At 73.2% G+C, this 56000-nt stretch carries 56 protein-coding genes, 1 tRNA gene and 1 pseudogene (2 of these 58 cut by a window edge); 24 read left to right on the plus strand and 34 right to left on the minus strand.

Going from position 1 to position 56000, the window contains the following annotated elements:
• On the plus strand, positions 1 to 851 hold the 3' portion of the coding sequence (locus ABD223_RS03520; RefSeq protein WP_344034356.1) for a cytochrome P450. Its footprint begins 382 nt before the window's first position; only the last 851 of its 1233 coding nucleotides appear in the window; its start codon lies off the left edge, out of view; it ends in the stop codon at positions 849 to 851.
• A 57-nt stretch (positions 852 to 908) separates the two neighbouring features.
• Here ABD223_RS03520 and ABD223_RS03525 read toward each other — a convergent pair whose 3' ends face one another.
• A complete protein-coding gene (locus ABD223_RS03525) occupies positions 909 to 1925 on the minus strand; it encodes a glycerophosphodiester phosphodiesterase (RefSeq protein ID WP_344034357.1) in 1017 nt (338 codons plus the stop codon).
• Positions 1926 to 2091: 166 nt separating this feature from the next.
• Between ABD223_RS03525 and ABD223_RS03530 the strand changes: the two genes are divergently transcribed.
• On the plus strand, positions 2092 to 2259 hold the full coding sequence (locus tag ABD223_RS03530) for a hypothetical protein (RefSeq protein ID WP_344034358.1): 168 nt from the start codon (positions 2092 to 2094) through the stop codon (positions 2257 to 2259).
• Between the two features lie 76 nt (positions 2260 to 2335).
• Here ABD223_RS03530 and ABD223_RS03535 read toward each other — a convergent pair whose 3' ends face one another.
• The 9 genes from ABD223_RS03535 to ABD223_RS03575 all read right to left on the minus strand — a co-directional run bounded on the left by ABD223_RS03535 (position 2336) and on the right by ABD223_RS03575 (position 11348).
• A complete protein-coding gene (locus ABD223_RS03535; RefSeq protein WP_344034359.1) occupies positions 2336 to 3241 on the minus strand; it encodes a DUF4328 domain-containing protein in 906 nt (301 codons plus the stop codon).
• Position 3242: 1 nt separating this feature from the next.
• Positions 3243 to 3581 carry a rhodanese-like domain-containing protein gene (locus ABD223_RS03540; protein ID WP_344034360.1) on the minus strand — a complete coding sequence of 113 codons (339 nt, stop codon included), beginning with the start codon at positions 3579 to 3581 and terminating at the stop codon, positions 3243 to 3245.
• 95 nt (positions 3582 to 3676) lie between these two features.
• Positions 3677 to 5284 (minus strand): solute symporter family protein, encoded by a 1608-nt coding sequence (locus tag ABD223_RS03545; protein WP_344034361.1) that lies wholly within the window; start codon positions 5282 to 5284, stop codon positions 3677 to 3679.
• Positions 5281 to 5631, minus strand: a complete 351-nt coding sequence (locus ABD223_RS03550) for a DUF485 domain-containing protein (protein ID WP_344034362.1) — start codon at positions 5629 to 5631, stop codon at positions 5281 to 5283. Before ABD223_RS03550 ends, ABD223_RS03545 begins: the two co-directional genes overlap by 4 nt.
• 731 nt (positions 5632 to 6362) lie before the next feature.
• Positions 6363 to 7226 carry a hypothetical protein gene (locus tag ABD223_RS03555; RefSeq protein WP_344034363.1) on the minus strand — a complete coding sequence of 288 codons (864 nt, stop codon included), beginning with the start codon at positions 7224 to 7226 and terminating at the stop codon, positions 6363 to 6365.
• 97 nt (positions 7227 to 7323) lie between these two features.
• Complete coding sequence (locus ABD223_RS03560) at positions 7324 to 9126, minus strand: sodium/solute symporter (RefSeq protein ID WP_344034364.1); 1803 nt, start codon at positions 9124 to 9126, stop codon at positions 7324 to 7326.
• Positions 9123 to 9563 carry a hypothetical protein gene (locus ABD223_RS03565; RefSeq protein ID WP_344034365.1) on the minus strand — a complete coding sequence of 147 codons (441 nt, stop codon included), beginning with the start codon at positions 9561 to 9563 and terminating at the stop codon, positions 9123 to 9125. Before ABD223_RS03565 ends, ABD223_RS03560 begins: the two co-directional genes overlap by 4 nt.
• Positions 9563 to 10420: a LytR/AlgR family response regulator transcription factor gene (locus tag ABD223_RS03570; RefSeq protein ID WP_344034366.1), complete on the minus strand. Its 858-nt coding sequence runs from the start codon at positions 10418 to 10420 to the stop codon at positions 9563 to 9565. The genes ABD223_RS03565 and ABD223_RS03570 overlap by 1 nt, the downstream gene beginning before the upstream one ends.
• A gap of 61 nt (positions 10421 to 10481) precedes the next feature.
• Positions 10482 to 11348, minus strand: coding sequence for a S49 family peptidase (locus ABD223_RS03575; protein ID WP_344034367.1), 867 nt, complete (start codon positions 11346 to 11348; stop codon positions 10482 to 10484).
• Positions 11349 to 11419: 71 nt separating this feature from the next.
• On the opposite strand from ABD223_RS03575, the gene ABD223_RS03580 reads away from it, so the two are divergent.
• A complete protein-coding gene (locus tag ABD223_RS03580) occupies positions 11420 to 11587 on the plus strand; it encodes a hypothetical protein (protein ID WP_344034369.1) in 168 nt (55 codons plus the stop codon).
• 38 nt (positions 11588 to 11625) lie between these two features.
• On the opposite strand, the gene ABD223_RS03585 is transcribed toward ABD223_RS03580, so the two are convergent.
• The 5 genes from ABD223_RS03585 to ABD223_RS03605 all read right to left on the minus strand — a co-directional run bounded on the left by ABD223_RS03585 (position 11626) and on the right by ABD223_RS03605 (position 16515).
• Positions 11626 to 12885: a sensor histidine kinase gene (locus ABD223_RS03585; protein ID WP_344034370.1), complete on the minus strand. Its 1260-nt coding sequence runs from the start codon at positions 12883 to 12885 to the stop codon at positions 11626 to 11628.
• Positions 12886 to 13071: 186 nt separating this feature from the next.
• A complete protein-coding gene (locus ABD223_RS03590; protein ID WP_344034371.1) occupies positions 13072 to 13491 on the minus strand; it encodes a hypothetical protein in 420 nt (139 codons plus the stop codon).
• Positions 13492 to 13587: 96 nt separating this feature from the next.
• A complete protein-coding gene (locus ABD223_RS03595; RefSeq protein WP_344034372.1) occupies positions 13588 to 14451 on the minus strand; it encodes a DNA-formamidopyrimidine glycosylase family protein in 864 nt (287 codons plus the stop codon).
• A gap of 111 nt (positions 14452 to 14562) precedes the next feature.
• Positions 14563 to 14997 (minus strand): DUF983 domain-containing protein, encoded by a 435-nt coding sequence (locus ABD223_RS03600; RefSeq protein ID WP_344034373.1) that lies wholly within the window; start codon positions 14995 to 14997, stop codon positions 14563 to 14565.
• An 87-nt stretch (positions 14998 to 15084) separates the two neighbouring features.
• On the minus strand, positions 15085 to 16515 hold the full coding sequence (locus ABD223_RS03605; protein WP_344034374.1) for a sigma-70 family RNA polymerase sigma factor: 1431 nt from the start codon (positions 16513 to 16515) through the stop codon (positions 15085 to 15087).
• Positions 16516 to 16664: 149 nt separating this feature from the next.
• Here ABD223_RS03605 and ABD223_RS03610 point away from each other — a divergent pair, with 149 nt between their 5' ends.
• The 3 genes from ABD223_RS03610 (at position 16665) to ABD223_RS03620 (ending at position 17817) form a co-directional block, all read left to right on the plus strand.
• On the plus strand, positions 16665 to 17162 hold the full coding sequence (locus tag ABD223_RS03610; RefSeq protein ID WP_344034376.1) for a DUF7674 family protein: 498 nt from the start codon (positions 16665 to 16667) through the stop codon (positions 17160 to 17162).
• A gap of 27 nt (positions 17163 to 17189) precedes the next feature.
• A tRNA-Gly gene (locus tag ABD223_RS03615) sits at positions 17190 to 17262 on the plus strand.
• Between the two features lie 129 nt (positions 17263 to 17391).
• Positions 17392 to 17817 carry an OsmC family protein gene (locus tag ABD223_RS03620; RefSeq protein ID WP_344034377.1) on the plus strand — a complete coding sequence of 142 codons (426 nt, stop codon included), beginning with the start codon at positions 17392 to 17394 and terminating at the stop codon, positions 17815 to 17817.
• On the opposite strand, the gene ABD223_RS03625 is transcribed toward ABD223_RS03620, so the two are convergent.
• On the minus strand, positions 17792 to 18322 hold the full coding sequence (locus tag ABD223_RS03625) for a hypothetical protein (protein ID WP_344034378.1): 531 nt from the start codon (positions 18320 to 18322) through the stop codon (positions 17792 to 17794). The two genes, ABD223_RS03620 and ABD223_RS03625, sit on opposite strands and share 26 nt — an antisense overlap.
• Before the next feature lie 105 nt (positions 18323 to 18427).
• Between ABD223_RS03625 and ABD223_RS03630 the strand changes: the two genes are divergently transcribed.
• Complete coding sequence (locus tag ABD223_RS03630; protein ID WP_344034379.1) at positions 18428 to 19069, plus strand: hypothetical protein; 642 nt, start codon at positions 18428 to 18430, stop codon at positions 19067 to 19069.
• A 13-nt stretch (positions 19070 to 19082) separates the two neighbouring features.
• Here ABD223_RS03630 and ABD223_RS03635 read toward each other — a convergent pair whose 3' ends face one another.
• On the minus strand, positions 19083 to 20837 hold the full coding sequence (locus ABD223_RS03635) for an ABC transporter ATP-binding protein (protein WP_344034380.1): 1755 nt from the start codon (positions 20835 to 20837) through the stop codon (positions 19083 to 19085).
• A 290-nt stretch (positions 20838 to 21127) separates the two neighbouring features.
• On the opposite strand from ABD223_RS03635, the gene ABD223_RS03640 reads away from it, so the two are divergent.
• Positions 21128 to 21949 carry a hypothetical protein gene (locus tag ABD223_RS03640; RefSeq protein WP_344034381.1) on the plus strand — a complete coding sequence of 274 codons (822 nt, stop codon included), beginning with the start codon at positions 21128 to 21130 and terminating at the stop codon, positions 21947 to 21949.
• 31 nt (positions 21950 to 21980) lie between these two features.
• Here ABD223_RS03640 and ABD223_RS03645 read toward each other — a convergent pair whose 3' ends face one another.
• Positions 21981 to 23135 (minus strand): acyltransferase family protein, encoded by a 1155-nt coding sequence (locus tag ABD223_RS03645; protein WP_344034382.1) that lies wholly within the window; start codon positions 23133 to 23135, stop codon positions 21981 to 21983.
• A 119-nt stretch (positions 23136 to 23254) separates the two neighbouring features.
• On the opposite strand from ABD223_RS03645, the gene ABD223_RS03650 reads away from it, so the two are divergent.
• From ABD223_RS03650 to ABD223_RS03660, 3 genes are read left to right on the plus strand one after another with little or no spacing between them, the layout of a single operon-like run.
• Entirely contained in the window at positions 23255 to 24463 is a 1209-nt protein-coding gene (locus tag ABD223_RS03650; protein WP_344034383.1) for an SHOCT domain-containing protein, read from the plus strand.
• Entirely contained in the window at positions 24463 to 25353 is an 891-nt protein-coding gene (locus ABD223_RS03655; protein WP_344034384.1) for a glycosyltransferase family protein, read from the plus strand. Before ABD223_RS03650 ends, ABD223_RS03655 begins: the two co-directional genes overlap by 1 nt.
• 12 nt (positions 25354 to 25365) lie before the next feature.
• Positions 25366 to 27093: a methyltransferase domain-containing protein gene (locus ABD223_RS03660; protein ID WP_344034385.1), complete on the plus strand. Its 1728-nt coding sequence runs from the start codon at positions 25366 to 25368 to the stop codon at positions 27091 to 27093.
• A 19-nt stretch (positions 27094 to 27112) separates the two neighbouring features.
• Here ABD223_RS03660 and ABD223_RS03665 read toward each other — a convergent pair whose 3' ends face one another.
• Positions 27113 to 28414 carry an alginate O-acetyltransferase AlgX-related protein gene (locus ABD223_RS03665; RefSeq protein ID WP_344034386.1) on the minus strand — a complete coding sequence of 434 codons (1302 nt, stop codon included), beginning with the start codon at positions 28412 to 28414 and terminating at the stop codon, positions 27113 to 27115.
• A 387-nt stretch (positions 28415 to 28801) separates the two neighbouring features.
• On the opposite strand from ABD223_RS03665, the gene ABD223_RS03670 reads away from it, so the two are divergent.
• The gene (locus ABD223_RS03670; RefSeq protein WP_344034387.1) at positions 28802 to 29176 is read left to right on the plus strand and encodes a hypothetical protein; all 375 of its coding nucleotides are present in this window, start codon (positions 28802 to 28804) and stop codon (positions 29174 to 29176) included.
• A 180-nt stretch (positions 29177 to 29356) separates the two neighbouring features.
• Here ABD223_RS03670 and ABD223_RS03675 read toward each other — a convergent pair whose 3' ends face one another.
• Positions 29357 to 30016, minus strand: a complete 660-nt coding sequence (locus tag ABD223_RS03675; protein WP_344034389.1) for a response regulator transcription factor — start codon at positions 30014 to 30016, stop codon at positions 29357 to 29359.
• The gene (locus ABD223_RS03680; RefSeq protein WP_344034390.1) at positions 29913 to 30815 is read right to left on the minus strand and encodes a sensor histidine kinase; all 903 of its coding nucleotides are present in this window, start codon (positions 30813 to 30815) and stop codon (positions 29913 to 29915) included. Before ABD223_RS03680 ends, ABD223_RS03675 begins: the two co-directional genes overlap by 104 nt.
• A gap of 159 nt (positions 30816 to 30974) precedes the next feature.
• Between ABD223_RS03680 and ABD223_RS03685 the strand changes: the two genes are divergently transcribed.
• On the plus strand, positions 30975 to 31298 hold the full coding sequence (locus tag ABD223_RS03685) for a hypothetical protein (RefSeq protein WP_344034391.1): 324 nt from the start codon (positions 30975 to 30977) through the stop codon (positions 31296 to 31298).
• Between the two features lie 288 nt (positions 31299 to 31586).
• On the opposite strand, the gene ABD223_RS03690 is transcribed toward ABD223_RS03685, so the two are convergent.
• Together ABD223_RS03690 and ABD223_RS03695 are read right to left on the minus strand one after the other, a co-directional pair.
• Positions 31587 to 33371 (minus strand): gamma-glutamyltransferase family protein, encoded by a 1785-nt coding sequence (locus ABD223_RS03690; protein WP_344034392.1) that lies wholly within the window; start codon positions 33369 to 33371, stop codon positions 31587 to 31589.
• Positions 33372 to 33457: 86 nt separating this feature from the next.
• On the minus strand, positions 33458 to 34783 hold the full coding sequence (locus tag ABD223_RS03695) for a UDP-glucose dehydrogenase family protein (protein WP_344034393.1): 1326 nt from the start codon (positions 34781 to 34783) through the stop codon (positions 33458 to 33460).
• A gap of 288 nt (positions 34784 to 35071) precedes the next feature.
• Here ABD223_RS03695 and ABD223_RS03700 point away from each other — a divergent pair, with 288 nt between their 5' ends.
• Positions 35072 to 35824: an SDR family NAD(P)-dependent oxidoreductase gene (locus ABD223_RS03700; RefSeq protein WP_344034395.1), complete on the plus strand. Its 753-nt coding sequence runs from the start codon at positions 35072 to 35074 to the stop codon at positions 35822 to 35824.
• Positions 35825 to 35979: 155 nt separating this feature from the next.
• Here the strand turns inward: ABD223_RS03700 and ABD223_RS03705 are convergent, their stop codons facing one another.
• Complete coding sequence (locus tag ABD223_RS03705) at positions 35980 to 37614, minus strand: TM0106 family RecB-like putative nuclease (protein ID WP_344034396.1); 1635 nt, start codon at positions 37612 to 37614, stop codon at positions 35980 to 35982.
• Positions 37615 to 37719: 105 nt separating this feature from the next.
• Between ABD223_RS03705 and ABD223_RS03710 the strand changes: the two genes are divergently transcribed.
• On the plus strand, positions 37720 to 38151 hold the full coding sequence (locus ABD223_RS03710; protein ID WP_344034397.1) for a DUF6474 family protein: 432 nt from the start codon (positions 37720 to 37722) through the stop codon (positions 38149 to 38151).
• On the opposite strand, the gene ABD223_RS43470 is transcribed toward ABD223_RS03710, so the two are convergent.
• Both ABD223_RS43470 and ABD223_RS43475 read right to left on the minus strand, forming a co-directional pair.
• On the minus strand, positions 38132 to 38464 hold the full coding sequence (locus ABD223_RS43470) for a BCCT family transporter (protein WP_417750552.1): 333 nt from the start codon (positions 38462 to 38464) through the stop codon (positions 38132 to 38134). The genes ABD223_RS03710 and ABD223_RS43470 overlap by 20 nt on opposite strands.
• A gap of 10 nt (positions 38465 to 38474) precedes the next feature.
• Positions 38475 to 38946, minus strand: a pseudogene (locus ABD223_RS43475) (BCCT family transporter); the annotation flags it as partial.
• A 174-nt stretch (positions 38947 to 39120) separates the two neighbouring features.
• Here ABD223_RS43475 and ABD223_RS03720 point away from each other — a divergent pair.
• From ABD223_RS03720 to ABD223_RS03735, 4 genes are read left to right on the plus strand one after another with little or no spacing between them, the layout of a single operon-like run.
• A complete protein-coding gene (locus ABD223_RS03720; protein ID WP_344034398.1) occupies positions 39121 to 39660 on the plus strand; it encodes a hypothetical protein in 540 nt (179 codons plus the stop codon).
• A 28-nt stretch (positions 39661 to 39688) separates the two neighbouring features.
• Positions 39689 to 40429, plus strand: a complete 741-nt coding sequence (locus ABD223_RS03725) for a YcnI family copper-binding membrane protein (protein ID WP_344034399.1) — start codon at positions 39689 to 39691, stop codon at positions 40427 to 40429.
• On the plus strand, positions 40426 to 40962 hold the full coding sequence (locus ABD223_RS03730) for a copper resistance CopC family protein (protein ID WP_344034400.1): 537 nt from the start codon (positions 40426 to 40428) through the stop codon (positions 40960 to 40962). The genes ABD223_RS03725 and ABD223_RS03730 overlap by 4 nt, the downstream gene beginning before the upstream one ends.
• The gene (locus ABD223_RS03735; protein ID WP_344034401.1) at positions 40959 to 41981 is read left to right on the plus strand and encodes a copper resistance D family protein; all 1023 of its coding nucleotides are present in this window, start codon (positions 40959 to 40961) and stop codon (positions 41979 to 41981) included. The genes ABD223_RS03730 and ABD223_RS03735 overlap by 4 nt, the downstream gene beginning before the upstream one ends.
• 6 nt (positions 41982 to 41987) lie before the next feature.
• On the opposite strand, the gene ABD223_RS03740 is transcribed toward ABD223_RS03735, so the two are convergent.
• Entirely contained in the window at positions 41988 to 45005 is a 3018-nt protein-coding gene (locus ABD223_RS03740; RefSeq protein WP_344034402.1) for an NACHT domain-containing protein, read from the minus strand.
• Between the two features lie 181 nt (positions 45006 to 45186).
• On the opposite strand from ABD223_RS03740, the gene ABD223_RS03745 reads away from it, so the two are divergent.
• Positions 45187 to 45990 carry an NAD(P)H-binding protein gene (locus tag ABD223_RS03745; protein WP_344034403.1) on the plus strand — a complete coding sequence of 268 codons (804 nt, stop codon included), beginning with the start codon at positions 45187 to 45189 and terminating at the stop codon, positions 45988 to 45990.
• A gap of 156 nt (positions 45991 to 46146) precedes the next feature.
• On the opposite strand, the gene ABD223_RS03750 is transcribed toward ABD223_RS03745, so the two are convergent.
• The 3 genes from ABD223_RS03750 to ABD223_RS03760 form a co-directional block, all read right to left on the minus strand.
• The gene (locus ABD223_RS03750; RefSeq protein WP_344034404.1) at positions 46147 to 46419 is read right to left on the minus strand and encodes a hypothetical protein; all 273 of its coding nucleotides are present in this window, start codon (positions 46417 to 46419) and stop codon (positions 46147 to 46149) included.
• Positions 46420 to 46527: 108 nt separating this feature from the next.
• Positions 46528 to 47418, minus strand: a complete 891-nt coding sequence (locus ABD223_RS03755) for an aminoglycoside phosphotransferase family protein (protein WP_344034730.1) — start codon at positions 47416 to 47418, stop codon at positions 46528 to 46530.
• A 16-nt stretch (positions 47419 to 47434) separates the two neighbouring features.
• On the minus strand, positions 47435 to 48760 hold the full coding sequence (locus ABD223_RS03760) for an NsdA family TPR-like regulatory protein (RefSeq protein WP_344034406.1): 1326 nt from the start codon (positions 48758 to 48760) through the stop codon (positions 47435 to 47437).
• A gap of 273 nt (positions 48761 to 49033) precedes the next feature.
• Here ABD223_RS03760 and ABD223_RS03765 point away from each other — a divergent pair, with 273 nt between their 5' ends.
• Both ABD223_RS03765 and ABD223_RS03770 read left to right on the plus strand, forming a co-directional pair.
• Positions 49034 to 49342 (plus strand): hypothetical protein, encoded by a 309-nt coding sequence (locus ABD223_RS03765; RefSeq protein ID WP_344034407.1) that lies wholly within the window; start codon positions 49034 to 49036, stop codon positions 49340 to 49342.
• Positions 49343 to 49355: 13 nt separating this feature from the next.
• On the plus strand, positions 49356 to 49718 hold the full coding sequence (locus ABD223_RS03770) for a hypothetical protein (RefSeq protein ID WP_310310641.1): 363 nt from the start codon (positions 49356 to 49358) through the stop codon (positions 49716 to 49718).
• Between the two features lie 354 nt (positions 49719 to 50072).
• On the opposite strand, the gene ABD223_RS03775 is transcribed toward ABD223_RS03770, so the two are convergent.
• From ABD223_RS03775 to ABD223_RS03785, 3 genes are read right to left on the minus strand one after another with little or no spacing between them, the layout of a single operon-like run.
• A complete protein-coding gene (locus tag ABD223_RS03775; protein ID WP_344034408.1) occupies positions 50073 to 50879 on the minus strand; it encodes an SDR family NAD(P)-dependent oxidoreductase in 807 nt (268 codons plus the stop codon).
• Positions 50876 to 52099: an MFS transporter gene (locus ABD223_RS03780; protein WP_380647320.1), complete on the minus strand. Its 1224-nt coding sequence runs from the start codon at positions 52097 to 52099 to the stop codon at positions 50876 to 50878. Before ABD223_RS03780 ends, ABD223_RS03775 begins: the two co-directional genes overlap by 4 nt.
• Positions 52096 to 53310: a glycoside hydrolase family 1 protein gene (locus tag ABD223_RS03785; protein ID WP_344034410.1), complete on the minus strand. Its 1215-nt coding sequence runs from the start codon at positions 53308 to 53310 to the stop codon at positions 52096 to 52098. Before ABD223_RS03785 ends, ABD223_RS03780 begins: the two co-directional genes overlap by 4 nt.
• A 118-nt stretch (positions 53311 to 53428) precedes the next feature.
• Here ABD223_RS03785 and ABD223_RS03790 point away from each other — a divergent pair, with 118 nt between their 5' ends.
• Positions 53429 to 54043, plus strand: coding sequence for a TetR/AcrR family transcriptional regulator (locus ABD223_RS03790; protein ID WP_344034411.1), 615 nt, complete (start codon positions 53429 to 53431; stop codon positions 54041 to 54043).
• On the opposite strand, the gene ABD223_RS03795 is transcribed toward ABD223_RS03790, so the two are convergent.
• A complete protein-coding gene (locus ABD223_RS03795; RefSeq protein ID WP_344034412.1) occupies positions 54040 to 55221 on the minus strand; it encodes an amino acid deaminase/aldolase in 1182 nt (393 codons plus the stop codon). The genes ABD223_RS03790 and ABD223_RS03795 overlap by 4 nt on opposite strands.
• A 61-nt stretch (positions 55222 to 55282) precedes the next feature.
• Here ABD223_RS03795 and ABD223_RS03800 point away from each other — a divergent pair, with 61 nt between their 5' ends.
• A protein-coding gene (locus ABD223_RS03800; protein ID WP_344034413.1) for a D-arabinono-1,4-lactone oxidase crosses the window boundary here: on the plus strand, positions 55283 to 56000 show its 5' portion. Its footprint extends 578 nt past the window's final position; only the first 718 of its 1296 coding nucleotides appear in the window; its start codon is at positions 55283 to 55285; its stop codon lies beyond the right edge, outside the window.

Raw genomic sequence — 56000 nt, forward strand, 5'->3', positions numbered from 1 at the left:
GGCTGGTGGACGAGCTGGTGGCGAAGGTCAGGTCCGAGGGGTCGGCCGACCTGCTGTCCCACGTGGCCGCGCCGCTGCCGGTCGAGGTCATCGCCCAGCTGCTGGGCGTGCCCGCGGCGGACCGGCCGCTGCTCCAGCCGTGGTCGAACGCCATCGTGAAGATGTACGAGTACGGCCTGCCGGACGAGAAGCGGGCCGCGGCCGAGCGCGCGGCCGCCGAGTTCACCGCCTACCTGCGCGAGCTGGTCGCGCTGCGCCGGGTCGAGCCGGGCGACGACCTGGTGTCGGACCTGGTGGCGGTCACCGACGCCGACGGCGCGAAGCTGACCGAGGACGAGCTGGTCGCCACCTCCGTGCTGCTGCTGATGGCCGGGCACGAGGCCACCGTGAACGTCATCGGCAACGGCGTGCTGGCGCTGATGGACCACCCCGGGCAGTGGCGGCGGCTGGTCGGCTCGCCGGCGCTGCTGCCCACGGCGGTGGAGGAGCTGATCCGCTACGACTCGCCGTTGCAGCTGTTCGAGCGGACGGCGACGGCCCCGGTGGAGGTCGCCGGGCACCTGGTGGAGCCGGGGCAGAAGATCGCGGCGCTGCTGGGCGCGGCGGCACGCGACCCGCTGGTGTTCGCCGAACCGGACGTGCTGGACATCGGCCGCGACCCCAACCCGCACCTGGGGTTCGGCGCGGGGATCCACTACTGCCTCGGCGCGCCGCTGGCGCGGATCGAGGTGCAGGCGGCGCTGTCGGCGCTGACGCGGAAGCTGCCCGGCGCGCGCCTGGCGGTCCGGCCCCGGCGGAAGGCCGAGTTCGTCATGCGGGGCCTGCACGAGCTGCCGCTGGCGGAGGGCTGACGTTCCAGCCCGGCCTCGGCGTTCAACGGGCCTGACGACGAACTCGACGCGGGACGCTCAGCGCGCCCGGTACTGCCGGGGCAGCTCGAAGCCGCGCTCGGCCATGACCTCGCGGAGGCGGTCCGGGTAATCGGTGATGATGCCGTCCACGCCGTCGTCGATGAGCTTGTTCATGGTCGGCTGGTCGTCGACCGTCCAGGGGATGACCTTGAGACCGTGCGCGTGGGCCTCGTCGACCAGGGCTTTCGTGGTGAACGGGACGTAGCCCGGGTCGTCGACCGTGCCGTTCTGCGGGTTGCCGTGGACCGGGGAGAGGGCGGACGCGCCGAAGCTCTTCACGGCCTTGACGACGCTGCCGCCGAAGTCGGCGAGGTCCAGGCCGCCCGTCCACGGGGAGCCCGGCCGCAGGAACTCCGGCTGGGTCAGGGCGACGAGCGGGATGCGGCGGTCCTTCTCGCGCCACAGCATCAGGGTGCCCCAGTCGAACGACTGGACGGTGACGTTGCGGAAGAAGCCGGACCTGCGGATCTCGCGGTAGGTGACCTCGACGAACTGCTCGCGCGGCGCGGTCTCGTGCGGCGCGGCGGCCTCGACCTTGGTCTCGACGTTGAAGCGGACCCCGTGCGCGCGGTGGCGGCGGGCCAGCTCGAAGACCTCGGCCAGGGTGGGCATCCGCGCGCCCGGCGAGAGTTCCTGGCCCGGGTGCTGGGGCAGGCGCCGCGAACCGCAGTCCAGGGTGCGGACCTGCGCGAACGTCAGGTCCTTGACGTACTTGCCCGCGTAGGGGAAGGCCGGGTCGCCGGGCGACGCGGGCGCGGTGTCGACGCACTTGGCCGGGTTGGTCCTGCGGTCGTGGGTGACCACCTCGCGGCCGTCCTTGGTGATCTGGACGTCCAGTTCGAGGGTGGTGACGCCGAGCCGGAGGGCCTTGGCGAAGGCGGCGAGGGTGCCCTCGACGGTCAGGCCGAGACCGCCCCGGTGCGCCTGGAGGTCGAACCCCTTCCGCTTCCCGTGGGCGCTCGCCACGCCGGGGAGCAGGAGCGACAGGACCAGTGCCACCGCGAGTGCCCGCATGGGGACACGGTGGCACGCGCGGGTCGGCCGCCCAACCGCCGGACGGAGAACTGCCGCTGAACGGTCGGGGACGCCGGGTCCGGCCCCGGGCGGGCCAACCCGTTCGGCCCCGTGGACGTCCTGGGGAGCGGATCTTCGCGCGGGGCGGCTTCGACGAGGGGGACGGATGACGACGGTGGTGCGGCGGGCCGTGGAGGCCGCCCGTGACCAGGCCTTGGCGCTGGTGGCGGCCTGCGGCCGGCCGTTCGGCGACCTGGCGGCGTGGCGGCTTCCGCCCGACCGGCCCGCGCCCGCGCTGCCCGCGGGTGTCCTCGACGTCGAACCCGAACGTTGAACTCAGGGGTCCTGAGCGTTCGACACGGTGGTCCTGAGCGTTCGACTCGCGCGTTCCGGGCGTACGACTCGCGCGGTCAGCGGGGGGAGCCGGAGGCGCGGAAGGGGCGGAGGGCGGGAGGCGGGGCGTCCTTGAGGCCCACCACGCGCATCCGGCGGAGGGCGGCCGGGTCGACCGGGAGCAGGAGGGTCGTGATGCGGCGGACCACCACGGCGGTCAGGACGGCCACGGCGGCGGCCAGGAGGTCCGCGACGGCGTGCAGCAGGACGCCGTCCGCCATGGCCTGCACGTTGGAGCGGAACGACCAGGCGGTGGTGAACGCCGCGAACAGGGCCGCGGCTGCCCACAGGCCCCACCACCAGCGCAGCAGCCGCGACGGGCGCGGGCGGACGTCGGGCGGTTGGCGCAGGGCCGCGTGCTCCAGCTCGGCCAGCACCGAACCGGGGACGACCAGGTTCACGCCGGGCACGACCAGGCCGACCAGCACCTCGGTCTCCGAGCGCGGCGGGGCGTGGCCGGACGCCAGCGCCGCCGCGTTCCGGGCCCGGCGCAGCCACAGCAGGGTGAACACCAGGCCCAGGGCACCGGCCACGACCGCGACCACGGCGGATGCCACGACCATGGCGTCCGAGACGCCGACCGTCGTCTCCGAGAGCGCGCCGTAGCGGCTGAGCAGCAGCAGCGCGTACCGCCAGATCTCGCTGCCCGCCGCCCACAGCGAGGTCAGCGCGGCCAGGCCCAGGGCGTGGGACGCGGTGCGGGCCAGGCGCTGGACGCGGTCGACCTCGTCGGCGGGCCGCTCGTCGTCGGTGGCCACCGACGTGGGCCACCGCCAGGCCAGCAGCGGGAAGCCCCAGCGCGGTGGGACCGGGTAGGACGGTGGCCCCGCGTAGGGCCGGGGTGGCGCGCCCAGCCTGCGGTGCGGGTAGGCGCCCGGCGGAGGGGTCGCCACCCAGTCCACGCGCATCGGCCGCAGCGCCACGTCAGATGACCTCGGGCTCCGCGCCGTCGGCCTCGGCGACCAGGGGGCGCCCCTGGGCCGCCCACACCTGCATGCCGCCGTCGACGTTGGTGGCGTCCCAGCCGTTGGCGTTCAGGTACTGCGCCACCCGCGCGGACCGGCCGCCCGCGCGGCACACCACGTAGAACTCGCTGTCGCCGGGCAGCTCGTCGAGCCTGCCCGCCAGCTCGCTCATCGGGATGTGCAGGGCGCCGGGGGCGTGGCCCGCCACCCACTCGTCCGCCTCGCGCACGTCGAGCAGCACCTTGCCGGCCGGGAGCTGCGCGGGCACCTCGGACACTTCAACGCTGGGAACGGTCACGGGGACATGCTGCCACGGTCGTTTCAAATCGGGGTTAAGAGCACGCCGGCCGCCATCCCCGAAAGGATGACGGCCGGCGCGTTCGAGGTCGTGGATCAGTGCGAAACGGCCTTCTCGGCGCCGACGCCCGTGAGCGCCCGCACCTCCATCTCCGCGTACTTCCCCTCGTTCCGCTCCTTCGACAGCACCGTGCCGAGGTAGCCGAGCAGGAACGCCACCGGGATCGACACGATGCCCGGGTTGGACAGCGGGAACAGGTCGAAGTCGGCGTTCGGGAACATCGACGTCGGCTTGCCCGAGACCGCGGGCGACAGGATGATCAGGGTGATCGTCACCACGAGGCCGCCGTAGATGCTCCACAGCGCGCCGGCGGTGTTGAACCGCTTCCAGAACAGCGAGTAGAGGATGGTCGGCAGGTTCGCCGACGCCGCCACCGCGAACGCCAGGGCCACCAGGAACGCGATGTTCTGGCCGTTGGCCGCGATGCCGCCGAGGATCGACACGATGCCGATCACGATCGCCGTGCGGCGCGCGACCCTGACCTCGGCCTCCTCATCGGACTTGTCCTTGACCGCGCCCTCGTGGCCGTTCTTGCGGATGATGTTGGCGTAGATGTCGTGCGCGAACGACGCCGACGCGGTGATCGTCAGACCCGCGACCACGGCGAGGATCGTCGCGAACGCGACCGCCGCGATCAGGCCCAGCAGCAGCGGGCCGCCGAGCGCCTCGGCGAGCAGCGGAGCCGCCGAGTTCGCACCACCCGGCGCCGCCCGGATCTTGTCGGGGCCGACCAGGGCCGCCGCGCCGTAGCCCAGGACCAGGGTGAACAGGTAGAACAGGCCGATCAGCCAGATCGCCCAGACCACCGAGCGACGCGCTTCCTTCGCGGTCGGCACGGTGTAGAAGCGCATCAGGATGTGCGGCAGGCCGGCCGTGCCGAGCACCAGCGCGAGGGCCAGCGACAGGAAGTCCAGCTTCGAGGTGCCGGTCGCGCCGTACTGGAGACCCGGGCCGAGCAGCTTCTCACCGGCCTTCGGCGCGTTCTCCACGGCCGCGCCCAGCAGGCTGGACAGGTTCAGGCCGAACTTGGCGAGCACCCACACCGTCATCACGCCGGCGCCGATGATCAGCAGCACCGCCTTGATGATCTGCACCCAGGTGGTGCCCTTCATGCCGCCGATGAGGACGTAGGCGATCATCAGGGCGCCGACGATCGCGATCACGACCGCCTGGCCGAGCTTGCCGGTGATGCCGAGCAGCAGGGCGACCAGGCCGCCCGCGCCCGCCATCTGGGCCAGCAGGTAGAAGAACGACACGGCCATGGTCGACGTCGCCGCGGCGGCGCGCACCGGGCGCTGGCGCATCCGGAAGCTGAGGACGTCGCCCATCGTGTACTTGCCGGTGTTGCGCAGCAGCTCGGCGACCAGCAGGAGGGCGATCAGCCACGCCACCAGGAAGCCGATGGAGTACAGGAAGCCGTCGTAGCCGTTGAGCGCGATCGCGCCCGCGATGCCCAGGAAGGACGCGGCGGACAGGTAGTCGCCCGCGATCGCCACGCCGTTCTGGGGACCGGTGAACGCGCGGCCGGCGGCCAGGTAGTCGGCGGCCGTCTTCGTGTTGCGGCTGGCGCGGATGACCACGACCAGGGTGGCGACGACGAAGAGAGCGAAGATGCCGATGTTGAGCAGGGCGTTCTGGCTCACGGGCGACCCCCTTCCAGCTCGTTGCGGATCTTCTCCGCGATGGGGTCGAGGTTCTTGTTGGCGTGCCGGACGTAGAGCGTGGTGATGGCGAACGTCGACACGAACTGGAGCAGGCCGAGGATCAGGCCCACGTTGATGTTGCCGAGGACCTTCGTCGACATGAAGCCGTGGGCGTAGTCGGCGAGCAGTACGTAGAGCAGGTACCAGGCCAGGAAGAGGCCGGCCATCGGGAACACGAAGTTGCGCAGCCTGCGGCGGAGTTGGCGGAAGTCCTCGCTCGCCTGCACCTCCGCCCAGTTGTGAGCGCCGTTGGTGTCGGCGGGGTTGTGCTGCTCAGAGGTGCTCAAGGTCCCCTCCTCGCGTGCTTGACGACGGTGTGAACGGCACGTAAGCCTCCTGGTCCGTTCCTGGTTCGCCGTGCACCGTAGGGAGACGTGGGTCACGCCTGAAAGACCTTGGGCGCGGACTTGCGCTCAACAGTCGAGTGATGCGATGAGCGGTAGTGCTGCCGAGACGAACTGCCACTCGGGTGATCGAAATCACCGGTAACCGGATAGGTGGACCTTTCTTCACCCATTCGAGACCTACAACAACTCTTTGCCACCACTGCTGAGGACTGAACGAGTGACCGCAGGTCACCGGCCGATCACGCTGGTAGCACCACCCGACAACGCTCCGAGAACGCTCGCCCGGCGGTCACCCGAGGTGGCTTTGGCAATGGCCCGCTGCTGTGAGCGCCCCGCAGGACTCAGGCAGCGACTCGCCACTGCGAACGCCCCATGGGCTCGGGCAGCGAATCGCCACTGCGAACGCCCCGTGGGCTCGGGCAGCGGCTCGCCCTCGAACGCCCCGCGAAGCCTGACCGCAATTCGCCCCCGCGCACGCTCCCGCAGGGATTCGGCAACGACCCACTGCCGAATGCCCCGACAGCTGCCCACTCCCCGAACGCCCCGATCGCGACTCGCCCCCGCGCACGCTCCGCAGGGGTCCCCGCCAGGGGGTCCCCTGCTTTCAAGTCTGCCGGCGGGATGCGACAGAACGGGTGGGTCGATCCCGGATCTGTGGACAACCCGCGCGGTCAGTAAGCGTTGCCCCTGGCGACCCGGGCGGCCTCGCTGAGCGTCGGTCCCTCGCCGAACACCCACGACCCCGACGTGCAGCTCAGCGTCACCCGGTAGCCGCCGGCCACGGCCACGTTGCCCGCCGTGGAGCAGACCCGGCCGGTGGCCAGCGAGTTGATCGCCAGCACGCGCGACTCGGACGCCGCGTCGGTGAGGGTCGTGCCGACCGCGAGGACCGGGAGGGAACCGGTGAACGTGCGGCACTCCAGGTCGGTCTGGAAGCCCCCGGTGGTGGCGAGGCTCGCCCTGCTGCTGCACGGCCGCCCGCTCGCCAGCGCGTCCACGGCCAGGGCGCGCGCGAAGGAGGCCGCCTCGGTCAGCGTCGTCCCCCGGCCGATGAGCCAGTCCATGCCGGTGCACTCGATCACGGCCAGGTAGCCGCCGGGCGTGGTGTTGCTCCCCACGGTGCTGCACACCTTCCCGCGCGACATCGCGTCGGTGGCCTGGAGGTGCGCCAGGTAGGCGGCGTCGGTGAGGGTCGTGCCCCTGCCGAACACCCACGGCAGACCGCCGCACTCGACCACGGCGAGGTAGCCGCCGGTGGTGGTGTTGACCGCGCCCGTCGTGCAGGCGCGGCCCGTGGCGGCCGAGGTGTTGGCCAGGGCCCGCGCCCTCGTGTCGGCGTCGGCGGCCGTCGTGCCCGCGCCGCTGACGTAGCCCACGCCGGAACAGTTCAGCAGCACCCGGTAGCCGCCGGTGGTGGCGACCGGGACGCCCGTGCCGCAGGTGACCGCGGCCCGCGAGACCTCCGCCGCCGCCGGGACCGCCACCATCACCGCCGCGGCCGCCGCCACCACCAGCGCGCACATCAGTTTCCGCACGTCGCACCCCGTTCAGTCGATCCGCCACGACGAGTGTGCCGGGCGGTCGGGCGCCCGGACAGGCCGGAACCGACGAGCCTGCGGGTTGCCGCCGGCCTCAGGGCTGGGACGAGGTCGACCCGTCGCGGTGCTTGCCCTCCTCCAGCCGGGCCTTCTCCTCCGCCGTGCCGAAGCGCTGCACGTCGCGGTCCCGCATGAAGCCCAGCGGGTCCGGCGCGTGGAACCGCAGCAGGATCTGGTTCACGTCCTCCGGCCGCCGCCGCGACGTCAGCCTGCTGATCATCACCATGGCCAGGAACGCCACCGGCACGGTCACCAGCGCCGGCTGCGAGAGCAGCGACGGCGCCCAGTCACCCGTGTACGAGCTGACCACGGTCACCACCTGCGAGCCGATCACCAGCCCGCCGCCGACGAGCATCCCCGACAGCGCGCCCACCCACGTCAGCCCGCGCCACCAGATGCCCAGCAGCAGCAGCGGGCAGAACGTGGACGCCGCCAGCGCGAACGACATCGCCACCGTCAGCGACGCGTCCGACCTTGGCAGCAGCAGGGCGAGGCCGATCGCGACCGCCCCGGTCAGCACCGTCGCCCACCGGAAGTCGCGCACCTTGCCCGGCAGGATGTCCGTCGACACCACCCCGGCGACCGACACCACCAGGCCCGACGACGTGGACAGGAACGCCGCGAACGCGCCCGCCGCCACGATCGCGCCCAGCACCTGGCCCAGCGCGTTCGGCTGCATGGTGGTCGGCAGCAGCAGCACCGCCGCGTCCGTCTTGCCGGTCACCAGCAGCTGCGGCAGGTACTGGCGCGAGATCACCCCGAGCACGGTCGGGAACAGGTAGAACAGCCCCAGCAGGTACAGCACGTGCAGCGCGGTCCGCCGCGCCGCCCGGCCGTCCGGGTTGGTGTAGAACCGCACCAGCACGTGCGGCAGCCCCATCGTGCCCAGGAACGTCGCGAAGATCAGCGAGTACGTCTCGAACAGGCCGGACAGGCCCGTGGTCTGCGGCCGCAGCCAGTCGACGTTCTCGGCGGGCGAGCCCTCGACCACCGGCACCGGCGAGCCGGCCGTGAACCGCAGCTCGGTGTCCGCGCCGACCTCGTACGCGCCGGGCGTCCAGTAGACCTCGCCGTCGGCCCGCGCGTCGTCGACCTCGCCGGTGGCGGACAGCTCCAGCGCCTGCTCCACCCGCACCCGCACCGGGTCGACCGTGGTCACCGCGACGTCCTCGTGGAACCGCAGCACGCCGTCCTCGTCGACCGGCTGCGCGCCGTTGCCCGGCCCGCTGAGGAACAGCGTGAACAGCACGAACGTGGGCGCGGCGACGGCGAACAGCTTGCCCCAGTACTGGAACGCCTGCACCAGCGTGATCGCCCGCATCCCGCCGCCGAGGACGTTGACGACCACGATCACCGTCACCAGCGCGCCGCCGAGCCACGCGGGCAGGCCGGTGATGGTGTTGAGGGTCAGCCCGGCGGACTGGAGCTGGGGCACCAGGTACAGCACGCCGATGCAGATCACGAAGAACGTGCAGAACTTGCGCAGCCGCAACGACCCCAGCCGCACCTCGGCGAAGTCCGGCAGCGTGTACGCGCCCGAGCGGCGCAGCGGCGCGGCGACGAACAGCATCATCGCCAGGTAGCCCGCGGTGAAGCCGATCGGGTACCACAGGGCGTCGATGCCGTCCTTGAGCACGAGCCCGGCGACGCCGAGGAACGACGCGGCGGACAGGTACTCGCCGGAGATCGCGGCGGCGTTGCGGGTGGCGGGCACCGCCCGCCGCGCCACCAGGAAGTCCGGGGTGGTGTTGGCCCGGCGGGAGCCGACGTAGCCGAGCAGGAAGGTCAGCGCCGCCACCACGACGACGAGGACCAGGCTCCACGCGTTCTGGATCACCGGTCCACCGAGCTCACGAAGTCCTGCTCGTGCCGCTCGGCGAGCCTGCGGTAGACGTAGCCCACGCCGTAGCACAGCGGGAACGGCAGCAGGCCCAGCAGCAGCCACGGCAGCCGCACGCCCAACCACTGCACGTCCGACAGCACGGGGAACGCGTAGAACACCACGGGCATCAGCGCCAGGAACACCAGCGTGCCGCCGCCCAGCAGCAGGCCGGTGCGCAGCTGCTGCCGGATGAGGTCGCGGATCAGCTTCTCGCCGACGCTGGTCTGCTCCTCCAGCTCGATGATCGTGCGCAGCACCCGGCCGCGGCCGCGCGGGTCGGCCAGCACGACGCGCCGGCGGCGGTTCTTGCGCAGCGGTGTCGACTGCGGCGCGTCCCGCGCCGCCGGCTGCGGCTGGTCCGGTTGGCCTGGCGGGCCCGAGTGCCTGCTCATCACCAGCCGCTCTTGGGCGGCCGCACGATCCGTTCCTTCAGCTCTCGCGTGTGCCGCCGGCTGACCGGCAGCTCCTTGGCGCCCTCGCCGGAGCCGATGACCACCGCGTACCCGTTCGACGTCATCCGCAGCTCCGTCACCAGCGGCAGCGCGACCAGGAACGAGCGGTGGATGCGCACGAACCCGGCGCTGCCCCAGCGCTCCTCCAGCTGCGCGAGCGGTATGCGCACGAGGTGGCTGGCGCCGTCGCCGGTGTGCAGGCGGGCGTAGTCGCCCTGCGCCTCCACGTAGCGGACGGTGGCGCGGGGCACCAGCTTGATGGTGCCGCCCAGCTCGACCGGGATGACCTCGTCGTCCTGCTGCTCGGCGGCGGCGAGCGGTTCGGGGCTGAGGGCGGGTGTCGCGGCGACGCGCTCGACGACGCGCGAGATCGCCTTGTTCACCCGGTCCTCGTTGATCGGCTTGGTCACGAAGTCCAGCGCGCCCACCTCGAAGGCCACCACGGCCTCCGAGTGCTCGACGCCCGTGACGAACACCAGCGCCGGCGGCGCGCGGAACGCGCCGAGGACGCGCGCGAGGTCCGTGCCGCTCAAGCCGGGCATGTTGATGTCCGCGAACACCGCGTCGACCGGCGGCAGGCCGGCGTTCTGGCGGTCCATCACCTCGGGGTCGTAGTCGCCCCGGAGGATGCGCAGGGCCTCCGCGGCGTCGAAGGCCGTGAGCACCCGCCGGATGTGCGGGCTGCTCTCCAGCAGGTACTTGATCTCGGACAGGCCCGGTGCCTCGTCGTCCACCGCCAGAACGAGGAGGCCGGCGTTGTCGCTGGGGTTCTTCGGTGTGCTCACTGTGCCGCGCATCTTGCCGACCGAGCGGGGTCGCTGTCTACGCCGGCGCCGGGACCGCGCCGGGCCCGTGACCTCACAAGCCGAATCGCGACCAGCGCGCCCGCTCCTCCAGCGCTGCCAGGCCCTCCAGCACGAGATCGCCCGATCGGGTGGTTGCGCCGGCGAGGCCGAGGCGGGCCAGGAACGGGCGGCGGGGCTCGGCGACGGCGATCTCGGCGTCCGGGTAGCGCTGCGCGACGACGCCGCGCAGGGTGCCGATGCCGTCGACCAGGCCGAGTTCGAGGGCCTTGGCGCCGGTCCACACCTCGCCGTTGAACAGCTCGTCGTCGCCGGCCTTGAGCTTGGCGCCGCGCCGCTCCTTGACCCACGCCGCGAACTGCTCGTGCAGCTGCTCCTGGAGGCCCTTGAGCCACTCGACGTCCTCGGCCTTCTCCGGCCGGAACGGGTCGAGGCGCACCTTGTTCTCCCCCGCGGTGTAGACGCGGCGCTCGACGCCGAAGCGCTCGATCAGGCCGTTGAGGCCGAACCCGGAGCTGACCACGCCGATCGAGCCGACCAGGGACGTGCCGTGGGCGTAGATCTCGTCGCCCGCGCACGCCAGCCAGTAGCCGCCGGAGGCCGCGAGGTCCTCGCAGAACGCCAGCACGGGCACCCGCTTCTTCGCCGCCAGCTCCCGCACGCGGTCCGCGACCAGCGCGGACTGGGTGGGCGCGCCGCCCGGCGAGTTGATCAGCAGGGCGACCGCGACGAGGCGGTCGTGCTCGAACGCGCGGGTCAGCGCGGTCTCGACGTTCTGCACGTTGATCGTGTTGCGGGCCATCGGCGTGGGCGTCGGGGTGATGACCCCGTGCAGGCGGACGGCGGCGACCACCGGGCCGCGCTCGGTCCGCTCACCGACGATCTTGGGCAGCCGGGCCGCGATCTTGTCCGTCACGCTCATGCCCACGACCTTACGGGTGTCCCGTGGACCGATGCGCCCGGAACCGCCGGGAGCGGGGCTAACATCGGCCGGTGACGTTCAACCCGATCCGGTGGCTCGAACGCTACGTCGAGTGGTGGGACGACCGGGGCCGCCAGAACGCGGACGGCCCGAGCCCCATGCACGTCTACTGGATGTGGGTCACGTGGTCGGTGTGCGCGGTCATGGTCGTCGCGGTGCTCGCCGTGGCCGCCGCCTGACCGTTTCCGCTGCCTGACCGCGGCCGCCACCTGGGGCTTCACGCGCGGATCGCGGCCTGCTCGGCGGTGTCCTCCAGCCTCGGCGGCACCAGCGGCAGGTTGGTCTGCACGCCCCGGCTGTACTTCGGGATCTTCAGGATGATCTTCATGCCGGCGTCCGGCGCGGTCTCCACGACCAGCGCGTAGTCGTCGCCGAACACCGCCCGCATCCGGTGGTTGATGTTGCCGAGGCCGACGTGCGCGCCGGTCTGGTGCGCGTCCTTCAGGTCATCGAACAGGCGGTCCGGGTCCATGCCGACGCCGTCGTCCTCGACCGAGATCAGCGCCTCCGCGCCGTTGTCCTCGGCGATGATGGTGAGCAGCCCGCCGCCGGGCTTCTTGGCCAGGCCGTGCCGGACGGCGTTCTCCACCAGCGGCTGGAGCACCAGGAACGGCAGCACGACCTGGAGCACCTCGGGCGCGATCTTCAGCCGCACGTTGAGCCGCGACCCGTACCGCGCCTGCTCGATGGTCAGGTAGCGGTGGATGTTGGTCAGCTCGTCGGCGAGCGTGGTGAAGAACCCGTCGGTGCGGAAGGAGTAGCGGGTGAACTCGGCGAACTCCTGGAGCAGCTCGCGGGCGTGCTTGGGGTCGGTGCGGATCAGCGACGAGATGGTGTTCAGCGCGTTGTAGACGAAGTGCGGCGAGATCTGCGCCCGCAGCGCCTTCACCTCGGCCTGCGCCAGCGCCTGCCGGGACTTCTGGAGCACCTCCAGCTCCAGCTGCGTCGACACGAACCGCGCGGTCTCCTCGGCCATCCGGATCTGCCGCTTGTTCGGCACGCCGCTGACCACGATCAACGTGCCCGCGACGTCGTTCTCCACCTCCAGCGGCACGATCACCGCGGTGTGCAGCAGGCACGGTCCGGGCAGCTCGCAGTCCAGCTTGCGGTGCTCGACGTGCTCCTTGTGCCCGCCGCCGATGGCGTGCTCGATGAACGGGCGCAGGAACTCGTAGTGGTCGTTCGCCTCCCCGTCCCAGGACAGCAGCGTGCCCTCGGCGTCGGTGATGCCGACCGCGACGCAGCGGAGCATCTCCCGCAGGTGCGGGGTGGCCTTGTTCGCGGCGTCCTCGGTCAGGCCCTCGCGCAGGTCGGCCGACGCCTTGGACATCCGGTGCAGCATGTCCATCACGGCGTCCTCGACCGACGTGCTCACCCGGCGGGCACGGCACAGCATCACGAACAGGCCGAGGACGGCCAGGGTCGCGATGAGCCCGAGGACCGCGCGCTCGGTCAGGAGGTCACGCACGGCGTCCATGCTGTGCCGTTGGGGGGCCACTAAGCAAGGGCGGTCGGGGTAGTCCGGCCGCGCAACCGGCGATTTGGCGACGAGAGTGACGCAGCGTATACCCGATCGGGTGACGACCACCGGTCAACACAACTGAAAGTGGGCGCGTCCCGACGGGTCGCGCCCATGCCCTCAGCTCCTCGGCCCGGTGGTCCCTCAGCTGTCCAGGTAGTCGTTCGGCTTGGGGATGTCGAGGTAGTCGTTGGGCTTGGGGATGTCCAGGTAGTCGTTCGGCTTGGGCACGTAGTGGTTCGGGTTCTCCGGCTTGTAGCGGCTCTCGACCGCCGCGCCGCCACCGCCGCCACCGCTCGCGGCCGACGACTTCGTCGTGGTCTTCGTCGTGGTGGTGGTCGTCGGCTCTTCCTCGTCGCACCCGAGGTCAGTGAGGATGTCGTCCAGGTCGACGCCCTCCAGCCCGTTCAGCTCCTCCAGCATCCGGCAGACGACGGCACGGGTCTCGTCGACGGGCTCCCGGGGCGCCCTCGGCTCCTCGGCGGGACCGGCCAGGGCCACGCTCGTCAGGGTGGTCACCCCGACCGCGATACCGGCCAGCGCGGCGGCGATGCGCTTGTTCACAGCTCCTCCAGTGGGTCGTGCGGACAGGACACCGGAGGAGTTCCCGTCACCGGCCGCGCGGAGCGCGTCCCGGCCAAGCGCACCCGGACGTGTGACCTACTTGAGCAGCCTCGACAGGCGCCTGTCGGCCAGCGGCCGGCCACCCGTCTGGCACGTCGCGCAGTACTGGAAAGCCTTGTCCGCGAAGGAGACCTCGCGCACCGCGTCACCGCACACCGGGCACGGCAGACCGGTTCGGCCGTGCACCCGCAGGCCCGACCGCTTCTCACCCTTCAGTGTCGCCGCCGACTGCCCGACCGACCGCGACACCGCGTCGGCCAGCACGGTCGTGATCGCCTCGTGCAACCGGTCCAGGGCGTCCTCGGGCAGCTTGCCCGCGGTCGCGTACGGCGACAGCCGGGCCACGTGCATGACCTCGTCGGAGTAGGCGTTGCCGATGCCCGCGAGCACGGTCTGGTCGGTCAGCGCGGTCTTGAGCCGCTCGGTCCGGCCGGCGAACAGGTCCTCCAACCGCGTGCGCGTCACCGACAGCGCGTCCGGGCCCAGCCGAGCGACGCCGGGCACGTCCGCCGGGTCGCGCACCACCCAGGCGGCCAGGCCCTTCTTGGTGCCCGCCTCGGTCAGGTCGAACCCCGGCCCCCGCCCCGGCGGGCCCAGGTGCACGCGCAGCGCCAGCGGGCCCCGGCCGGGCTTCGGCGGCGCGACCGACAGGTTGTCCAGCCAGCGCAGCCACCCGGCGCGGGCCAGGTGCACGACCAGGTGCAGACCGCCGCAGTCGAGGTCCAGGTGCTTGCCGAACCGGCCCGCGCCCGTCACCTCCCGGCCCTGGAGGTCGGTCCACGGCGGCGTGAACGTCTTCAGCACCTGCAACGACGCGACGTCCACCCGGTGCACGCGGAGACCGACCGCGTGCTCGCGCAGGTGGTGGGCGAGCGCCTCGACCTCGGGCAGTTCCGGCATCGGACCAGTGTCGCCCGCGAACGGCGATCAGTCGACCACGCCGGCCCGCGCGCCGGCGACCCGACCACGCGCCCGCGCGCCGGTCGACCCGGCCTCGCGCCGACCCGCGCGCTAGTCGACCGGCTGGAGCGGGCCGTCCAGGTCGGGCAGCGAGTACATCTCGATCTTGCGGGCGACGTTGCGCACCTCGTCCCGCACGGTCAGGAACCCGCGCACGGTGCCGACCCACCGCTCCGGCGGCAGCTCCTCGGTCTTCTTCGACTCCGCCGCCACCACCCAGGGCCGCCGCACCACCCAGCGCACCGGGAAGAACAGGAACACCAGCACCAGCGCGACCACCAGCCAGGCGGGCACGACGACGTCCGCCGGCGTCCAGGCCACCAGCACCACGGACATCACGACCACGAGGGACAGCATCAGCACGCCCGGCCCGGCGCCGCCGCTCACGTCGTGCTCGAAGTCGGCGTCGGCCGCCGGGTTGCGCCACTGAACCTGGCTGCGCACCGTCCACATCCGGCCGTCCGCGCCGCGCACCAGCCGCGTCATCACCGTCTCCCTCAGGGCGTCGAGCGATCACCGAGCGCGTTTCACGCTACCGGCAAAGTCTTGCACCTCGTGGGTGAAAACCCCCAGTCACGCGGCTTCGAGCCGCCCCGGTGTCGTCCCGGGCGACCCGGGGGCCGGTCCCGCGCCGGTCGACCCGGTCTTCACGGGGTCCGGCTCCGCGGGATCGGTGGTGGTGGGATCGGTGGTGGTCGGGGCGCTCGTCGGCTCGGTGGTCGTGGTGGCCGCGGACTGGACGGGCGCGGTCCTGGTGGTGCCCGCCGACGTCGTGCTCAGCGGCGTCGGGTCGGTCGGGTCGGTCGGGTCCGGCGGGTCGGTGGCGGCGGTGACCTCGGACGAGGAGCCGGTGATCGGCACCGACCGCTCCCCGGCGGGCGCGGTGGTCCCGCCGTCGACCGGGGGCGCCGCGGGCGCGCCGTCGGGCGTGGTCGTCGGCGCGGGCCCGGTCGGGCGCGCCACCCGCGCCGGGGTCTCGACGCGCACGGCCCGCTTCGCGGCGGCCGGCGACGGCTCGCTGGTCGCCGTGCCCGTCGCGGTCACCTCGGGCGAGCACAGCGCCAGCACGTTCTCGCCGGGCGCGCCGTCCGGGCCGGGCTGGAGCAGCGCGGGGCCCGGCGCGCCGGTGAACGTGCCCGCCAGCACCCCGAACAGCCCGACCGCGGCGGCCGACGCGGCGGCGGCCAGCACCAGCTTCACGCGGCCGGTCAGCACCGCCGCCTTGCCCAGCACCACGGGCGCGAGCAGCCCCACCGCGGCCACCGGCACGGCGATGCCAGCCGCGTGGGCCCGCAGCGTCGAGCACACCTCGGTCAGCTCGGCGTGCAGGGAGTTGCACGACGAGCACGCCTGGAGGTGCTTGCGGATGCGCCGCTGCTCGGTCCCCTGCACGCCGCCCGCGACGTACGTGCCGAGCTTGGCCACCACCGAGCTGCACGCCCGGGGCCCGGTGTCCTCGGCCAGGTGCGCCTGGAGGTAGGCCGCGCGCAGGCCCTCCCGGGCCCGGCGGGCCAGCGCCGCCATCGCGTTGGGGCTCAGGCCGAAGCTCGGCGCGACCGCCGCCGGCCGCGCGCCCTCCACCTCGACCTGCCACAGCACCGTGCGCCACCGCTCCGGCAGGCTGGTGAACGCGCGGGAGATCAGGACGTGCTCCGGCCGGTTCGCGGTGGCGTCCGGGAACGGCTCGACGCGCTTGCTCAGCTCCTCGTCCTCCACCGGCACGTCGCGCCGCCGACCGCTCCACTCCCACGCCACCCGGCGCGCGACGGTCAGCAGGTAGGTGCGGACGTGGTCGGTCGGACCCGAGCCCCGGCGGATCGCCTGGAGCACGCGGAAGAAGGCCTCCGCGGTCAGGTCGTCGGCCTCGGCGTGTTCACGGACGTGCCGGAGGGCGAACCGGCGGACGGCGTCGGCGTGGTGGGTGAACAGCTCCCCGAACGCGGTGTCGTCGCCCGCGCGGACCCTGGCGAGCAGTTCCCGGTCGAAATCGGCATCTCCGGCCATCCCGCCCGGCACCTCCCGCCCGCCCAGTCGTCCGCTCGCCAAGATGCCACAACCGGTGGTGGCGCGCCCGAAGTGATAGCGAGCCGATACCGAAGACCCCCCGGCCGACGTGGGCCGTTCGGCCTACGCGGCACGCCTGCCTTTCGCGGATGACGCGCTCGCGGTCGGTGACGGGGCGGTCACGGCTGGGCGTCGGGTGGTGGGCGACCGCGTGGCGCGGCGCCGCGCGCCGAGTAACCTCCTGCCGCGTGGTCGACTGGCGCACGAGGGCTTCCACCCTCTTCCCCGAGCTGAGCGCCGTCGTCGAGCGGGAGTCGTGGTCGTGCCACGTGTTCCTGTCCGAGCTGTGGCAGCTCGCCCTGGAGGCGCACCGGGACGGCGACGGCGAGGTGCTGCGCCGGGTCTACGAGTTCGCGCACTGGTGCTTCCGGCAGCCGGAGCGGTTCCTGTCGGACGCCTCGGTGGTCAGCTTCTACGAGCACGTGTTCGACGAGTGGGAGCTGCGGGACGAGGTCGCGCCGTGGCTGCCCGCCGAGGTCGTCGAGCGGGTCCGGCCGCTGTGGGAGTGGCGGTGGTCCAAGGAGCGGTTGACCGAGGTCGACCGCCTGCTGGCCGGTGCGGCACCCCCCGGTTCGAACCCCGTTTGAGGGGTGGTCTATAGTTCTTCGTGTCAGGCGGATGTAGCGCAGTTGGTAGCGCATCACCTTGCCAAGGTGAGGGTCGCGAGTTCGAGTCTCGTCATCCGCTCTCGAAGAAGGCCCCCGGTGCCCGCACCGGGGGCCTTCTTCTGTCGTTGATCACATCGGCGGCGGCCCACCGGCGGGACCACTAGGTTGGTGCCGAAGGGTTTCCCTCGTCGAAGACGGAGTTTCTGACATGGCCACCACCCGCAAGGCGACCACGCACTGGGAAGGCAACCTGCTGGAGGGCAAGGGCACCGTCGCCCTGGAGTCGTCGGGCATCGGCGCCTACGACGTGAGCTGGCCCTCCCGCGCGGAGGAGGCCAACGGCAAGACCAGCCCGGAGGAGCTGATCGCGGCCGCGCACTCGTCCTGCTACTCCATGGCGCTGTCGCACGGCCTGGCCAAGGCCGGCACCCCGCCCCAGACGGTCGACACGACCGCCGAGGTGACGTTCAAGCCCGGCACGGGCATCACCGGCATCCACCTGACCGTCAACGCGGTCGTGCCGGGCCTCGACGCGGACGGCTTCGCCGCCGCCGCCGAGGACGCCAAGAAGAACTGCCCGGTCAGCCAGGCGCTGACGGGCACCGAGATCACGCTGACCGCCAACCTCGGCTGAGCGGCGCACCACTGGTACCGGCCTGATACCCGAAGTGTCGGGCCGGTGCCAGTTGTCGCACTCGATTTGACCCGCTCGGGTGAGGGCGGTAGTCGTGGTGGATGCTCACCGAGTTGGGTGGCCCGGGGCGGCTCGCCCTGGGCGCGCTGGTCGGTTCGGCGCTCGCGGCCCTCGTCGGCTTCTCGACGGTCGCCGAGCCCGCGCCGCCGCGAACCGCCCCTTCCGACGTGGGGCACATCGTGGTGGTGAAGGGCAGCGACCGGCCGAGCCCCACCGCCTCCGAGCCGGTCACCACGGTCTCGGGCGCCTCGGACACCTCGGGCGCCCCGACGTCGTCCACCACGTCGTCGTCCTCGTCCTCGTCCAGCTCCGCACCGTCCTCGGCGACTTCGGTGACGAGCGCCACTCCGAGCATCCCGACGACGTCCCGGACGTCCACCACTCGGCCCACCACGACGACCAGGCCGACCACCACCTCGCGCAGGCCGACCACCACGACGACCACGACGACGACCCGCAGGCCCTGCGGGCTGATCTTCTGCTGACTCAGCTGACCACCTGTCGATTCCCCACGAAAGGGTGACCAAGCGTGCTTTGGCAAGATCGAGGCGTGACGTCCAGCCAGGTGCCCACCCAGCCCCAGCGAAGCAACGACACCCCCACCATGCGCATCCAGCGCGTGGTCGAGCCCGCGTGGCCGACCTCCGAGCCCATGACCGCGACGGACCTCACCCCGGTCGCGGCCGTCACCACCAAGATGGAGCCGGTCGCCGTGCCGCCCGCCGGTCGGGGGATGGCCGGCGCGCGGCCGGCCGTGCCCGAGCAGTCCGCGCCGGTGCCGCCGGGCGCTCCCGCGGGCTTCGGCGTCCCCGCTCCCGGCGCGCCCGCCGCGACCGTCGCGTTCTCCGCGCTCGCCGCACCGCCCGCGGTCCCCGGCGCGGTGGTGCCCGGTGTCCCCGCTCCCGGCGCACCGATGCCCAGCGCACCGATGCCCGCCGCACCGATGCCCGCCGCCCAGGCGCCCGCCGCACCGATGCCCGGCCCCGCGGCTCCCGGTGTCGCCGCGTCCGAGAAGGCCACCGCCGCCCTGTCCACCATGCCCGCCGCGCCCCCGGCACCCGCCGTGCCGGCAGCACCCGCCGTGCCCGCCGCACCCGCCGCGAAGCCGGCTGCGCCGGCCACGCCGCGCAGCCGGTGGCGCCGCATCGCGCGCAAGATCGTCGGCCCCACGCTGCTGACGAAGAGGGGCTGACCCCCGGCGGGGCCTACGCGGACCGGGACTGGTCCGCGTAGAGCCCGCCCGAGCGGAGCAGCTCGTCGTGGGAGCCGACCTCCGCGATCCGCCCGTCCTCCATCACCACGATGCGGTCGGCGTTGCGGATCGTGGACAGCCGGTGCGCCACGACGAACACCGTCCGCCCCCGCACCAACCGGCCGAGCGCCTGCTGGACCAGCGCCTCGGACCTGTTGTCCAGCGCCGAGGTCGCCTCGTCCAGCACGAGCACGCGCGGGTCGCGGATGAGGGCCCGCGCGATCGCCAGCCGCTGCTTCTGCCCGCCCGACAGGCGTGCGCCGCGCTCGCCGACCACGGTGTCCAGGCCGTCCGGCAACCGGTCGATGAACTCCAGCGCGTTGGCGTCGGCCAGGGCGCGGCGCAGCACGTCGTCGGGCACGTCCTCCAGGCCGTAGGTGACGTTGTCCCGGATCGTGCCCTCGAACAGGACCGACTCCTGCGGCACCACCGACACGAACCGGCGGTAGCTGCGCAGGTCCAGCTCCTCCATGTCGACGCCGTCGAGCAGGACCCGGCCCCCGGTCGGCCGGAGGAAGCCGATGACCAGGTTCAGCGCGGTCGACTTGCCCGCGCCGGACGCGCCGACCAGGGCGATCACCTCGCCGGGCCGCACGTCGAGGGTGAAGTCGCTGATGGAGTCGCGCGGCGCGTCGGGGTAGGCGTAGCGGACCCCCTCGAACCGGACGCCGCCCTCGACCCCGCCGACCTGCGCCTTGCCCTCGTTGTGCTCGACGTCGGGCGCCTCCAGCACCTCGCCGAGCGAGCGCACGGACTCCAGGCCCCTGCTGATCAGCGGGGTGAGGCTCATCAGGGTGGTGACCGCGCCGGTCAGCGAGGCGAAGTAGGCGCTGAGCATGACCACGTCACCGGGCGTCACGGCGAGCCAACCGTGGTAGGCGGCCAGGGCCGCGCCCGCGAGGCAGCCGACGCCCAGGGCGTTGAGCAGGATCCAGGCCAGGGCGCCGAAGCGGACGTTCAGGCCGTCGAGCCTCATGCCCGCGTGGAAGACCTGGCGCAGCGTGCCGTCCATGCGGGTGAGGGCGGTGCGCTCCAGGCCGTGCGCGCGGGTGATCGGGATGAGCGTGGTCATCTCGCCGACCCGCGAGGACAGCCGCTCGACCTCCTGGCGGAACGACTCGTTGTACGCGCGCAACCGCCCGCGCAACCACATGACCAGCACCGACGCGGCGGGCACCACGAGCAGGAAGACCGGCAGGAACGCGGGCGCGCCGATCGCGATCACGACCAGCGCGCCGCTCAGCGTGGCCAGCGCCGACAGCCCCTGGTCGCCGACCTGCTGGGTGGAGGTCTCGATGCTCTCCACGTCCCGGATGACCTTGGTCTGGAGCACCCCGGCGCTGACCCGCGCGTGGTAGCCGATCGACAGCTGCTGCATCCGGCGGCTGAGCGCCGACCGCATCCGCATCCCCGTGCGGCGGGCGCTGCCGTACCACCAGCGCGTGTAGAGGATGGCGAACGGGTAGTTGAGCGCCAGCATGAGCAGCAGCAGCCCCGCGCCGACCCACACGCCGGCGAACGGCCGGTGCTCCACCACGACGTCGATCACGTGGGCGGTGATGACGGGGGTCAGCCAGGTGGGGCTGTGCTTGACGAAGAAGGCGGCGGCGCCGAGCGCGAGCCGGGCCCGGTCCTCGCGGTAGAGGTAGAGGAGGGTGCGGACGGGGTGCTCGCCGCGGTAGCGGTGGTCGAGGGGACCGTGGGACATGCGGGGGGCTCCTCGGGGGGTGGGCACGGAACCGCCCACACCGCGCCGTGTGGGGGAGCGCTCCCACATCCTAGGTGCACCGGGTCCGGGGACCACCGCGTTTTCGCAGGCCGGGAGGGCGTCGCGGGGCGCCCGCCCGTCGGCGCCCCGACCTCCGCGGCGGTGGGCGCCGGCGCCGGAGCCGGCGGTGCGCGGTGCGCGCGGACCGCCGGCAACCGGGGTCCGGCGTGTCCACCCGCACCCCGATGCACGAGGATGCGCTCACCTGATCGAGTGAGAGGGCGGACGGGATGGACTGGCAGGAGACGTTGCGGCGGCTCGACGCGGACCTGGCCGCGGGCCGGATCACGTACGCCGAGCACGTCAAGCGGCGCGACCAGCTCCTGGCGGAGGCCGCGTCCCGCAGACCGGCCGGCGACCCGGACTCGACGATCAAGATCCGCGTCGAGGAGCGGCCGGTGTCGTTCTTCACGCCGCAGCAGGACCGCGCGCCCTCGCTGGACGGGGTCTCCGTGTTCGCCGACGCGCGCAAGCCGCGCCGCACCGGCGCCTGGGTCGTGGCGCTGGTCGCGGTGCTGGCCGTCGTGGCGGGCGGGGTCTGGTGGTTCGCGGGCGGGCGCGCCGCCGAGTCGGAGGCCTCGTCCGCGCCGCCGACCTCCACGTCCGCCGCGGCGCCGGCGGCGATCCCGCCGCTGCCCGGCAAACCCGGCGAGCACGGCCCGGCGCTGGACGTGGACGAGGCGGTGCGGCTGAAGCTGCTCGCCGCGGACGAGGCGGACGTCCTGGACGGCAACGGGGTGGACGAGATCCTGTTCTCCGGCTCCATCTCCGGCAACACGTCCTTCGCCGTCCTCGTCGCGCGCACCGACTCGGTCGAGCGCGCCGACCGGGTCGCCGACGGCCTGGTCGGGTACCTGGTCGGCGCGGGCTACACCGAGACGCCGGAGCAGCACCTCACCAGGACCTCGCCGCAGAACACGGTGCTGCGCGCCGTCTACCGCTCGGGGGAGGCGGTCGTCCGCGTGGGCGCGGCGCGGGCCGGGGCCGAGGCGCCCACCGCCGAGCTGGCGCAGGTGCTCGCGGACGTGCGCGCGGCGTTCCCGGAGCGCTGAGCCCGCACCACCGGACCGCGGCGCCGGGCGGCTAGCGCGGCGCCGCCGAACCGGCCGCCACGGGCTCCTCGGCCGGCGGGGGCGGTGGCGCCGCGGGCCGATCCCGCTCCGGGCGGCGCAGCAGCACCTTGCGCAGCTTCATGGCCGGCGACTCCACCAGGTGCCACGACAGCATCCCGAGCGCGAACGCGATCGGCACCGACAGCAGGGCGACGAGCCACTTCGACCCGGCTCCCGCGTGCACCACGAACTGCTCGGTCGGGAACCCGTAGAGGTAGACGCCGTAGCTGGCCATGGTCACCGAGGGCGGCAGCCACAACCGCCGCGGCAGGAGGGTGCCGATCGCCAGCACGACGTACGGCACGGTCACCAGCCGTGTGACCTCGGTCATGGCCGAGGCGTGCATCACGTACTCGACGCCGACGCACACCAGGACGCCCCACCAGCTGTACCGGATCTTGTCCCGGTACAGGTAGGCGAGCGTGCCGACGCAGTAGACCGCGAGGTACTGCACCAGCGGCACGGTCGGCACCATCAGCAGGACCTTCGGCAGCACCAGCTGCCCGGTCAGCAGCCGCTGGAACACCACGGCGAGCGCGAACGCCGCCACCAGCACGACCCAGCGCCGCCGGAACGCGCCGACCAAGCCGAACACCGCGATGAGCGCGTAGCCGAGCACCTCGACCGGCAGGCTCCACAGCGACCCGTTGACCGCGTTCGGGTACGGGTTGCCGGTGAACACCCCCGGCAGCACGTACTGCTGCGGGAAGACCCGGACGTTGTCGTAGACGTAGCTCCACGTCACGGGGTGGTCGAAGTAGGCCGACGTGGTGAGCGTGGTGAGCACCGGGCCGAGCACGAAGGCGCTCAGGCACACCACGACCACCAGGCCGGGCATGATGCGCAGCGCGCGGCGGACCGCGAACCGCCACAGGTGCGGGTCCCGCTCCCAGCTGCGGATGACCAGGTAACCGCTCATGGCCATGAACGCGGACACCGTGACCGCGCCCAAATCGACACCGAACCGAGTCGGGAGAATGCTGCCACCGGACTTGGTCAACGGGGCCGCGTGATCGATGATGACGAAGAAGGCGGCGAACAGGCGGACGGTGCCGAAACCGTCGGTCGCCTTGGTGCGCCCGCTCGGCGCAACCGGTTCGGAACGCCGACGTCCCCAGATGGACACCGCATGACCTCCTCCGGCCGACCTCTCGTCGGCGGACCGTAGGATAAGCGAACCGCGGGGGTCGCCGGGTTCCATCCGCGCGCACGGGCGGGATTCGAAGATCTACAGGGAGGACTGCGGTGACCTGGCAGGAGCAGCTCCAACAGCTCGACGCAGCACTTGCAGCCGGCTCCATCTCCGCGGAGGACTACCGGCGGCAACGCGACGAGCTGCTGTACCGCGCGCAGGGCGGCACGCAGCAACCCCAGCAGGCGGGTCCGAGCACGGGCCCGAACTCGGACCCGTTCCCGGCGCCGTTCAAGTGGAGCGCGCAGTCGCCGGCCCAGCAGGGCCAGCCCCAGCCCCAGCAGGGCCAGCCCCCGCAGGGCCAGCAGACCGGCTCGGAGTCCACCCAGTACATCCGGCCGGCCACGCCGCCGACCGAGGCCGACCGCACCCAGGTGGTGCCGAACTCCGGCGGGCAGGCCGACCGCACGCAGGTCGTGCCGAAGGCCGACCGGCCCCAGGCCGTCGGCGGTCAGCAGGGCGGCGCGTGGCAGGGCCAGCAGCAGGGCGGCGCGCCCTGGCAGCAGCAACAGCAGCAGCAGCAGCAAGGCGGCTACTCCCCGCCGTGGGGCGGCGAGGGCGACTTCCAGTCCCCGCAGTGGAGCGGCTTCAACGTGCAGGGCCCCGAGGTCTTCGAGGAGGCCGAGAAGGGCGGCAAGGGCAAGGTCATCGCGGTCGCCGCGGCCGTGGTCGTGCTGCTGGTCGCCACCGGCCTGTACTTCTTCGTGTTCCGGGACAACTCGGGTGGCGACGACACGGCGACGGGGGGCACGTCCCCGTCCTCCGCCGCGCCCACCACGACCACGAAGAAGAAGCCCGACCCGTTCGGCACGCTGATCGTGCCCGAGGGCCGCACGTCCGGCCCCAAGACCTACACCGCCGAGCAGCTCGCCAACGCGAAGCCGCTGCCCACGCCGGACCTGGTGGTCCTCAAGCAGGCGGGCACGACCGAGGCGCGCTCGGTCGTCGTGGTGGAGAACGAGGTCACCACGAGCATGTGGGCGTTCAAGTCCGCCGACCCGGCCGCGCTGCTGGAGGCGATCACCACCGACCAGCAGCGGTTCGGCTTCACCGAGGACCCGCAGACCTCGCAGGACGGCGTGCCGGTCTTCAAGTCCACGCAGACGAGCAACAACAAGACCATCACGGTGTTCCGCACGCACTACGCGACCGACACCGAGGTGATCCGCGTGGAGGCCTTCGCCGTCGACGAGCCCGCCGTGCAGGACCGCTTCGAGGCGGTGCTGACCGAGCAGCTCGACCACCAAGCGCCCAAGAAGTGATGCTCCCCACCACGCTCCGCGTCGCCATCGTCCTGTACCACAACCCGCTCGGCGAGATCTGGCGCTGCGTCCGCGCGCTCAACCGCGCCGCGGAGCACGCCATCGCGGGCACCGGGCTGGGGTCCGTCGCGATCAGCCTCGGCGACTGCTCGGACCGCGCGCTCGTCAACGAGTCCGAGCTGGCCGACCTGATCGCGAACGCGAGCGCCGGCGTCACGCTGGACTACCGCTGGTTCGGCGCCAACCTCGGCCACAGCGCGGGCAGCAACGCGCTCGCCGAGGGCGCGACCGAGGACGCCGTGCTGTTCCTCAACCCGGACAGCTACGTCGCGCCGACGCTGCTGGTGCACCTGTTGGCGGCGCTGCGGGACCCGGCGGTCGGCGCGGCGGACGCGCGGCAGGTCCCGTGCGAGCACCCGAAGCACTTCAACCCGAGGACCGGCGAGCAGAGCTGGGCCAGCGGCGCGTGCCTGGTCGTGCGCACGCCGGTGTTCCACGAGGTCGGCGGGTTCGACGCGGAGTGGTTCCCGTCCTACGTCAACGACGTCGACCTGAGCTGGCGCATCCGGCTGCGCGGGCACCGCGTGGTGCACCAGCCGCGGGCCGTGCTGTTCCACGACAAGCGGTTGGACGCCGAGGCGCACGTGCGCACCACGGCGATCGAGCCGTACGAGGGCATCCTGGGCAGGCTCATGCTCGCCACCCGCTACGACCGGCCGGACATCGTGACCGAGACCGTCGACGTGATGCGGGTGCACGGCAGCGACGAGCAGCGGCGGGCGCTGGAGGAGTACGAGCGCCGGGTCGAGGCCGACCGCCTGCCGGCGCGGGTGGCCGCCGACGGGGTCGCCGATTTCATCGACGGCGAGTACGGCCGGCGCCGCTTCTAGGGGACGGGCACATTGGGCAGCTACGAGTTCCACTACAACGAGCACGGCCCGTACGGGGCGGCGGTGCGGCTGCTCGCCGACACCGACCCCGCCGAGCGCGTGGTGCTCGACCTCGGCTGCGGCGCCGCGTCGGTGGCGGAACCGCTGCGGGCGCGCGGCGCGACGTACATCGGCCTGGACGTCGACGAGGAGTCGGTGCGCAACCTCGCCGCGCGGGGCTTCGAGAGCCACCTGGTGGACCTCACCCAGCCCGGCCTGGACGAGCTGCTGGCCAAGGTCCTGGACGGCCGCGAGCTGGCCGCCGTGCTGTGCCTCGACGTGCTGGAGCACGTGCCGGACCCGCGTGCGGTGCTGCTCCAGCTGAACGCCGTGACCGAGCGGAACCCGGCGGCGGAGCTGGTCGTCAGCATCCCGAACGTGGCGCACCTCGACCTGGCGCGGCAGTTGCTCACCGGGCACTGGGACCTCACCGACTCGGGCCTGCTCGACCGCACCCACCTGCGGTTCTTCACCGACCGCACGCTGACCGAGCTGATGGTGTCGACCGGCTGGTACGAGGCCGCGCGCGAGGACTTCCGGCTGGAGCGGTCCGACCAGAACCAGGCCGGGCACCCGCTGTTCGAGAACGGCGCGACGCTCGGCATGCTGGTCCGCGGGGTCCGCGCCGGCGCGGACGGCCACGGCGAGGTCAACCAGTTCGTGCGGCGCTACCACCGGGGCGCGGTGCGGCAGCCGGCCGCGACCGGGGCGGCCGGGCCGTTCCTGAGCGTGGTGCTGCGCACCCAGGGCCGGCGGCCGGACTCGCTGGTCGACGTGCTGTGCTGCCTGGGCGCGCAGACCGACCTGGACTTCGAGGTCGTGCTCGTGGTGCACGACTCGACCGCGGCGCACGCCGTGACCGGGTTGGTCGACCTGTTCGAGGGCAACCTGGCGCACCGGGTGCGCGTGGTGCCGTGCGACGGCGGCACGCGCAGCCGCCCCGCCAACGTCGGCCTGCGCGCCGCGACCGGCGAGTACGTCGTGTTCCTGGACGACGACGACTTCGTCACCGCGAACTGGGTGGAGAACATCAAGGCCGGCGCCCGCTCCGCGCCGGGCAAGGTGATCCGGTGGTGGGCCGCCGAGCAGCGGCGCACCTGGCACGCGCCGGGCTCGCTCGCCGCGCACACGGCGACCGGCCCGCTCACCCCGCAGTACGCGACGCGGTTCGACCTGACCCGGCACATCCGGCAGAACGAGACGCCGTTCCACTGCTTCTCGTTCCCGCGCGCGCTGGTGGAGCTGGGCTTCGAGTTCGACGAGGCGCTGACCGTGTGCGAGGACTGGGAGTTCCTGCTGCGCGCGGCGTCCTGGTGCGGCGTCCACGACACCGAGCAGATGACCAGCGTCTACAACAAGTGGTCGGACAAGTCCTCGTCGCACGCGGTGGCGTCCGACGAGTGGACCGCGATGCGCACGGTGGTGCACGTGGCGCTGGACCAGCAGCCGCTGCTGCTGCCGCCGGGCAGCGTGCGCGGCCTGGACCGGGCGCTGGAGCGCGCCGAGCTGACGCAGCACCGGGTGGCGGCCCTGGAGGCCGAGGTGGCCGCGGTGCGGCAGTACCTGGCGGAGGTCGAGCAGGTGTCCGCGAACGCCCACCACGCCCTGCACGAGCTGCGCCGCTCCACGTCGTGGCGGATCAGCGCCCCGGTGCGGGTGGCGGGCCGGGTGGCCCGGAAGCTGCGGGGCAGGACCCGCTAGCCCCGGCTCCGCCACTCCCCTATCGGGGGCGTTTGGCCAGCTCGGACTTGATCGCGTCGAGGGCCTGGCGGGACAGCAGCGGGTTGATGCCGGACACGAGGCTGCGCTCGGCGGCCTCGACCACCACCACGTCGCTGTCCGCCAGGACGCCCGCCACGTCGGCCGGGTCGGTGCCCGCGGTGTCGCTGTGCACGACGGTCGCGTCGGCGAACCCGCCGCTGAGGTACTGGGTGGCGAACAGCGTGAAGGAGTCGGCGACCATGCCGACCTTGGCGTCGACCACCCCCCTGCCGGTCGCCCCGGTGAGGTGCAGCGGTTCGCGGAACGCCTTGTCGACGACGCGGCTCTGCACGGTCCTGCCGTCCGGCGCGAGGTCGTAGGTCTGGATGGGGAACTGGCCGGACCTGCCGATCAGCGGCGGCAGGTCGGCATCCCGCTGGAGCACGGTCGCCGGGGTGGCCTTCCACGAGGCGGTCACCCCCGGCTGCACGGCCTCGGCCAGCGCGCGGGTCATCGCCAGGCCGCCCTCGTGCGTCCAGTGGGTGTCGAGGGCGGAGTACACGGGCGCGCCGCGGCGCTCGGCGGCGACGCGCAGCGCGGGCCGGATGTCGAGCGCGCCGCCCTCGTCAACGACCCGGCGCCAGAACGCGTCGCGAGCCTCCTTCGCGCACTCCTCGCCGACGAACTCGGCGGGCAGGTGCTCGGGCACCACCGTGCTCTTGTCCGGCGCGACGACCAGGACGAACTGCCGCCCGGAGTCCTCCACGGCCCGCCGCAGCTCCCCGACCGCGCCGATGACGTCGTCCACCGGCCGCTCGGGCAGGCACGCGCCGAGCACGTCGTAGCCGAGGTAGAGCCAGCCCTCGGAGCCCTCGATGACCTTGGGGAAGCCGGCGGCCCGGACCTTCTCGCGGTCCTCGTCGCCGGGGCTGGGCACCGGCGCCTGCACGGGCCGGCTCTCGTGCCGCTGCCCGAACGGCGGCGGCTCGCCGAACACGCCGCGGCTGATGCCGTCGTAGGCGCGCACCGCGACGTCCCGCAGCGGGAGGTTGTCGTCGGCCCACGCGGACAGGCCGGTGAAGAAGCCCCACCCGTCGGTGATCGAGGGGAAGCGCGCGGGGTCGCGGTTCTCGAACGCGGGCGGCCGCACGCCGAGCGCGAACAGCAGGAGCGGCGTCACGAAGAACGCGACGGTCGTGACGCCCGCCGCGCGCTGGCGACCGCTGTGCCGGGGCCGGTAGAGGGCGTGCTCCCGGGGGAGCATCGACTCCGGCAGCGGCGGCAGTCCCCGACCCCGGTCGGTGCGCGGCTGGGTGCTCACCCGAGCAGGGTAGCCGGCCGGCCCGCCGCGCGTTCGGGGGTTCGCGGCGCCGGCGCGGCCGGGGCGGGTGATCCGCGCAACCCCGGGGCCGTGCCCGGCGTCCATCCCCCCGGGAGCCCGGAGCGGTTCCCCGTCGGGTGACGCGCTGTACCGGCGGGCGGAGAGGCGGCGAAGATTGCTGTGACCCTCATCACGCGGTGCACGTACATATTCGACGTGACCCGTTCCCTTCCAGCGGTGCGCAAGCAAAAGAGGAGCACGGGTGTCCGTATTGAGACCGCCCCGCCGGCCTAGTCCCTATGGCGGATTGTCCGCTTGCCGTACGATCATTTTCACGTTGTACGGGCTGTGCCTGCTAGGGGACCTCAGAACAGAGGTGGGTGCGTCATGGATCTCGCACTGAGCAAGGTCATCGAGCTGCGCGAAAGCGGGTTCCAGTTCCTCCACCTCCGGGACGAGGACGGGCAGCTCGACCGGATCATGGCGTTCAAGCAGCGCCGGGGCTTCATCGACTCCATCCTGTTCTGGTCGGAGACCGAGGCCCGCGCGGGCAGGCTGCCCGCCGTCCGGGACAGCAATCGCGCCGCTCAGGCCGTGTGGATCTACGAGGGCCCGTTGGTCGAGGCCGTCGACCGGCTGCTCGACCTGCCGGAGCCCGGTTCGCGGAACGCGCCCTCGCTCATGCGCAAGACGGCGTCGGACCTCGCGGTCGTGACCACGCTGCCGTTCACGCTGAAGCTGCCGCCCGGCGCGATCGCCTAGAGTTCACCCTCCGTTAACGTCACCCGCCGCACACAAATGCGGCGGGTTGTCGCGTTTTCGTCACGGAACGTGATTATTGCGCAATTGCGTGGACTTTTTCCGGGACATTCCACGACACCGCACAACGATGGCGCGGCGACCGCGCGAGCAGCGCGCGGTCAGCACACGGACAAGGAATATTCACCCTCGGCGCGGTGACACCAATCCCGATTCGTAGGCGAGCACCACGAGTTGCGCGCGGTCGCGAGCGGCCAGTTTCGTCATCACGCGGCTGACGTGGGTGCGGGCCGTGGCCGGGCTGATCACCAGGTGCCCGGCGATCTCGTCGTTGGACATGCCGGCCGCCACCAGGGTCAGCACCTCCCGCTCCCGGGCGGTCAGCTCGCGCAGCGCCCGGGGGTCGGGGCGGCGGTGCTCCGGGCGGTTCGCGAACTCCTCGATCAGCCTCCGGGTCACGCTCGGCGCGAGCAGCGCGTCGCCCCCCGCCACCACGCGCAGGGCGCGCAGCAGCTCCACCGGGTCGGTGTCCTTGAGCAGGAAGCCGGACGCCCCGGCGCGCAGCGCCTCGAACACGTACTCGTCGACGTCGAAGGTGGTCAGCACGAGCACCCGGACGCCGGGCAGCTCGGCGCAGACCCGCCTGGTCGCGACGAGCCCGTCGACGCCGGGCATGCGGACGTCCATGACCACGACGTCCGGGCGGTGCTCGCGGGCCAGGCGCACGGCCTCCGCGCCGTCACCGGCCTCGCCGACCACCTCGAAACCGTCCTCGGTGTCCAGCAGCAGGCGGAAGCCCGCGCGCACCAGCGCCTGGTCGTCCGCCAGGACCACCCTGATCACCACGAACCCCCCACGGTAGGACTGCCCGCACGGCGAAGCCGCCGGCCGTCGGACCGGCCTCCAGCGTGCCGCCGAGCGCTTCGACGCGTTCCGCCATGCCCCGCAGCCCCTCGCCCGCGCCCTGCGGCGGCCGGACGGCGTCCCCGGGGTCGTCGTCGGTGACGGTCAGCTCCAGGACCCGGTCGCCGCGCCGGAACTCGACCACGACGGCGGTGGCGCCCGGCGCGTACCGCACCGCGTTGGTCAGCGCCTCCTGCACCACCCGGTACGCCGCCGCGCCGACGGGGGCGGGCACCTCGCCGGGGTCGCCGCGGACCACGGCCCCCGGCACGGGCGCCACCAGCTCGTCGAGCCGGTCGAGGCCGGGCACGGGCGCCGCGCCGCCGCCGGCGCGCAGGACGCCCAGGGTGGCGCGGAGGTCGTCCAGGGCGTGGCCGCTGGCCTCCTTGATGGCGCGGAGGGCCTTGACCGCCTCCTCGGGGCGGCGGTCGGCCACGTGCGCGGCGACACCGGCCTGCACGTTGATCATGGCGAGGCTGTGCGCGACCACGTCGTGCACCTCGCGGGCGATGCGCAGCCGCTCCTCCTCCACCTGGCGGCCCCGCTGCTCGGCGAGGCGGGTCCGGCCCAGCGAGAGGACGGCGGCGGCGGGCGCGGCGATCAGCGGCCCCCAGTGGCCGGTGACGTAGAACAGCCAGGTGGACGCCCCGGTGACCGCGACGACGGCGACGGGGAACCGCCTGCGCCACAGCAGCGGCGCGAACGTCGCCGCGAACCAGACCCACGCAGGCCACGACATGGGGCGACGGTACGGGACGGGTGCGGCGTCCGGCGTCGGCCCGGGAGCGGCCCCGGCGAGTACAACGACCGTCGTACTCCACCGCGGCGGGTGAACAAATCCACCCGGAGGGATTGCGGAGCTTGAACCGGTGCCCCGCATTGCGAAACTTTCCCGCCCATGAACCTCAGGAAGACCATCGCGGGGGTCACTGTCGCCCTCGGCAGCACCGCCGTCGCGCTCGGCCTGGGCGGCACGGCGCAGGCGGCCGACGTCGGCGTGGAGGCGCGACCGGACGTCGAGGCCGAGCCGGGCAGGGTGGCGAGGGTGGACGACGTGCTCCTCGTCGACACCAACGAGCTGGGCGAGCACGTGCGGCTGCTCAAGCCGCGCGACCTCGGCCCCAAGGGCATCTCCCGCCAGGTCCGCCAGGTCGTGCCGCCGCTGGCCGAGAAGGCCAGGCGCGACCTGCCCGTCGACCTCCGGGTCGAGGTGGACCACTGACCGGCTGACCGCGCGACGCGCCGGGCCCGCGCGGCCGGCCCGCGGCACCGGTGGGCGCCGCCGCCCGGCCCGACGCGCCCCGCGCACGTGGTCAGCTCCGGCCCCCGGGCCGGTCACGAGCCGGAACGGTCCCGGTCCCCTCCCCCTCGGGCCGGGACCGTTCCGACCTCCGTTCGAGCGGGCGCCCGGGTCGGCTGCCGAGGGCTCGCCGGGCGGGAGGTATCGGCCTGCGACCCGCGCCGCCCGCGCCGCGCCGCCCGACCCGCGCCGCGCCGCCCCGACCAGCGCCTAGCGCCCCACCGCGTACCCCTGGCCACCACGTGGGTTGGCGGCGGCCCTCAGCAGGCCGTCCCGGGCGTCGCGGGCCACCGCCGACATCCGGCCCAGCGCCCACGGCCCCGCGTCCACCACCTCGTGCCCGCGCTCGCGCAGCTCGTCGGCCCCGGTGAACCGCGACTCCACCACCACCTCGCCCGGCGTCCACGAGCGCGGGTAGAACGAGCTGGGGAACGCGTTGGTGTGCCACATCGGCGAGTCGATCGCGGCCTGGAGGTTCATCCCGCCGACGGTGTGCGCGAGCCAGAACCCGAGCTGCCACTGGTCCTGCTGGTCGCCGCCGGGCGTGCCGAACGCCATCGTGGGCAGCCCGTCGCACAGGGCGAGCGACGGGGACAGCGTGATCCGGGGCCGCTTGTTCGGCGCCAGCGAGTTCGGCAGGCCCTCGTCCAACCAGAACATCTGCGCCCGGCTGCCCAGGCAGAAGCCCAGCGACGGGATGGCGGGCGAGGACTGGAGCCAGCCGCCGGACGGGGTGGCCGAGACGAGGTTGCCCCAGCGGTCGACCACGTCGACGTGCACGGTGTCGCCCTTGACCGAGCCCGTGCGGGAGACGGTCGGCTCGCCGAGCGCGCCGCCCGGCTCGCCGTCCGGGGGCACCGGGCCGCGCCGCACGTGCGCCGGCAGCAGCGGTTCCGCGCCGAGGGGCGAGCCGGGGCGCAGGTCGAGCGAGGCCTGCTCGGTGACGAGCCCGCGCCGCTGCCCGGCGTACTCGCGGGACAGCAGCACGTCCAGCGGCACCTCGCCGTCGCCGTACCAGGCCTCCCGGTCCGCGAACGCCAGCTTCGCGCACTCCACCGCCAGGTGCACCGTCTCCGCGGTCGGCACGCCGTCGACGTAGGCCAGGCGGTCCGCGAAGCCCTCCAGCAGCAGCAACTGCTGGAGCAGCACGGGTCCCTGCGTCCACGCGCCGGGCTTCACCACGGTCCACGGGCCGACGTCCACCGACACCGCGTCCTCGTAGGAGGCCTCCCACGTGGCCATGTCCTCGCCGGTCAGCACGCCGGCGTGGTCGGCGCCCGAGTCGTCGCGGAAGGCCGTGCGGCAGAACTCGTCCACCCGCTCCGCGACGAAGCCCTGCGACCAGGCCCGCCGCGCGGCCTCGATCTGCGCCTCCCGGTCCGACCCGGCGTCCTCGGCCGCGGCCAGCAGCCGCTCCCACGTGTCGGCCAGGACCGGGTTGCGGAACCGCGCGCCGGCCGCGGGCGGCTTGCCTCCGGGCAGCCACAGCCGGGCGGAGGGCCCCCAGTGCTCGCGGAACAGGTCGGCGACCGTCGAGATGGTGAACGACACGCGCTCCAGCACCGGGAACCCGTCGCGCGCGTAGCCGATGGCGTAGCCGAGCACGTCGCGGAGCGGCTTGGTGCCGTAGTCGCGCAGCAGCGTCAGCCAGCCGTCCCACGCGCCGGGCACGGTGGCGGCGAGCAGGCCGCTGCCCGGCACGAGGTCCAGGCCGAGGCCCCGGTAGTGGGCGGTGGTCGCCCCGGCGGGCGACACGCCCTGCCCGCACAGCACGCGCGGCGACGTCTCGCCGGCCGCGGCGAACACCACCGGCACCTCGCCGCCGGGCCCGTTGAGGTGCGGTTCGACCACTTGCAGCACGAAGCCGGCGGCGACCGCGGCGTCGAAGGCGTTGCCGCCGTCCTCCAGGACGGCCATGCCCGCGCCGGAGGCGAGCCAGTGCGTGGAGGCGACCATGCCGTGCGTGCCCACGAGTTCCGGGCGGGTGGTGAACATGGCCGTCAACGTACGTCGGGTGAACCGGTTCTGTTACCCCCGCTAAGGAGGTTGTGTGCTGAAGATCTACTGAAGTCGATGATCACTCACGCTTCGGCGGCCGAGCCGGCCAACCCCGCGGTCGGGTGCTCCGGTCCGGGCTCCCGGCCCAGGCCGCGCAGCACCAGGCCGGCCCGGCGCAGGGCGTCCGGGTCCAGGTGGTTGCGGGTGTCCAGCACGGTCGACCCGGCCATCAGGGACGCGACCAGCACCCAGTCCAGGGTCCGGAACGCGGGCCACTCGGTGAGCAGCACCACCGCGTCCGCGTCGCGCACCGCCGCGTACGGGTCGTCCACGACGGTCATGCCCGGCAGGGGCCGGTCGACCTCGGGGTCGTGGGCGACCAGCTCGGCGCCCTCCAGCGCGAGCAGCTCGGCGACCGCCAGGGCGGGCGAGTCGCGCAGGTCGTTCGTGCCCGCCTTGAACGCCAGGCCGAGCACGCCGATCCGCGCGCCCACCAGCGAGCCGACCTCCCGGCGGACCTTGTCGACGACCCGCCGCTGCTGGCGGTGGTTGGTCTCGATGGTGGCCCTGAGCAGCTGGAAGTCGACGCCGACCGAGTCCGCGATCCGGACCATGGCGTGGGTGTCCTTGGGCAGGCACGAGCCGCCCCAGCCGGGACCGGGCGCGAGGAAGGACCGGCCGATGCGCCGGTCGCGGCCCATGCCCTCGGTGACCGCGGCGACGTCCGCGCCGACCAGCTCGCACAGCTCGGCGATCGCGTTGACGTAGGACAGCTTCATCGCCAGGAAGCAGTTGGCCGCGTACTTGACCAGCTCGGCGCTGGCCGCGTCCATCAGCACGGTGGGCGCGCCGAGCCGGGTGAACAGGGCGGCCACGCGCTCGGCCGCGCGCGGCGAGTCGGAGCCGACCACGATGCGGTCGGGGTGCAGGAAGTCGCGGACCGCGCTGCCCTCGCGCAGGAACTCGGGGTTCGACACGACCGCGACGTCCTCCCGGCCGAGCAGCCGGGCGACGCGGGTCGAGGTGCCCACCGGCACGGTGGACTTGCAGACCACCACCGCGCCGCGCGGGAGGACGTCGCGGATCTCCGCGGCCACGGCCTCCACCGCGCCCAGGTCCGCCGCGCCGCCCGCGCCCATGGGCGTCGGCAGGCAGAGGAACACGACCTCGGCGTCGGCCACGGCGTCCCGCGCGCCCACGACGAACGACAGCCGGCCCGCGGCCCGGCCCTCGGCGACCAGCTCGGCCAGTCCCGGTTCGAGGATGTCGACCTGACCGGCGCGCAGCCGGTTGACCTTCAGCGCGTCCACGTCGGCGCACTCGACCCGATGACCGAGGGAGGCGAGGCACGCCCCCGTCGTCAGGCCCACGTAACCCGTTCCCACGACCGCGATCCGCCGGACGAACATGGTGTTGACGGTGTCAGCTCCAGTTGACCGCGGGTCAAACGAGAGTTGTATGCGGAGAGTGAGATGGGTAGTCCCCCGGGTGTACTGGGAAACACCTCTCGCGGCGGACGCGGTCCCGCCGGGATCGGAGCAGTGTCTTCACCATGGAACTCGTCATGATCTCGCTGCTGTTCGTGGGGTTGGCGGTGCTCGCGGCCGTGCCCCTGGTCGCGTTGCTGCACCTCTCGGAGGACCGGGGGCTGAACGACCGTTAACCTCCTCCCCGTCTGGTGGACAGGGAGGGTGTGCATGGAGATCTCGGGTACCGCGGCGATCGTCACGGGTGGCGCGTCCGGGTTGGGCGCGGCGACGGCGAGGGCGCTGGCCGCGAGCGGTGCGGCCGTGTACGCGCTCGACCTGTCGGTCGAGGGTGCGCCGGTCGTCGACGGGGTGACCTACCTGACGGCGGACGTCACCTCGGAGGAGGACGTCCAGGCCGCCGTCGACGCGGCCGCCGGGTCGGACCGGCCGCTGCGGGTCGTGGTGAACTGCGCGGGCATCGCCCCTTCGGCGCGGACCGTCGGCAAGGCGGGCGCGCACCCGCTCGACCTCTACCGCAAGGTGATCGACGTCAACCTGGTCGGCACGTTCAACGTGCTGCGGCTCGCGGCCGCGGCGATCGCGAGGACCGAGCCGCTCGCCGAGGGGCAGCGCGGCGTGGTGGTCAACACGGCGTCGATCGCGGCGTTCGACGGGCAGGTCGGGCAGGTCGCGTACGCGGCGTCCAAGGCGGCCGTGGCCGGCATGACGCTCCCGGCGGCGCGGGACCTGTCGTCGGTGGGCGTGCGGGTGATGACGATCGCGCCGGGCATCGTGGACACGCCGATGCTCGCGACCGTGTCGGAGGAGTTCCGGGCCGGCCTGGCGGCCGGCGTGCCGTTCCCGAAGCGGCTGGCGCTGCCGGAGGAGTACGCCTCGCTGGTCCTGTCGATCATCGGGCACGACTACCTGAACGGCGAGGTCATCCGCATGGACGGAGCCCTCCGCATGGCGCCGAGGTAATCCCCCCCACCCCCGCGAGGTCGCGTCGATCGTTCGCGCCTGATTTTCCGGCGATCACGCTCTTCGATCGCCGGAAAATCAGGCGCGAGCGGTCGACTCCAGGCGACCGAGCCGCCCCTGCGGAGCAGCGGCCATGTCACAGTGCAGCGGCCATGTCACAGATCTCCGGCGAACGGCAGGTCGTCCATCGCGTCCGAGGTCATCCACGTCCGCAGGGCGTGGGTGGCCCGGACGTCGTCCTCGTTGTAGACCAGCAGGCGGTCGCGCTGGAGCGGGTCGGGCGGGTTGCCGTCCATGCCCACCGCGTCGCGGTACCAGCGCATCGAGTTCTCGCCGCCCGCCTCGGGGTCCCGCCAGGTGAAGCCGGCCGCCGGGGCGATCGTCTTCAGGCCCTTGCCGTGGGCGCACAGGAACTGGTCCTGCACGATGCCGAACAGGTCGACCCAGGCGTCGGAGTGGATGAACTCCTTCACCTGGCCGGTGGTCGGGATGCCGGGGCGGCCCTTGAACCGGGCGGCCGAGCCGAGCAGCCAGCGGTTCTCGGCCAGCTCGTTGTAGCAGTAGGCGCGGAAGGTCAGGCCCCTGGCGCGGGCGCGCCGGCGCACGTCGGTGAGCCAGCCCCAGAACTCGGCGAACGAGCGGGCCTCGTCGTCGCACGGCAGCGGTTCCCAGGTGGCGAACGCCCGGTAGCCGGGCTCCTCGCCCACGTCGGCGCCGGACAGGAGGCAGCCCCACATGTAGGCGCCGAGGTCGCCGAAGCTCTCCATGTCGACGTCCACCTCCACGTCGGCGCGGGGGACGTCCATCTTCGACACGCGGCGCACCACGGCCAGGTCGCGCTGCCAGGCGCGGGCCAGGATCACCGCGTCCTGGTGGAGCATGCCGACCAGCGGGGTGACCGGTGCGCCCGGGTCCAGCTCGGCCAGCCGGTCGACGGTGGTGACGCCGGCCTTGCGCAGGGCGGCGGCGTCCTCGCCGCGCACGACGAGGCTGACGTCCCTCGCCTTACGCAGGTCCTCCTCGCAGACCGGCCACCAGGGGCAGCTGCGGCACTCGACGATGCGCGACGGCCTGGCCAGGGGTTCCGTGCCGGTGGCCGCCGCGGCGGCCACGGCCAGTCGGTCGGAGAAGCGCGAGTCGTACTCCGACAGGGCGGTGCGGCTGTTGGGCCAGGTGGGCGCCTCCAGGTCGTGCCAGACGACGACGTCGGCGTCCATGCCGATCACGCCGCCGGTCGCGCGGCCGCGCGCGGCGAACCCGGCCGCCTGGAGCTGGCGCTGGGCGTGGGCGAGGCGGAGCTGGTCGCGCGGCTGCGGGCGCACCTTGCGCAGCGGGTCGTTGCGGGCGCCGCCGGGCAGCGGGTGGGACAGGGGCGACGTGCGGGCGCCCTGGCCGGGGTCGCTGACCTTGTGCCGGACGACGAGGACCGGCACGTAACCGGTGGCCTCCTTGACCAGCAGGTCGATGCCGCCGCGCCGCCCTCCCAGCGGGTCGCGCGGCAGGGTGGCGCCCCAGATGAACGGGGCGCCGGCCCGCATGGCGGCGTCGGTCACCCGTTCGCGGTCCGCCGCGGGGACGTCCTGCGGGACCTCCACGAGGTCGGGGCCGACGAACCCGCCCAGCGCCGCGGCCACCGCCCGGCGGTGCTCGGCGGCGTCGGCCCGGCGCTGCTGGCCGGTGGGGTCGGGCGGCGGTTTGGGCAGGTCACGCGTTTCTGGATCGTGTTCGAGGTGCACCCGCCGCCGGCAACGAGTGACCACGCCGGCGTCGAGCAGCACCTGGGAAGTCACTGTTGCAGGGTAAGCCGCCGCTCGCGCGGTCGTCCGGCAACCTCTCTGAGTCGAGTCGATCTTTTTCGCGGACGGCTCTAGTGTTTGCGGCGAGGAGGTGCCGCCGTGGCTCGCGCGAAGGACAAGGGGTTCACCCCGAACAGGGCGAGGAACCTCGTGGGCGTGGCCAAGGTGCTGGCGCCCGCGCTGATCCCCGTGGTCGCGCCGATGGCGGCTCGGGCCGCCGCGCTGGTCAGCGACCGCTACGACCGCTACCGGGCGTCGCGGCTCGGGGTCCCGGTCGACCAGCTGACCAGGTACTCCGGGCGCGGCGCCGCCCTGCACGCCCGGATCGTGGGCTTCGACGAGGCGCTGGAGCAGGTGCGGGACGGCGACCGGGGCTACGTGGAGGCCACCGAGCGGCGGCTGGCGCAGCTGCTCGCGGCCGTGCGCGCCTCGGAGCGGATGCCCGCGCCCCGGCGCCGGGCCGCGCACCGCGCCGTGTCGGCCGACCTGGACGGGTTGGAGGCCGAGCTGCTCACACGCCTCGGCGTATGAGCCGCTCGACCAGGCGCAGGGCCTTCTCCTCCGGGTCCTGCGGCTGGAGGACCTCCTCGATGACCTCGGCGACCCGCTCCTCGCGCCGGATCAGCGGGTCGCTGCGCAGGTCGCGGGCCAGGGACGCGCACAGGCCGATCATCACCACCAGGAACGGCAGCGCGGCGATGATCGTCAGGTCCTGGAGGCCGGTGAGCCCGCTCGAACCGCCGACCAGCAGCATCACCGCGGCCACCGCGCCGGTCAGCACGCCCCAGAAGACCACGACCGCCTTGGCCGGGCGGATCGAGCCGCGCTGGGAGAGCGTGCCCATCACGACCGAGGCGGCGTCCGCGCCGGAAGCTGCCGTAGGCGATGGCCAGGCCGACCACCGCGTAGATCGCCCACGGGTGCACGGTCCAGTGGAGCAGCGTGGTGGCCATCGCGGTCTGGACGGCCGCGTCCGAGTTGGCCGGGACGGTGCCCGGCGGCGGTGACGCGAAGTGCGTCAGCGGCTCGTCGACCCCGTAGAACATCAGGCCGATGCCCATGCCCGCGCTGAACATCATGGCCACCCACGAGACCGTCCGGAACTCCGGCTCCTCGTCGTCGCGGCCGAGCGGGGATGCGACCGTAGCGGCTCACCGCGAGCCACAGCGCGAACACCACGAACCCGGACGCGGCCGGCACGAACGCCCAGCCCAGGTTGCCGATGACCCGGTTCAGGACCGTCCTCGCCGCCCGGCCCGGGGAGTCGGCGCCGAGGACGCCCCACCCGATGAACGCGAGCGCGACGGCGGCGGCCACCCCGAACACGACGCGGTCGGTGCGCCCGGGGTGGTCGGCCTTCGGCTCGCCCGGCGGGGTTTGACGGGCTGGTTCGCCGTGGAGTGCCACGACGGTCGTCCCACCACCGTTCGGCCCAGCTCAAACCCCCGAACGGCGGCAGGGGTTCACGCCGGCGCGCCCTCACCTCTTAGGCTCTGGGTCGTGACCAGACGGCCGGCCCCGACCCGCTTCGCGCGGGCCGTGCTGCTGTCCGTCACGTCCGCCGCGCTGAGCGTCACCGCGCACGGCCTCGCGGGCGGCCGGATCGCCGAGTTCGCGGGCGCGCTGCCGGTGACGCTGCTGATCGCGTTCGCGGGCACGTCGCTCGCCGAGCGCGGCCGCGGCCCGTGGTCGGTCCTGGCCGCGCTGGGGCTCGCCCAGGCCGCCCAGCACGCGCTGTTCAACCTCGGCCACCACGCCGGCGGGTCCGGCCACGGGTTCGACCCGGTGGCGATGACCACCGCGCACGCGGTCGCCGTGCTGCTGACCGGCCTGCTGCTGGTCCGCGCCGACGCCGCGCTGCGCGCGCTCGCCACGACCGCCTCCCGGCTGCTGCCGACGCCGCCCGCGGCGCTCGCCCCGGTGGGGCCGCCGCGTCCGCCGGCACCGGCCCCGGTGGTGGACCGGCTGGTGTCGGTGCTGCTCAGGCGCGTGCACGGCCGCCGCGGACCACCGCGGCCCCTGATCACCCGAGTCCCTTGAACCTCTGGTCATCAGGAGCGACAACTCCATGTCGAAGAACCGTTCCGCGCTCGCGAAGGCGAGCGCGGTGCTCGCCACCGCCGGATTCCTCGCGCTGGGCACCGCGGGCGTCGCGTCCGCGCACGTCACGGCGTCCACGCCCGCGCCCGCCAAGCAGGGCGGCTACAGCAAGGTGACCCTGCGGGTGCCCAACGAGCGCCCCGACGCGGGCACCGTGAAGCTCGAACTGACCCTGCCCGCCGAGCACCCGCTGGCCTCGGTCAGCACCAAGCCGGTCCCCGGCTGGAAGGTCGAGGCGGTCAAGGAGAAGCTGGCCAACCCGGTGGAGAACCACGGCCGCCAGGTGACCGAGGCCGTCCGCACGGTGATCTGGACCGCCGAGCCGGGCAACCGCATCGAGCCCGGCCAGTTCAACGAGTTCGACCTGTCCATCGGCCCGCTGCCGGACAGCACCGAGCAGCTCGTCCTGCCGACCAAGCAGACCTACGACAGCGGCGAGGTCGTGGACTGGAACGCGCCGCCGCCCGCCGAGGGCGCCGACGAGCCGGAGCGGCCCGCGCCGGTGCTGAACCTGGTCGCGTCCGGCGGTGACGACCACGGCGCCGCCGCCCCGTCCGCGGAGGAAGGCGGTCACGCCACCGCCGCCGGCGCGACCGACGGCACCGCACGCTGGCTGGGCGGCGCGGGCCTCGCGGTCGGCGCGCTCGGCCTCGGGCTCGGCGCGGGCGCCGTGCTGCGGTCCCGCCGCGCGGGCAAGCCGACGGCATGAGGCGCGTCGTCTCGCTGCTGCTGACCGGCCTGGTCGCGGGCGCGGTGGTGCTCGGCGCCGCCACGCCCGCGCTCGCGCACAACGTGCTGATCAGCAGCGACCCGAAGGACGGGTCGTCGGTGGCGGCCGGTCCGGCCGCGATCACGCTGACCTTCGACCAGCCGGTGACCGGCGGGGAGGGGTTCAACACGATCAGCGTCACCGGGCCGGAGGGCACGCGCTGGGAAGCGGACGGCGAGCCGACGATCCGGGACAACGTCGTCACGTTCCCGCTGCGCCCGCTGGGCCCGGCCGCCGAGTACGCGGTCAGCTACCGGATCCTGTCCGCCGACGGGCACCCGGTCAGCGGCTCGCTCAAGTTCACCCTCACCGAGGCCGGCGACGGCACCCCCGCGCCCGCCACGTCCACCGCCGCGCAGGACCAGGCGTCCGGCTCCGGCGGCGGCGTGCCCATCTGGGTGTGGATCGCGGGCGCCGTGGTGCTGCTCGCGGGCGGCGTGTTCTTCGCGCTGCGGGGTGGCGAACAGCGATGACCGTGAACCGGACCACCACCCCCGCGAACCGGTACTGGGTCGCCGGCGGGCTGCTCGCGGGCGGAGTCGTCGGCGTGCTGCTGGGTCTCGGCCTGTCGACCACCCCCGAGGTGGTCGGCGTCGCCGAGCCGGGGGCGGTGGTCCGGTTCGGCCACCCGGTCGTCCGGGTGCTGCTGGACCTGGCCGCGACGGTCGTGGTCGGGCTGTCGCTGCTGCCGAAGCTGCTGGGCTTCAGCCGGCCCGCCGTGACCGAGCCGGTGATGCGCCTGGCGCGACCGGCCGCCGTGGTCGCGGCGGCCGCGTGGGCGTTCACCGCGCTGCTGTCGATCGTCATCAGGGCGTACGAGACCAGGCCGGACACCGAGCTGACCATGCCGATGGTCGTGGACTACGTGCGGCGGGTCGGGGCCGGGCAGGGGCTGCTGTTCAGCGCGGTGTGCGCGCTGGTCTACCTGTGGATCGGCGTGCTGGCGGTCCGCAAGGGCGAGTCGGTGCCCGCCGAGCTGCGGATCCTGATCTCCATGTTCGGCCTGCTGCCGCTGCCGGTCACCGGCCACGCGTCGAACTGGAAGTACCACGACTACTCCATGATCTCGATGGAGCTGCACATCCTGGGCGCGGCCGCGTGGACCGGCGGCCTGGCCGCGCTGGTGGTCCTGGTGGCGCACCGGCGCGGGCTGCTGGCCGAGGCGCTGCCGAAGTTCTCCAAGCTGGCGACGGTGTCGCTGGTGCTGGTGTCGGTGACCGGGCTGTTCAACGGGATCCTGGAGCTGGCGCTCAACCCGGTGATCACCCTGCCGGGCTCCCTGTTCACCACGTCGTACGGGTTGGTGCTGGTGGGCAAGGTGGTGTGCGCGGCGGCGCTGGCGGCGCTGGGCGCGCACATCCGGTGGCGGCTGCTGCCCCACATCGCCCGGCACAAGCCGACGGCGGTGGTCGGGTGGGCGGCGTTCGAGCTGGCGGTGATGGGGGTGGCGTTCGGGCTGGCCGTGGTGCTGTCGCGGGCGCCGGTGGCCTGAGTCGGGTTACCTGTAGACGATCTTCGTGGCCGGGTCCAGGGCTTCCAGCCCCCGGTGCTCCTTGTCACAGCTGAGCACCAGGCGCTCCAACCGGAGGTTCGCCAGCGGGGTCAGGTCGCCGTTGAAGTTCAGGTTGGAGATGTCGAGTTCCGCCAGCTCGGCGAACTCGGCGAGCGGCGAGAGGTCCCGCAACGCCGAGACCTGGATCGTCATGCTGCGCAGCGGGAGCTCCCGGAACGACGCGATGTTCACCTTCGCGATTCCGATGACGTTGATCCAGCTGATTCCGGGGAATGCCTCCACGACGGCCTCCTCTCCGCCGCCTTTGTAACTCCACAGGATCTGGAGCCGGTGCACCTGTGGCATTTCGGCCAAGGTGCGCAGGACCCTCTCGTCGGCGTGGTGCAGGCACACGCTGCGGAGCGATTCGACCGCCGAGAGCGGGCGAAGGCTGTGCACTCGCCTCAACCGCCCCAGGGACAACTGCCCGATCGGGAGCCTGACGAGTGATCGCAGGTGGATGAAGCGCCTGGCATTGCTGATGATCACACTGGCGAGGTTGTCGTGTTCAGCCAGCGGACCGAGGTCCACCGTGCTGTCGTAACGCATCGAGAGTGAGATCTTGTGCAGCGCCGGGAGGCCTGACAGGAAGTGCAGGTCGACCAATTCCTCGTGCTGGCTGAATTCGACAGAGAGCCGGGTGAGGTGGCGGAACCGGGAGACGTGGGGGAGCAGGTGCCTCGACGTCAGGGTGAAATCCCCGCCGCACAGGGGTGAATCCGCCAGCACCTCCTCCGCGTAGCGCTCGGGTTCGAAGAACTGCGCGCCGCGCTCCACCTCCTCCTGCACCCCGTCGCGCGTGTCCCGGGCGTACCCGGCCGGCAACGGGATCGCCTCGGTCGCACCGGTCAGCGCGGCGGCCCGGACGGTCGCCGCCGCCTGGGCGTCGGACAGGCCGTCGAGGCTGGTGGGCAGGTGCCTCAACACCCGGTGGCCGATGGACGCAAGCGATTGCGTCTCGCGCAGGCTGCGCGGTGGGACGAGCTTGCCGTCGATCACCGCGTCGATCCGGGCACGCACGGCGGGATCGATGTCCCGCACGGTCTCCAGGCACGCGGCGGCGAGGAGCCGCAGGCGGCGGGCCCTGGTCGGTTCCGCCTCGGCGCGGTCCAGGATCCCGGTCAGGAGTTCGCTCGCCTGTTTCGCCGTGGCGTGGCCGCTCGCCATCACCGTGGTCTCCCACCAGTTGTCCAGGTAGGCGTGGGCGATCAGGGTGGACGTGTGGTGCTGCTGCACGGCTTCGTCGGCGGCGAGGTATTCCAGGAAGGTGCGGTGCACGAAGTCGACGCGGCCGGGCACGGGTTCCCGCAGCACGCCGCTGCGTTCGAGGAGGTGCTTGAACAGCACCCCCGGTTCCAGGTCGACGTCCGGCATCCCGGGAATTTTCCGGGAAATGTGCTCCAGCGCCTCCTCCGACCGGAACTCGACCCTGTTGGCCAGGGTGAGCCGCCAGGCCAGGTCGCGCAGCAGGACGCGCTTCTCCGTGTCACCCGGCAAACCGGCGATCCCGCGTTCGGCGTCGCGCAGGTGCAGCAGCATGGTCAGCGCCTTGGCGTACAAATCCATGCGGTCGCGCGGCAATTCCGAGCGGTAGGACAGGTTCAGCGCGCACAGCATCGCGCACAGCAGCGGGCCGGCCGCGAGTTCACGCAGGTGCGGACGTTCCAGCTGACCGCGCATCCGGCGTTCCGCGGGGCCGCCGGGCACCCCGGCCGCCTCGTGCCAGCGCTCGACGAAGGCGGTGGTGTTCGCCGGGTTCATCGGCTCCAGGGTGATGGTCGAGAACTCCTCGTCCTCCAGCCAGCGGCTGTCCGCCGCGGCGGTCCGCGACGTGACCACGACCCGCGCGTCCGGGAAGGTCTCCAGCAGCTCGCGCAGCCACACCTTCACCACCCGGCGGCGCGCGGCCGGCACCTCGTCCACGCCGTCGACCAGCAGCATCGCCCCGCCCGCGCGCAGGAGGCGGTGGACCCAGCCCCTCGGGGCCAGGTCGGCGACCGGGGCGGCGCAGTGGCCGGGGAAGCCCTCGGGTCCGGGCAGGTCGCCCTCGGCGTAGCTGCGCAGGCGCACCACGAACGGGACGAGGTCGTTCCACTCGGCGAGCGACCCGCCGAGCTGCCCCCGCGCGGCCCGGACCGCCAGCCAGTGCAGCAGGGTGGTCTTGCCCGAGCCCGCCTCGCCCCGGAGCAGGACCCGCGACCGGTCCCGGATGGCCGCCTCGACCGGGACGCCCTCGGCCTCGCGGTTCGGCTGCCGGTCCAGCCAGAGCACCGGGCGCGCGTGCCGCCTCTCCTTCGTCTGGTCGGACACGCTCAGGCTCAGGTAGGCGACGGTCAGGGCCAGCTTCGGCTGCTCGTCGCCCGGCAGGCCGAGCAGTTCGAGGCGGTCGAGGGTGGTGGCCACGTGGCGCAGGTACTCGGCCCGGAACTCCTCGTCCCGGTTGGCGCCGGCGGGCGCGTAGAGGCTGCCCGTGGGTGTGCGGGCGAGCAGCCGGTCGAGCTGGTCGGACTGCGCGGACAGCCGACCCAGCACCTCGACCAGCGCCGCCGGCTGGAACGACGGCAGGTGGCGGACCACCTGGACCAGGTGCCGGCACGCCTGGTCCAGCGCCAGCTCGTGGAGGCGCCCGGCCCGTTCCGACAGCAGGCCGGCACGGTCCGGGAACTGGCGGCGGACCTGCCTGGCCAGCGCCTCGGGGTCGGCGTCGGCCGCCAGGAGGGCCCGGTCGGACAGGTCGACCTCCTCCAGCACGTCGACCACGGCCTGGACGGCGGCCTCGGCCTCGTGCTCCGGCAGGTCCGCGAAGCGCTGCGCGATCACCGGCGCGAGCTGCTCGGCCACCTGGTTGCCGATGCGCTCGACCAGGTTCTCCAGCTTGCGCTGCCGCAACGGCCCCTTCAGCTCGGCCTGGGCCAGCTCGGCCAGCGAGGCGGTGCGCTCGAAGGTGGTCTTCCGGCGCCGCAACCACGCCTTCGCGGCGTGGGAAAGGTGGTCTTCCGGCGCCGCAACCACGCCTTCGCGGCGTGGGAGGCGATGGTCGAACCCAACCGCAGCGCGGCGCTCTCGCTGATCACCGCCCACCGATACCGCACCAGCTGACCAGGCACAACGCAAAAATGTCGGACCTCGGTGGTTCAGTCGCCCCATGGCTGGACGACCGATCCTCGTACTGGGCGCCACCGGCTCGACAGGCCGCCGGGTGGCCGCGCGGCTCACCGAAGCGGGCCACCCGGTGCGCCGGGCCTCCCGGCACGGCGACGTGCGCTTCGACTGGACCGACCGCGCGACCTGGGCGCCCGCGCTGGAGGGCGTCGAGCGCGTGTACCTGATGGCGCCGCACGAGCTGCCCGTTGAACCGGACTTCGTGCACGAGGCCGTCGACCGTGGCGTCCGGCGGCTCGTGCTGCTGTCCAGCCGGGGCATCGAGGAGATGCGGGACGAGCGGCTGCTGGCGGCCGAGGCGCTGGTCGCGGGCTCCGGCGCGGACTGGACCGTCGTGCGGCCGGACTGGTTCAACCAGAACTTCGACGAGGGCTTCTTCCGGTCCTCGGTCGTGGCGGGCGAGCTGGTGCTGCCGGTGGGCGACCAGGTGCAGGGGTTCGTGGACGCCGACGACATCGCGGCGGTGGCGGTGCGCGCCCTGACCGAGGACGGGCACGAGGGCCGCACCTACGAGTTGAGCGGGCCGGAGGCGCTGGCGTTCCCGGCGGCGCTGCGGACGATCACCGAGGTCAGCGGGCGCGCGGTGGTGTTCCGGGGCACGGCGGACGACTACCGGGCGGTGGTGCCGGCCGAGGTCGCGGACGCGCAGATCTCGGCGTGGGAGGCGCTGGGCGACTCGGAGCTGACCGACGCCGTCGAGCGGGTCACCGGCCGGCCGCCGAAGAGCTTCCGGCGGTACGTGGAGCAGGCGTGGGAAGGGGGCGCGTGGCGGGATCAGCGCGGATGAGGGGTGAGGCGGGGTGGCCAGGCCGGCAGGCCGGGCGGTGCCGGCGAACCGGGCGGTGCCGGTGTCAGCAGGCGTGGTGCCGTCAGCCGATCGGGGCGCTCAGTGCCGCCGCGTCGGCGAGTGGTCCGTTCAGCGCGCCGAACTGCGCCGAAAGACCTAGTCGGCGATCAGTCGCCGTGAAGGGTTCGCGCGGAGTTCGGTGAGCTGGGTCACGGCGTGGCGGCCGCGGCGGTCCAGTTCGGCGGCGTCGATCCAGCCGTTGGCGAAGTAGCGGTAGTCCTGGGCGAGCTTGACCAGCTCGGCCAGGTAGTCGGCCGAGCGGCGGCGGCGCTCCTCGTCGAACGAGGCGAGCAGCGGCAGCTGGGTGTCGACGACCTCGTCGATCATGCGGGCGGCCTTGAGGGCCCGCCTCGCGCGCCGGCGCTTCACCACCGTCAGGTTTCCGACCACGTCGCCCCCCGTCCCGCAATCCCGTCGTTGCCTTGGTCGCAACACGAGCCGCGAGCGTTACCGGTTCGTTCCCCCACGCCCCGACCTTCAGCGGTATGGCGTCCAGGGGGTCGTGGTGTCGCCCCGGCGCAACGCCCTGAGCCGGGACTTCAGCTCCGGGGCCACGTCCGGGTGACTGCGCATGATCGGCAGCACGCTCGTGGTCAGCTTCAGCTCCCTGACCTCGCGCAACACCGGGAACCCGACCCACCGGACGACGTCGAAGCCGTACTCGTCGGCCAGCTGCCGGTACCACTCGCCGGGGTGCCCGAAGCGGGCCACGCCGACCGGCAGGGTGCTCAGGTCCCACTCGCGCGGACCGATGCTGGTGGAGTCGAAGTCGCAGATCACCGGCCCGGACGGGCTGGGGATGAGGTTGCCCAGGTGCGCGTCGCCGTGCAGCACGCCCTGGGGCAGCGCCGTGCGCAGGTCGACCAGGCGGTCCTCCAGCTCGGCGACCCGCTCCTCCAGGAACCGGCGGTCGTCGTCGGCCAGCTCCTCGGCGTCGGCGATGCGCCTGCGCACGTCGTCCAGCGGCGTCCACCGCGGCAGGTCGAACCCGGGTTCGGGCAGCGCGTGCACCTGGCGCAGCACCCGTCCCAGGTCGCGGCCGTCGACGGGGCGGCCGGACGCGGGCACGGCGTGCCAGACGGTGGCCAGGTGCCTGCCGACGGCCAGCGGCTGGCGGACGTCCTCGACCAGCCGCACCGCGGGCACGTCGTGGGCCGCGAGCCACCGCGCGACCTCGACCACCTTGTGCGCGCGGTGGCGCAGGTTCATCGACCCGACGATCCGCACCACGACCCGGTCGCGCGGCAGCTCGAACACCGCGTTGCTGGTGAACTTGACCAGCCGCGCGTCCCGGTGCGCCAGGCCGAGCCGGTCGCACAGCCGCCGCAGCACGTCCGTCAGCGCGGCGTGGGTGAACCTGCCGTCCAGGACCGCGTGCCGCGGTTCAGGCAGCGCTGTCGCTGCCGGTGAACCGGACGACGCGTTCGGCCAGCTCACGGGCATTGGGGTTGTTCCGCCGCTTCTCGGCCTCGCGCAGGAGGGGCTTCATCCGGTCCTTGGTCCGCACGGACTTGAGCCCTTCGGACAGCTCGATGGCCTGCCTGCCGAGGCGCGCGCCGTGGTCGATGTCGCCGTCGAGCAGGTGGTTGATCGACAGCGACGTGAGGTTGAACGACCGGCTGCGGCTCATGTCCTCGCCGTAGCCGCTGATTGCCTTGGTCAGGGCGGGGATCGCGGTGCGGGTGTACTTCTTCGCGTCGACCATCTGCGCCAGCTCGGTGTGGACCGTGCCGATCATCGCGGAGAGGTCGTTGGCGTCGAAGAACTTGGCCCAGGCGGGCGCCTCGGCGATGTTGGCGCGGGCGAACTCGTCGCGCGCCCGGCCGAGCAGCTTGATCGCCTGGTCGTCGGAGCCCATCTTCGCGTAGGCCCACGCCTCGTTGGCGCACAGGATGCCCACCGCCAGCTCCGAGCCGGAGTTCTGCGCGGCCAGCTGGCCGAGCTGGAACACCTTCAGCGCGTCGTCCGGCGCGTCCTGGTGCAGGTAGACGCGGCCCATCCGGTAGAGGATGTTGGCGACCAGCTCTTCCTTCTTGCCCTGCTTGGCGAGCCCGAGCGCCTGGCCGAAGTGGTTGCGGGCCGAGTCGTACAGACCGGTGTCGAAGGACGTCCAGCCGGCGAGGTTGTGCAGGTCGGCGAGGGCGACGTAGAGGCGCTCCTTGACCAGTTCCGTGGCGTTGGCGCCGAGCATCTGCTGGCCCCACGAGAGCTGGGCGACCACGGCGTCGCGGCACGAGCCGCCGCCGTACTGGTAGTCGAGCGTGCGCAGGGCCCGCGTGGCGGCCTCCACCTGCCGGACGTCGGTCATGCCGATGCGGCCGGGGGCCGGTGTCTGCGCGGGCGATGAAGCCCAAGACCCGGAGTCCGTACCGAACACGGCCGCGCCCACGGTGATGGCGGCGGCGTGCGCGAGGAACTTCCTTCGCTTCACCGACTCGTCCTCCTCAGAATGGGGTGAGTCCGCCGTGGCGGCCACCCGCACTGCCGTGGCCTCGTCGTAAGCGAGGCCCATGTACCCCCTGGGGACGCCCAGGCCCTGGGCGATCCGCGCGAGGACGTCGTAGGCCATGACCTGACGTCCCTTGAGGATCTCCGAGACCTCGGACTGCGACTGGCCCGTCAGCGCCGCGATCTGGCGCTGTGACACGCCGTGCCGGCGGAGCAGCCGGTAGACCGTGCTGATCTCGCGCCTGGCCAGCGCGTCCCTCATCTCCTGCTGGTCCCAGACGTCTGGTGTAACAGGAGAACTCGGCGAACCGATGGTGTTCAATTGCGCCCCCTCACAGTCCTTTGGGCGTCAACGGCAGAGTAGGGGACTCCCCCAACCGCGAGAAGTACCGATCGGCGAGGCTGATCGGCCCTGCCGAACTCCGCTGACCGTTCACCGTGGAACGGCCACCGGCCAGCGCTGTGACGTCCCGATCCGGCGTGAATCATCGCAATCTGGGTTCCGGTAAGCGAGCGAGCACGGAGAGGAAACGTCGTGGAGCTGGTCGAGCGGGAGAGGGCCACCACAGGTCGATCCGCGCGTGCCGCCACCGCGACCGCTCCGACGTCCGTCCAGGGGCCGACCGACCTCGGCTCCGGGTGGCGTGGCACGACCGGGCAACGTCACTGGTGGCGGGTTCGTTGCAGTGACGTGGTCGACCGGGAGCGCTGCCTCACCGTGATGGTCGACCGGGACCGCGTGGTCCTGGTCGGTCCTCCCGGCGAGACGGCGGTGCTGTCGGCCGATCAACTCGTACAGCTCAGGGCCGCGCTGCGCGAGGCCGCCGAGCAGGCGGAAAGGTGACGGTGACGTTTCGGTGGACGAGATCCTCGGACAAGTTCTTCGCAACGCGGTGTGGGAGCGCCTGGACCTGCTCACCGAGCTGGCCAACGAGGCCGACGCCCCGTCCCTCCTGTCGGTGGCCCGGTCCGAGCTGCCCCGGCTGACCGAGGGGTGGCGGGCCCTGCTCGCCGCGCACGAACCGGACGAGAAGGGCAACTGCCCCGAGTGCTCCGGGCGGTGGCGGCAGCAGAAGAGCCCCTGCTCGGTGTGGCGCGCCGCGTACGAACACCTGGTCGCGGGCGGTTTGGCCCCGCGACCGGCTCGGCACCTCCGCTCGGCGCCGGTGACGCCTCCTGTCACCCGGTCGCGCCGCGGGGTGGTCGCCCGAGCCCACTGACGGGCGGTCCCGACCTGTCGTTCCCCCGACGCGACCAGGTCGAGCACCCGCCTACTGGCCGGCGGTCCGGGACGTGCGAACCCCCGACCGCGACGAACGGACCGCCGGCCAGCCGAAACAACTCAACAGACATCCGCGGGCCGGTGTCGTGCACACCTTCCCTCCCCGACCGGCACTGGTCCGCGGGCACCACGTCGGCCCCGATGTCCGCACCTCCCGCGCGGGCATCGGGCCCGGTTCCACTCCCGGGGCGCCGCCCCTGCCCGGTTCACCCCTCGCGAATTTTCGGTTTCGCTGCGACGAGCGACCGTTTTCGAGCGACGGGCGGTCACGGGCTCCCGCGATGCGGGAGAGCTAGCGGCGCGTGCCGGTGCGCCAGGCCAGGTACGACGTCAGGCCGGGGAACAGCCGCCCGCCCACCTCGAACGCCCTCAGCTGCCACGGGAAGACCACCTCGTCGCGCCCCCGCTCGACCGCCCGCGCGATCCGCGCCGCCACCTGCTCGGGTGACACGGTCGGGATGAGCCGGGCGACGACCGGGATGCGCTCCTCCGCACCGGGGTTGTTGGCGAAGTACCGGCTGCTGACCTTGCCGGGGATCACCTCGGTCACGCCGACGCCCGTGCCGCGCAGGTCGAGCCGGAGCGCGGCGGTGAGCCCGCGCAGGGCGTAGCGGGACGCGGCGTAGCCGGTGGCGCCGGGGATCGGCAGCCGGGACACCGGCGAGTTCACCATGACGACCCGACCGCTGCCCCGCGCCCGCATCCCGGGCAGGAAAGCCCTGGTCAGGTGCAGTGCCGCGCCGAACGGGAGGGCGATCATGCCGGCCAGTTCGGCGGGCGGGGTGTCGTCGAGGAACAGCCACCGGCCGACACCCGCGTTGTTGACCAGCACGTCGGGCGGGCCGTGCTCGCGCAGGACCCGTGCGACGAGCGCGTCGATCTGGTCGGCGTCCGCGAGGTCGGCGGGCAGCGCGACGGCACGGCCGCCGATCGCGGTGATCCGCTCGACCTGCTCGTCGAGCGCTTCGGCGCCGCGGGCCACGAGCAGTGCAACCGAACCGCGCCTCGCGAGCGTCCGGGCGGTCGCGAGGCCGATGCCCTGCGACGCGCCCGTCACCAGGACGGTCCTGCCGGTCAACCCCACGCCCGTCCCCCTCACGACACCGACCGGACCCGGGTCACGAAGGCGGCCGCGCACAGCGTGGCGACCGCCGAGGCCGCGAACAAGCCGCGGTAGCCGCCGAGCGCGCCCAGGATCGCGGTGGCCAGCAGCGGGGCCAGGACCTGCGGCAGCGCGTTCGCGATGTTGAGCACGCCGAGGTCCTTGGCCCGGTCGGTCGCGGCCGGCAGCACCTGGGTGAGCAGGGCCAGCGCGACCGCCCAGTACCCGCCGAACCCGACGCCGAGCAGCGGCGCGGCGACCAGCGCCGCCGCCCACGTCGGCCAGGCGGCCAGCAGCAGGGCCGCCACCGCCATCGCGCCGGCCGACACCAGCACGTAGGGCCGGCGGCGGCCGGTGCGGTCCGAGTGCGCGCCGAACCACCACGCACCCGCGGCCAGCGCGACGCCGTAGAGCAGCATCAGCACCAGCAGGCCGTCCTCGGGCGACGGGTGGCGCACCACGTCGTCGAGGAAGTACAGCAGGTAGAGGGTGCCGAACGCGTTCCCGAGGTTGATCATGAAGTGCGCGCACCACGCCCACGCGAAGTCCGGGTGCGCGCGCGGTGAGACCCACAGCTCGCGCCACCGCAGCGGTGGCCGCCGGTCGGCAGGCAGCCGCACGTCCGGCGTGACCAGCACGAACGCGAGCGCGCCGACCACCACGACCGCGGCGCACGCCAGGTAGCCCGCGCCCAGGCCGGTGACCAGCGCGGTCACCACGACCGCGCCCAGCACGGTGCCGAGCATCTGCGAGACGCCGACCAGCCCGCCGACCTTCGCCCGCTGCCGCACCGGCACCCGGTCCGGCACGGCGGAGGTCAGCGACGCGAGCATCCCGTTCAGGCCCGCCTGCACCAGGCACCACCCGAGCGCCACCGCCGCGACCGACGACGCCGAGGCCAGCACGACCAGGCCCGCCGCGCCGACCAGCGCGCCGGCCAGCGTCCAGGGGTGCCGCCTGCCGAACCGGGACGTGGTGCGGTCCGACGCGAGGCCGACCAGCGGGTTCGCCACCAGCGCCGCCACCGCGCCCACGCCGGTGACCAGCCCGAACACCGCCTCCTTGGCCCCGGCGTCGAGCAGTTCGGCCTGGCGCGGCAGCAGCACCTGGATCGGCGCGTAGATCGCGAGCCACAACCCGAGGTTGGCCAGGAACAGCAGCGCCATCCAGGGCCGGCGGACGGGGGCGACCGGTTCGGCCAACGCCTCGGTGCTCACCGCCGGATCCGATCGCGGTACCACCCGAAGGAGGCTCGCGGGGTGCGTTCCTGGGTCTCGTGGTCGACGTGGACCAGGCCGAACCGCTGCGAGTACCCGGAGTCCCACTCGAAGTTGTCCATCAGCGACCACGTGAAGTAGCCGCGCACGCCGGCCTCCAGCGCGGCGTCGACGTGCCCCTCCAGGTACGCGATCCGCTCGGTGTCCTCGATCGAGTGCTCGTAGCTGCACCCGCTCTCGGTCACGTAGACAGGAGGCAAGTCGACAAAGCGATTCCGCAACAAAGTGATCATCTCGGTGAGCCCCGAGGGCACCACCGGCCACCCGAACCCGGTCCGCGGGTACCCGGTGACGTCCACCAGCTCGAACGGCAGCGGGTTGCCCTCGGAGGGCGCCCGCACCCGCGTGGGGTTGTAGTAGTTCACCCCGTAGAAGTCGAGCGGCGCGGACGTCACCCCCAGGTCGCCGTCCCGCACGGGCATCAGCTCCGCGAGCCACGCGGGGTAGCGGCCGGCCAGCAGCGGGTCGGCGAACAGCCAGTTGTGCAGGTCGGAGTAGGCCTCGACGGCGGGCCCGTCGCCCCAGACCGGCGTGTGGTTGTTGGCCGTGCCCACGGCGCGCGCGCCGGTGGCGCGCAGGGCGGCCACGGCCAGCCCGTGCCCCAGGTTGAGGTGGTGCGCGGCGGGCAGCGCGTCGAACAGCAGCGCCTTGCCCGGCGCGTGCTGCCCGGTGGCGTAGCCCAGCAGGGTGACCATGGCCGGTTCGTTGACCGGGATCCACATCGCCACCCGGTCGGCCAGCCGCTCGCCGACCGCGGTCGCGAAGTCGGCGAACCGCCCGGTCGTGCCCCGCGCCAACCACCCGCCCGCCTCCTCGACCTCGACCGGCGTGTCCCAGTGGTACAGCGTGGCCACGGGCGCGATGCCCGCCGCCAGCAGCTCGTCCACCAGCCGGTCGTAGAACCCCAGGTCACCGGCCAGCACTCGGGGCCAGGAGATCGAGAACCGGTACGCGCCGACGCCCAGCGACCGCATGAGCGCGACGTCCTCGCGGTAGCGGTGGTAGTGGTCGCAGGCCACCGAGGCGTCCTGGCCCCCGAACGCGGGGAACGAGTCCCACACCGACGGCCGCCTGCCCGCCGCGGTGAACGCGCCCTCGACCTGGAACGCCGACGTCGACACACCCCACAGGAACTCGTCGGGCAGGGTCACGCGCGCCTCCCAAACATGAAAGTGATTCGGATCGTAGGCGTGTTGCGGCGTGAAGTGAAGTGCGCGAGGCCCGAAGCGGGCACTATGGAATCCCGTAGTCCATCCCGCAGGAGTCGCCGTGACCAGTACGACCCCGCTGCGCCGCCAGCCGGTGCAGCAGCGCAGCGCCAAGCGCGTCGAGCGCATGCTCGAAGCCTGCGCCCAGCTCATCGAGGAGGTCGGCTACGACGGGGTTACCACGACGTTGATCGCCGAACGCGCGGGTGTCGCGGTCGGCTCGCTGTACCAGTTCTTCCCGGACAAGCGGGCCGTCGTGCAGGCGCTGACCCTGCGCAACCTGGAGAAGTTCATCCAGACGGTGGACGGGCGCTTCGGCTCGACCACGCTGGAGCACTGGTGGGACGCCGTCGACTCGATCTTCGACGTCTACGTCCAGATGCACCGCGAGGTGCCCGCGTTCTCCCGGCTGCACTTCGGCGACGTGGTCGACATGCGGCTGCTGGACGACCGCCGCGACAACAACACCGTCATCTCCGACCGCATCGCCGAGATGATCTCGGCGAAGTTCGAGATCCCGTTCGACGAGATCCAGCTGCCGATCTCCATCGCGGTCGAGGCCGCGGACGGCGTGCTGAACCTGGCGTTCCGCCGGGACGCCGCGGGCGACCAGCGGATCCTGGACGAGGCCAAGACCATGGTCCGGGGCTACCTGTCGACCCGGATGCCCGACTAGCCGAAGCACCGCCCCTCGCCGCGGTAGGTGGGCACGGTCCGCTCGACCACACCGCCGCGCACGAGGTGGTAGTGGGTGAAGCGCTCGGCCAGCTCGCCCGCCTTGGCGTGCCGCAGCCACACCCGGTCCCCGGGGCGCAGCGAGTCGGCCGCCCGGCCCACCACCGGGGTCTGCACCTCGCCCGCGCCCTCCAGCGGCAGCAGCTTCAGCCCCACCGGCAGGTACGGGGTGGGCTGGCGGTCCGCGGTCGCCGTGCCCGACGCGACGTAGCCGCCCGCGAACAGCGTGGCCACGCCGGCCGCCGGCCTGCGCACCACGGGCAGCGCGAACAGCGCCGCGGGCCGTGGCCGGAACCCCCGGTACCCGTCGAACAGCGTCGGCCCGATCAGCCCCGACCCGGCGGCCAGCTCGGTCACCGCGGGGTCCGCGGCCGTGACCTCCAGGCTGCCCGTGCCGCCGCCGTTGACGAACTCCAGGTCGGCGACCAGGCGCACCGCGCGCACCGCCGCAGAGCGCCGCTCGACCAGCTCGTCGACCGAGCGCCGCTGCATCCACCGCAGCACCGCGCCGCGCACCGGCTTGCCCGGCGGCCGGTCGCCGAGCCCGGCGACCTGGCCCTCGTAGGCCATCACCCCGACCAGCCGGAACCCCTTCCGCCGCACGATCTCGCGGGCCAGCCCGCCCGCGTCGCGCGCGGTGTGCACGGGCGAGCGGCGCGGCCCGACGTGCAGGCCCGGCAGCGGTCGCCAGGACACGTCCAGCTCCAGGCAGACCCGGATCTCGGGGTGCCCCGCGCCCAGCGCGGCCCGCACGACGTCCAGGTGCTCGACCGAGTCCACCACCACGCTGACCCGCGCCCGCGCCCGGTCGTCCGCGGCCAGCCGCCGCAGCGCCTCGACGTCCACGGTCGGGTAGGCGACCAGCAGGTCGTCGCACAGGTCCTCGTCCGACAGCCACAGCGCCTCGGCCAGCGAGTAGCACATCACCCCCTCGTACCCGGGCCGCGCGAGCACCCGCTCCAGCAGGGCGCGCACCCGCACCGACTTGCTGGCCACCCGGATGGGGCGGCCGCCGGCGCGGCGCACGAGGTCGTCCGCGTTGTGGTCGAAGGCGTCCAGGTCCACGACCGCGAACGGCGGGTCGAACCCCTTGGTCGCGGTGTCAAAGGACGTGCGCATGGACCCACCGTACTTGAAAGGTGAAAGCCATTCACCTACGGTGACAACCCGGAGGTGGGACTTGGGGACACCGTGGACCAACTGGGCGCGCACGGCGTCCGCCGACCCGCACCGCGTGGAGCGCCCGGCGAGCCGGGACGAGCTGGCCGAGGTGGTCGCGGGGGCGTCCGCCGTGCGCCCCCGCGGCAGCGGGCACTCGTTCACCGCCATCGCGGTGGCGCCCGGCGTCGCCGTGGACCTGACCGGGTGGACCGGCGTCACCGACGTGTCCGGCGACCTCGTCACGGTCCGCTCGGGCACCACGCTCCGGCAGCTCAACGCCCTGCTCGACCACCTCGGCCTGGCCCTGCCCAACCTCGGCGACATCGACGCCCAGACCGTCGCGGGCGCCATCTCCACCGGCACCCACGGCACCGGCGCGGCGCTGGGCGGCCTGGCCACCCAGGTGACCGCGCTCGAACTCGTGCTGGCGGACGGCACGATCGCCACCTGCTCCGCCGAGCACGACCCCGACCTCTTCCACGCCGCCCGCGTCGGCCTGGGCGCGCTGGGCGTGATCAGCACCATCACCCTGCGCTGCGTGCCCGCCTTCGTGCTGCACGCCCGCGAGTCGCCCGCCCGCCTCGACGCCGTCCTGGAGGAGTTCGACCACCTCACGGCCACCGAGGACCACGTGGAGTTCCACTGGTTCCCGCACGCCGACCGGGTGATCCTCAAGCGCAACAACCGCACGGACGAGCCCGCCGCGCCCCTCTCCGCGGCCCGCCGCTTCTACGAGT

The organism is Saccharothrix xinjiangensis (assembly GCF_039527585.1).
In the GTDB taxonomy this organism is placed as follows: domain Bacteria; phylum Actinomycetota; class Actinomycetes; order Mycobacteriales; family Pseudonocardiaceae; genus Actinosynnema; species Actinosynnema xinjiangensis.

Coding starts and splice junctions, on each gene's coding strand:
- ABD223_RS03525 (WP_344034357.1), bottom strand. CDS start 1,925: ATGCGGGCACTCGCGGTGGCACTGGTCCTGTCGCTCCTGCTCCCCGGC.
- ABD223_RS03530 (WP_344034358.1), top strand. CDS start 2,092: ATGACGACGGTGGTGCGGCGGGCCGTGGAGGCCGCCCGTGACCAGGCC.
- ABD223_RS03565 (WP_344034365.1), bottom strand. CDS start 9,563: ATGAGCAGGCACTCGGGCCCGCCAGGCCAACCGGACCAGCCGCAGCCG.
- ABD223_RS03570 (WP_344034366.1), bottom strand. CDS start 10,420: ATGCGCGGCACAGTGAGCACACCGAAGAACCCCAGCGACAACGCCGGC.
- ABD223_RS03575 (WP_344034367.1), bottom strand. CDS start 11,348: ATGAGCGTGACGGACAAGATCGCGGCCCGGCTGCCCAAGATCGTCGGT.
- ABD223_RS03585 (WP_344034370.1), bottom strand. CDS start 12,885: ATGGACGCCGTGCGTGACCTCCTGACCGAGCGCGCGGTCCTCGGGCTC.
- ABD223_RS03595 (WP_344034372.1), bottom strand. CDS start 14,451: ATGCCGGAACTGCCCGAGGTCGAGGCGCTCGCCCACCACCTGCGCGAG.
- ABD223_RS03600 (WP_344034373.1), bottom strand. CDS start 14,997: ATGACGCGGCTGGTGCGCGGCGCGGACGGCCGGATGTGGACGGTGCGC.
- ABD223_RS03605 (WP_344034374.1), bottom strand. CDS start 16,515: ATGGCCGGAGATGCCGATTTCGACCGGGAACTGCTCGCCAGGGTCCGC.
- ABD223_RS03610 (WP_344034376.1), top strand. CDS start 16,665: ATGACGCGCTCGCGGTCGGTGACGGGGCGGTCACGGCTGGGCGTCGGG.
- ABD223_RS03620 (WP_344034377.1), top strand. CDS start 17,392: ATGGCCACCACCCGCAAGGCGACCACGCACTGGGAAGGCAACCTGCTG.
- ABD223_RS03635 (WP_344034380.1), bottom strand. CDS start 20,837: ATGTCCCACGGTCCCCTCGACCACCGCTACCGCGGCGAGCACCCCGTC.
- ABD223_RS03640 (WP_344034381.1), top strand. CDS start 21,128: ATGGACTGGCAGGAGACGTTGCGGCGGCTCGACGCGGACCTGGCCGCG.
- ABD223_RS03655 (WP_344034384.1), top strand. CDS start 24,463: ATGCTCCCCACCACGCTCCGCGTCGCCATCGTCCTGTACCACAACCCG.
- ABD223_RS03670 (WP_344034387.1), top strand. CDS start 28,802: ATGGATCTCGCACTGAGCAAGGTCATCGAGCTGCGCGAAAGCGGGTTC.
- ABD223_RS03680 (WP_344034390.1), bottom strand. CDS start 30,815: ATGTCGTGGCCTGCGTGGGTCTGGTTCGCGGCGACGTTCGCGCCGCTG.
- ABD223_RS03685 (WP_344034391.1), top strand. CDS start 30,975: ATGAACCTCAGGAAGACCATCGCGGGGGTCACTGTCGCCCTCGGCAGC.
- ABD223_RS03690 (WP_344034392.1), bottom strand. CDS start 33,371: ATGTTCACCACCCGCCCGGAACTCGTGGGCACGCACGGCATGGTCGCC.
- ABD223_RS03695 (WP_344034393.1), bottom strand. CDS start 34,783: ATGTTCGTCCGGCGGATCGCGGTCGTGGGAACGGGTTACGTGGGCCTG.
- ABD223_RS03700 (WP_344034395.1), top strand. CDS start 35,072: ATGGAGATCTCGGGTACCGCGGCGATCGTCACGGGTGGCGCGTCCGGG.
- ABD223_RS43470 (WP_417750552.1), bottom strand. CDS start 38,464: ATGGGCACGCTCTCCCAGCGCGGCTCGATCCGCCCGGCCAAGGCGGTC.
- ABD223_RS03725 (WP_344034399.1), top strand. CDS start 39,689: ATGTCGAAGAACCGTTCCGCGCTCGCGAAGGCGAGCGCGGTGCTCGCC.
- ABD223_RS03730 (WP_344034400.1), top strand. CDS start 40,426: ATGAGGCGCGTCGTCTCGCTGCTGCTGACCGGCCTGGTCGCGGGCGCG.
- ABD223_RS03735 (WP_344034401.1), top strand. CDS start 40,959: ATGACCGTGAACCGGACCACCACCCCCGCGAACCGGTACTGGGTCGCC.
- ABD223_RS03745 (WP_344034403.1), top strand. CDS start 45,187: ATGGCTGGACGACCGATCCTCGTACTGGGCGCCACCGGCTCGACAGGC.
- ABD223_RS03760 (WP_344034406.1), bottom strand. CDS start 48,760: ATGAGGGACGCGCTGGCCAGGCGCGAGATCAGCACGGTCTACCGGCTG.
- ABD223_RS03795 (WP_344034412.1), bottom strand. CDS start 55,221: ATGCGCACGTCCTTTGACACCGCGACCAAGGGGTTCGACCCGCCGTTC.